Source organism: Streptomyces sp. NPDC053427 (genome assembly GCF_044544985.1).
Classification (GTDB): Bacteria; Actinomycetota; Actinomycetes; order Streptomycetales; family Streptomycetaceae; genus Streptomyces.
The window spans coordinates 350794-408464 of record NZ_JBITYA010000009.1; the positions used below are offsets into that span (position 1 = coordinate 350794).

The window sequence follows — 57671 nt, forward strand, 5'->3', positions numbered from 1 at the left end:
CCGGAAGGCCGCCTCCCGGCTGCCGCCGCCGGCCGCACAGCGCAGATTGCGCTCCGCGTCCTGCAGCTCGCCGTCCCGCAGCTGCACGATCGCGACCTGCAGCGCCGCCTCGGTGTGCCCGGCCGCCGCCGCCCGCTCGTACCAGGTGTGCGCCGTACGCTCCTCGCCGCGCCCGGCGTAGAGGATGCCGAGGTTGAACGCCGCGTCCACGCTGCCCGCCTCGGCCGCCTTGGAGAACCACGGCTCGGCGCCCGCCGCGTCGCCGCGCTGCAGCAGCAGGATCGCGAGCGCGTTGGCGGCCTCGCGGTGCCCGGCGTAGGCGGCGCGGCGGTACCACTGCTCGCCGCCCTCGGCCCGGTCCTGCCCGGCGCAGAGCAGGCCGATGTTGTAGGCGCCGTTGACGTCGCCGGCGTCCAGCGCGACGCGGTACCAGCGCTCGGCGGTCTGCAGTTCGCCGCGGTCGGCGTGCAGCGCGCCCAGCGCGTTGGCAGCGTTGCCATCGCCGTCCTGGGCGGCCCGCCGCCACCATTCGGCGGCGCTCTCCTCGTCCCCGGCGTCGCGCAGCAGGAAGCCCAGTGCGCAGGCGGCCCGCGCCTCGCCGTCCTTGGCGGCGGACAGGTACCAGCGGCCCGCCTCCTGGATGTCGCCGCGGTCCTCCAGGAGCGCACCCAGCTGGAGTGCCGCCCGGCGGTGGCCGCGGGCGGCCGCCTGGCGGTACCACTGCTCGGCCTCGGCCTGCCGGGTCAGCTCCCCGTAGGCGGGCACCGTACGGCGGTCGCCGTCGCGGCCGTCCTCGATGGTCCGGGCGAGGCGGTAGGCGGCCTCGCGGTGGCCGCGCTCGGCGGCCGCGCGGAACCAGCGCTCGGCGCCGACGTCGCCGCGGTGCTCGAGCAGGTCGGCGAGGGCGTACGCGCCCAGGCAGTGGCCGGATTCGGCGGACTGGCGCAGCCAGTACTCGGCGGCCGGCTCGTCGCCGCGCTCGCGGTAGTGCCGGCCGAGGGCGTGCGCGGCCGCGGCGGAACCCGCGACGGCGGCGATCCGCCACCATCCGGCGGCCTCGTCGGCGTAGCCCCGCTGGTGCAGCAGGACGCCGAGGTTGTTGGCGGCGGCGCGGTCGCCGGCCGCGGCGGCGGAGCGCAGATGCGGTTCGGCGCCGTCGAGGTCACCGCGGCGCAGCAGCATCGCGCCCAGGGCGCTCATCGCGGCGGTGTCACCCGCCTCGGCGGCCCGCCGATGGCCGGTCTCGGTCACCGCATCGGATGCTTCCACGGCCTCCGCGGCCTCCATTGCATCCATCGGCAGCTCGGATTCGCGCCCGTCGTCGGGCGCATGCACAAACCGGTCTGTCTCCAACAACCTTGCCTTGTCCCCCATAACAGCCATCGTCGCATCACCTGTAACCCGCGTACACCTGGTATACCGCAGCCAGTGAGGTCACTTCAGCGGTTTGTCGACTTCCCGACACGGCGACTTGCCAAACTCAAGCACACAGGTTCACCACATCGGCAGTTCGACGCGGCCTTCACCGACACCGGCCGAAATCACCCACCACCACACATGACGAAGGCCCGGATCATGAAAGATCCGGGCCTTCATCTTCAGTAGCGGGGACAGGATTTGAACCTGCGACCTCTGGGTTATGAGCCCAGCGAGCTACCGAGCTGCTCCACCCCGCGTCGTTGTGTTCTCACGCTATCACGACGCCGGGGCGCCCCCCGACCACGGTCGCCGCGCGGCCACCGGCAGGTTCACCGGCGGCCGCACGCACCGCAGTTGACGCCGGGGCGGCTCAGCCGCCCGAGGCGCCGCCGTCCTTGCCGGACGACTTCGCCTTCTCGGACGCCTTCGCCGCCCGGTCCAGCGCCGCCTTGAGCTTCTTCTTGGCCGCGTCGTACGCGCCCAAGTCCTTTCGCTCGAGGGCCTTCTCGCCCTCGTCGTAGGCCTTCTCGGCGTCGCTCAGCGCCTGCTGCACCGTCTGGTTGGGCGGTGGCTGGTTCGTATCGCCGCCGCCCGGCGGTTTGGTGCCCGTACTCGGCGCCTTCTTGCCGAAGACGACATCCAGCGCGTCCTTGAGGGAGTCCTCCAGGACCGGCTTGCTGTCGCCGTAGCTGACCAACACCTTCTTCAGCAGCGGGTAGTTGGTGCCGGCGCCGCGCAGATAGACCGGTTCGACGTACAGCAGTCCGCCGTCCAGCGGGACGGTCAGCAGATTGCCGTACTCGATCTCCGAATCGCCCTTCTTGAGGATGTTGAGCTCATTGGCGATCGTGGGATCGGAGTTGAACTTCGACTGCGCCAGCTGCGGACCGGGCACCGGAGTCTGCGCAGGCAGTTTCAGCAGTCTGATCTTGCCGTAGTCGCGGCTCGTCGCATTGGCGTCGACGGCCATGAAGGCGCCCAGGTTGTCCTTCTTGTTGGGCGTGAAGGTCGTCGTCAGCGAGAAGGCCTGGTCCTTCTGGTCCGGCATCTTCATGCTCAGGTAGTACGGCGGCACGGAGTTGCCCGACTTGGTCGTCGGGTCGCTGGGCACCTGCCAGCGCTCGGAGCCGGAGTAGAACGTCCCCGGATCCGTGACGTGGTAGGTGGTCAGCAGCTGCCGCTGCACCTTGAACAGGTCCTGCGGATACCGCAGATGCTCCATCAGCTCGGGGCTGATGTCCGCCTTCTTCTTGACCGTACCGGGGAACGACTTCATCCAGGTCTTGAGGACCGGGTCCTTCTCGTCCCACTGATAGAGCTTGACCGAACCGTCATAGGCATCGACCGTCGCCTTGACCGAATTGCGGATGTAGTTGACCTGGTTCTCCTGAGCCACCACCGTCCGCTGTCCGTCCGTGAGCGAATCGGCCGTGGTGTCGCCCAGCGTGGTGCGCGAGGCGTACGGATAGCCGTTGCTGGTGGTGTAGGCGTCGACGATCCACTGGATCCGGTGGTTGATGACCGCCGGATAGGCATCGCCGTCGATGGTCAGCCAGGGGGCGACCGCCTCGACCCGCTCCTTGGGCGTGCGGTTGTACAGGATCCGCGAGCCGTCACCGATCGCGCCGGAGTAGAGGATCTGCGGCTCCCCGAACGCCACCGCGTACGCGGCGCGGTTGATCGGGTTCGACAGATTCACCCCACTCTTGCCCTTGTAGCGATAGCTCTTCTCGCCGGTGTCGTCGGAGTAGTCCAGTTCCTGCTGCGGACCGCCGACGATCGAATACTGCGAGGTCTTCTCGCCGTAGTACACCCGCTGCTCGTGCTTGGGGAGCTGCCCCTTGGCCGGCAGATCCGACTCGGTGTACTTCGGACCGCCGCCGTCGGCCGTCTCGGTCCCCTTCGCGGCGACCGTGCCGTAGCCGTGGGTGTACTTGAAGTGGTCGTTGATCCAGTTGTGATCCGAGATCCCGGCGACGTTCAGCTCGCGCAGACCGATGACGGTGTCCTGCTCGGCGCCGTCCTTGTCCTTGTACCGGTCGACGTCAAGGGTGGAGGGGAACTGGTAGTACGCCCGCACCTGCTGCTGTTGCTGGAAGGCCGGCGAGACCACATTCGGGTCGAGCAGCCGCATGCTGGCCGTGGTGTCGGCCGCGTCCCGCAGCCGCTGCCTGTCCTCCTCGCCGTCGGGCTTGTAGTCGCCCTTGTACGGCGTGACCTCGGAGTCCTTGATGTCGTACGCGTCCCGGGTCGCCTTGATGTTGCGCTTGATGTACGGCGCTTCCTTGTTCGCCTCGTTCGGCTGAACCTGGAACTTCTGCACGATCGCCGGATACAGCCCGCCGATCAGGACCGCCGAGAGGACCATCAGCCCGAAACCGATCACCGGCAGCTGCCACGTCCGGCGCCAGAGGGTGGCGAAGAACAGCAGCGCGCAGATCGCCGCGATGAAGAACAGGATGGTCTTCGCCGGCAGATAGGCGTGCGCGTCGACATAGCGCAGCCCGTTCCAGTTCTCCGCCGACTTCAGACCGCTGGACTTCACCGCCAGGCCGTACCGGTCCAGCCAGTACGCGACGGCCTTGAGCGAGACGAAGATGCCGAGCAGCACCGACAGATGGCCGGTAGCGGCGGCCGTCGCCCGGGAGCCGGGGCTGGTCACCCGCAGCCCGCCGTACAAGTAGTGCGTCAGCGCCGCGGCCACCAGGCACAGCACCGCGCAGGCGAAGCCGAAGCTCAGCAGGAAGCGGTACCAGGGCAGATCGAAGGCATAGAACGCGACGTCCTTGCCGAACTGCGGATCCTTCTGCCCGAATTGCACGCCATTGACCCATTGCAGCCAGGTACGCCACTCGCCGGACGCGGAGGCACCCGCGATCAGTCCGACCACCGCGGTGATCGCGATCAGCGCCCACTTCTTGAACGGGGCAATGCCCATCCGGTAGCGGTCCAGGCTCTGCTGCTCCATGGACATCGCGCTCAGCGGCGGCCGCAGCCGGTGCGCCAGCCAGATGTTGAGGCCGACGGCCACCGCCATCACGGCGCCGAAGGCGAAGAACAGGCCGGTCTTGGTCCACAGGGTCGTGGTGAAGACCGAGGAGTAATTGACCGAGCGGTACCAGAGCCAGTCGGTCCAGAACCCGGAGAACATCACGAAGAGCATGGCCAGTACGGCCAGTACGCCCAACGTCATGAGCAGGGTCCTCGCCCGCCGGGACGGTCGGCCGACTCTGATCCGTGGCCCGGAGGGGCCTCCGCCGCGGTCCGGCATCTGGAAAGCCAAGGTGCGCACCTCGAAGTTCGCTGTTGTGTGGAACAGGCCCGGCGATAGTAGGACCCAGTGATGCAACTTACGAAGGCTTTACTCGGTTCCCGATTTCCGGGACGGACAAGGCACGATGTTGAGCATGAGCAACCTCCCCGTTGACGGCACCCCCCTCGCCGCCGACCCACTGACCCGCGCCGTACTCGAAATCGACGAGTACGCCGCCGGGCTCGGCTGGGACCAGCCCGCCCGACTGTTCGCCCTCGTCGACACCGCCAAGCTGCGCGATCAAGAGCCCTCGCTCGCCGCCCAGCTCGGCATCGACGACTCCACCACCGCTTCCCTGACCCCCGTCGAGCAGGACGAGATCCCGGCCGGCGCCCCGCTGGACGAGTTCCTCGCCACCATCGCCTGGCCGGACGCCGTCGCCGGCTGCGCGCTGACCGTGGAGCGGCTGATGCTGCCGCCGTCCGCCGAGGACTCCGTCCCCGAGGGCATGGACGAGGCGCAGCTCGCCAAGTGGGTCGCCGAGCACCCGGACCGCCAGGAGGTCCGTATGACCGTGGCCGTACTGCGCGACGGTGCGCGCGAATCGGCGCTGCGGCTGCGCGAGAAGGACTCCACGTCCGAGGTCCTCACCGGCTCGGCCCTGGTGCCGGGCCTGGCGGACGCGCTTGCCGCGACCTTCGAGGCGTAGCACAGGGCCAGGGCGTCCCCCCGACGCCCTCCCCTACGACCGGCCTGCCGGGCTGCAGCTCGGCAGGCCGGCGGTGTCACCCTTGCTGATCTTCTTCAGTGCCTTGACGGCGTCGCCTATGGTGGCGACCTTCACCAGGGTCAGGCCCTGCGGAGTGTCCTTGGCGGCGGCCGCGCAGTTGTCCTTCGGCGTCAGGAAGAACTGCGCGCCCTTGCTCCGCGCACCGACCGTCTTCATGGAGATGCCGCCGATCGGGCCGACGTTGCCCTTGTCGTCGATGGTGCCCGTACCGGCCACGAACTTGCCGCCGGTCATGTTCCCGGGCGTCAGCTTGTCGATGATGCCGAGCGAGAACATCAGCCCGGCGCTGGGCCCGCCCACATCGGCCAGCTTGACGTCGATGGAGAACGGGAAGATGTGGTCCGCCCCGGCCTGGATGCCCACGACGGCCCGGCCCTGTTCCGCCGCCGTGGTGATGGCGACCTGCTTCTGTCCCGTGGTGGGCTTCTTGCCCTTCTTCTCCGCCGCGGCCGCCACCTTGGCGGGGATGATCGTGAAGACGGTCTTCTCGCCCGGCTTGTGCCGGGTGACGAACTTGGCGACATCGCCGGTCGCCTTGACCTGCTTGCCGTCCACCGCCGTGATCACATCGCCCGCGTGCAGCCGCCCGTCGGCCGGCTTGTCCTTCCGGACGGAGGCGACCACCGTCTGCTCCGTCACCGGGATGTGCAGCTGCTGCAGCGCCGCGACCTTGGCGCTCTCCTGGGACTGGGTGAACTCCTCGGCGTTCTCCTGGTCGGCCTGCTCGGCCGTCTGCCCCTCGGGATAGAGCGTCTTGTGCGGCACCACGGCGCTGTCGTGGTCCAGCCAGCCGACGAGCGCGTAGAAGAGATTCATGGTGTAGTCGGGGCCGGTGACCCGGACCGTGGTCATGTTGAGATGACCGGTCGGCTGGTACGTCTTGTGCCCGGAGATCTGCAGCACCGGTGCGCCGTCATGATCGCCGAGGGTGTTCACCGTCGGGCCCGGGGACATCTCCGAGTACGGCGCGGGGATCAGCACCGCGGTGCAGAGCAGCGCGATCAGCATCAGGGTCGAGGCGAGCAGCGTCGCGGTGCGGCGTGGCATGGAACGACAGTACGGGACGGGTATGACAACCGGCCCGCGGGGCCGTCCGTACGGGGACGCAGGGAACGGCCGTTGCTCATGCGTATGCCGGGACGCCGTCAGGCGGCGTCGGAGGCGGGGTCGGAAGCGGAATGCTCCCGTTCCATCGCCTCGCGGAACCGGGCGTAGCCGGCGAGTTCCTCGCCGTCCCCGGACTTACGGCTGCGTTGGGTCCAGGTACTCCACACCGTGGCGACGAGCGCAGCCAGAACCGGAACCAGCAACCACAGGAGCGCACCCACAGCGACCTCCCAACCCCTTGCACGACCGCAATCGACGATTAGCAGATTAACCATCCGATGGGTCAACGCTTACGCCAGGGGGCGGGTTACGCAACCGGAGCAACGGTGCCCCGGGCCGCTCCTAAACCCCCACCCACTCCTCTGCCCCATCGGAGAACGTCTGGTGCTTCCAGATGGGAACCTGGTGTTTGAGGTCGTCGATCAGCATGCGACACGCCTCGAACGCCTCGCCGCGGTGCGGGCAGGAGACCGCGACGACGACCGCCAGATCGCCGATGGCCAGTTCACCCACTCGGTGCACTGCGGCCAGCGCCCGGACGGGGTACTCCGCGACCACCTTCTCGGCGATCCGGCGGATCTCCTCCTCCGCGGAGGGGTGCGCAGAGTAGCCGAGCCCCTCGACGTCCGCACCGCCGTCGTGCGAACGGACCGTGCCGACGAACAGCGCCGTACCGCCCGCCGCGGCGTCCCCGACGGCCGCGAAGACCTCGTCCACGGACAGCGCGCTGTCGCGGATCGCAATGAGCCTGATCGGATCCGCGGCGGCCTGCTCACCGGGGTGGTCGCGGCCGGGGAGTGAGGTTTCGGCTGACATGCTCCCATCGTGCCGTACCGGGGCGCGCGAAGGAATGGCCGATTCCACCGGGCGTCCGGGACACCGTATGGAGGCTCATACAGGCCGCGGCCCCGCCGCCTCAGATACGGCGGCGGGCCTTGCGGGCACGGCGGACCAGGGCGGCGGTGCCCAGGAGGGCGACGGTGGCGCCGGCGGCACCGGCGGCGGTGGCGTCCTTGCGGCCCAGGCGGCGGCCCGCGACGGTGTGCCGTCCGGCGACCTCCTCCAGCAGCTCGGCCAGCACCTCCTCGTTCGTCCACTTCGGCCGCCAGCCCGCCTCGTGCAGGCGGCTGCCGCTGACCACCCAGGGATGCATGGTGTACGCGAGGTCCCCGGCGGGCGACGGGGTCAGCCCGATGCGGTGCAGCCGGGCGGCGGCCCCCAGGGCCACCGACGACGGCAGCTCCATGCGCCGGATCCCGGACAGCTCCTCGACCTCCTCCTGTTCCAGCCAGCCGTCGCAGCCCACCGCCAGCTCGCCGTCGACCTTCTCCAGGGCCGCGTACTCCAGGGCGCTGACCAGGTCCTCGACGTGGCAGAACTGCCAGGCGGGCCGGGATCCGGCGACGACCAGGAGGCGGGGCGACTCGAAATAGCGGGTCAGGGCGGTGTCGGTGCCGCCCACCAGGACGGCGGGGCGCAGGACGGTGACGTTCAGGCCGGGGTGGGCGCGGGGTGCGCGGTGGGCCAGGTGCTCGATCTCCAGGAGGTCGCCGACACCGGTGGCGTCCGCGGTGGCCCGCAGCTCGGCGTCCTCGGCCAGCGGAACATCGTTGTCGGGCAGCGCGCCGTAGACCATTGCCGAGGTGCACAGCACCACCCGGTGCACGCCGGCCGCCGCGGCGGCGGTCAGCACGGTCTGGGTGCCGCGCACGTTGTAGGCGGTGCGGGCGGCGGCGTCGGTCTCCAGGTCGAGATCGAGCGCCAGGTGGACGACGACATCGACGCCGCGCAATTTGTCGGCAATGGCCGGATCGCGGACATCCAGGACGTGCCACCGCGCCTCGGCGACGTCGCCGCGCCGCTCGTCGATGGCCACGACCTGCTTGATCTCGTCGGACGCCACCAGGGCACGGGTGAGCAGCGCGCCGACCCCGGAGGCGGCTCCGGTGACGGCCACGACGGGCCGGCGCAGCGGCCGGTCCACGGCGCCGCCTGCGCCGTGGCCTGTCGGCTCGGCGTTGGCCGCAGCGTTTCGCGCTGCGCGAACGGTCGGATCTGGGGAACTCACCGGGCGTCTCCAGCGGTTGAATTCAGTACGCACGCGAGATGACGCGTACGTACCAGGTGCCGTCCATCCTGCCGCAGGCACCGCCCCGGCGAAGCACCGAGCCCCGAAGCGGGCGGGGTGTCTACGCTGGAGGTGATGTCGGGCAGCCGCCGTCGGCCCCTGCCGATGGCCCTACGAGCCGAGGAAACCCGTGAGTGACACCCCATTTGGATTCGGCCTTCCGCCGGAGGAGCCGGAGGACGGCGACAACGGCAAGAAGAAGGGCGGCCAGGGAGGTAGCCAGGGCCCCGCGGACCCCTTCGGGTTCGGCGGCGGAAGCGGCGGCGCGGACAATCCGTTCGCGGCGCTCTTCGGCGGCATGGGCGGCCCCGGCGGCGAAATGAACCCTGGCGACCTGGGCGCCGCCTTCCAGAAGCTCGGCCAGATGCTCTCGTACGAGGGCGGCCCGGTGAACTGGGAGATGGCCAAGGACATCGCGCGGCAGACCGTCGCGCAGGGCGCCGAGGACGGCAGCAAGGACGCGAGCCTGTCGCCGGGCGAGCGCTCCGCGGTCGAGGAGGCCGTGCGGCTGGCGGACCTGTGGCTGGACGGCGTGACGTCGCTGCCGTCGGGGTCCGGCTCGGTGGTGGCCTGGAGCCGCGCCGAGTGGGTCGAGGAGACCCTGCCGGTGTGGCAGGACCTGGTGAACCCGCTCGCCGAGCGCGTCGGGTCGGCCATGGGCGATGTGCTGCCCGGGGAGATGCAGGCCATGGCGGGCCCGCTGCTCGGGATGATGCGCTCCATGGGCGGCGCGATGTTCGGCACCCAGATCGGTCAGGCGCTGGGCGTGCTGGCCGGTGAGGTCGTCGGCTCGACGGACATCGGGCTGCCGCTGGGGCCGGCCGGCAAGGCCGCGCTGCTGCCCGGGAACATCTCCTCGTTCGGCGAGGGCCTGGGCGTGCCGGAGGAGGAGGTGCGGCTGTATCTGGCCCTGCGGGAGGCCGCCCACCAGCGGCTCTTTGCGCATGTGCCGTGGCTGCGCTCGCATCTGTTCGGTGCCGTCGAGGGCTACGCCCGGGGCATCAAGGTCGATACGAGCAAGCTGGAGGACGTGGTCGGGCAGATCGACCCCCAGCATCCCGAGGAGCTGCAGAACGCCCTCCAGCAGGGCATGTTCCAGCCCGAGGACACCCCGGAGCAGAAGGCCGCGCTGGCCCGGCTGGAGACCGCGCTGGCACTCGTCGAGGGCTGGGTGGACGCGGTGGTGCACGCCGCCGCCAAGCCGCATCTGCCGTCGGCGGACAAGCTGCGCGAGACGCTGCGGCGCCGCCGGGCCAGCGGCGGCCCCGCCGAGCAGACGTTCTCCACCCTGATCGGTCTCCAGCTGCGTCCGCGGCGGCTGCGGGACGCCTCGCGGCTGTGGGCCTCGCTCACGGACGCCCGGGGCCTGGAGGGCCGCGACGGCCTGTGGGCGCACCCGGACATGCTGCCGACGGCGGCCGACCTGGACGACCCGGACGGGTTCGTGCACCACGAGCAGCTGGACTTCTCCGAGCTCGACAAGATGCTGGGCGAGGCGGCGAGCGGCGGCAAGCCGGATCTGTCCAAGCCCGCCGGGGACGCCAAGGGCTCCGACGGCCCGGACCGGGTGTCCGACGCCGGCAAGGGTGACGAGCCCAAGGCCTCCGACGACGGCAAGGGGGACGACGGCGAGTGAGTCTGCATGAGGACGCGGCGCGGGTGCTCAAGGAGTGGCCCGCGCCGTCGGACGACCAGGAGCGGCTGCGGCTGGCGTATCTCGACCATCTCGCCGCCCACGAGGACGGCATGTGGAAGCCGTGCAAGGACGGGCACATCACGGCGAGCGCGCTGGTGGTCGACCCGGCCGGCGGCCGGGTACTGCTCACCTTGCACCGCAAGCTGAAGATGTGGCTCCAGATGGGCGGGCACTGCGAGCCGGAGGATGCGACGTTGGCGGACGCGGCGCTGCGCGAGGCCCGGGAAGAGTCCGGGATCGCCCAGGGGCTGACCCTGCTGCCCGGCGGACCGGTGCGGCTGGACCGTCATCACACGCCCTGCGCCTGGCATCTGGACGTCCAGTACGCGGCGCTGGCGCCCGCGGGCGCGGTGGCGGCGATCAGCGACGAGTCGCTGGACCTGCGGTGGTTCCCGTACGACGAGGTGGCCGCCGTCGCCGATGCGTCGGTGGTGCGCCTGGTGGAGCGCACCCGCGCGCTTCTCTAGACGGACGCAGCCGGCGCCCGTCCCCCAGGGGCGGGCGCCGGATCCGGCCGGACCGACGGTCGTACGTCAGTTGGTGAAGATGTTGCCCTGGTTGGCTCCGTGCGCGCCCTGCTGGCCCATACCGAACTGGGCGGCGACCCCGGAGCCGATCACGGCGTTCTGCGGCGGCAGCAGCTCGCTGGGCTGCACCAGCGCATAGCCCTGCCCGAGGAAGCTGAGCTCCCAGCCCTCGCCGGTGTTGCCGCGCCGACGCCACACCCCGGAGGAATGCGTCTGCGCCTGCATCTGCACCCGCAGCGACTTGGACCAGGCGACCACCGCATCGGCGTCGGCGTTGACGTACTTCTCGGGCGTGACCTGCAGCATCAGCGGCTGGCCGGAGGTCATCAGCACGACCTTGCCCTGCCCGGAGATGTTGAGCTGGTACTTGCCGGTGCCGGAGATGCCGAACTGGCTGTCGACGGAGACGACGTCCCAGTGGAGGGCGGAGTCCAGCGCCAGCACATAGCTGCTGTCGACGGTCAGCCCCTGGTGGTCGACGTCGACGACATGGATGTACTGGGCGAGGTTGGCCAGATAGACCGTGCCCTGCCCGGAGATCCGCATCAGGTCGAGGCCCTCGCCGGACATGGCGCGGGCGCGGTGCTGACCCTGCGTTTGGTAGTTGCCCTCGAACTCGAGCAGTCCCTGATAGGCGACCATCGACCCCTTACGGGCGAGGAGGTCCTCGTGGCCCTCGAGGGCGACCCGCAGCAGCTGCTCGTTCTGCAGGGCGTAGCGGTCCTGGGTCTGTGCCTCGGTGAAGGCGAAAAGCGGACTCTGCATGGCGTGTTCGGTCCTCCCCCTCAGCCCCGGGCCCGGAGCCGGTCGGTGCTGTCCTCGCTGGGCTGGACGACGACGAACCCCTGGCCGGAGAAGCCCAGCTGGTACGCCTCGCCGCTGCCGCGTCCGATCATCGAGGACGCCTTGAAGCTGCGCTTGCCCTTCATCTTCAGATTGGTGGACCAGGCGACGAGGGCGTCGGGGTCCACATAGGTCTCGTCCTCGCCCCGGCCGCAGTCGACGACTATGGGCGTGCCCCGGGAGGTCAGCGCGACCCAGCCGGTGCCGGAGATCCCGACGTTGAAGAGCCCCTGGCCGGCGAACTTCGCCATCCCCTTGACGCGCTGCACGCCCCACTGGAGGTGGGCGTCGAAGGCGAGGATGTTGGTGCCGTTGACGGAGAGCGAGTCGCCGTTGAGGTTGATGCAGACCACGTCGGCGCCGTAGTCGGCGAGGAAGAGCAGGCCGTCGCCGGAGCACTTCATCAGCGGGGCGCCCTCACCGGAGATCCACTGGGAGGCCATCTGGCGCACCGCGGGCGGGTTGGGCTCGTACTGGACGAACCCTTCGTAGGCGACCATCGAGCCGGTGCGCGCGAAGACGTCCTGGCCGCTCTGCATGGCGATCTTCACCATGGCGTTGCCGTGGTTCTCCATACGGGCGGCGGGCGGGGTCGGGACGTAGCCCGACAGCTGCTGCTGGTTCATGTTTTACGGGCTCCCTCAGACCTCGTAGGGCTGGACGACGATGAAGTTGCCGGGCGCGCCGCGGAACTGGAGGTTCACGGTCTCGCCGGAGTGTCCCGGATAGGCCTGCCGACGCACGCTCACCTGGCTGGAGATGATCACCTGGGAGGCGGCGGACCAGGCCACGATGGCGTTGGCGTCGGCGAAGGTGGTCGGGGTGACCGGCAGCACGACGGGCGTGCCCTGGGTCTTGACGACGATCGTGCCGGTCCCCTGGAACTGCATGGTGAACAGGGCGCCACCAGGGATGCCGTGGCCCTCGATCCGGCGGACCTCGTGCTGCAGCGACTCGTCGAAGGCGAGCACGGACTCGGCGGAGACGCAGATGGCGTCGCCCTGCAGCTCGATGGGGTGGACATGGGCGCTGTTCTCCGCGAAGAACACCTGGCCCTGGCCGCTGCAGCGCATCAGCTGCATCTCCTGGCCGGTGGCATTGCCGGTGATCCGGCCGCGGAAGCCGGCGCCCTTGTAGCCGAAGTCGACCTTGCCCTGGTAGAGCACCATGCTGCCCTGCTTGGCGAGCACCGGCTGGCCGTCGACACCGAGGTCGACGCGGATCAGCTTGGCGTTCTGCGGCGCCCAGCGCTGACCCGTGGGCGCTTCCTTGTACTTGTCCAGTACGACACCGAGGCCGGGGCCACCGCCCTGGGGGACGGCCGGGACCTGGCCCGGATGCGGCGCACCGGGGGGCTGCGCTCCCGGCTGGCCGTACGGCGCGGGCTGGGCGGGGAACTGGCCGGGCTGGCCGTACAGGGCCTGGCCGGGCACCGGCTGACCGGGCATCGGCTGGCCGTACGGGGGCGCCTGCGGGGCCTGCTGGCCGGGGTAGCCGCCCGGCGCGGGCTGACCATAGGGGGCGGGCTGCTGCTGTCCGGGCGGGCCGGGCACACCGGGCGGCGGCACCGGGCCCCCGGGCGGGACCAGCGGCGCGGCGATCGTCGGCGCGTTGTGCACCTGCGGGGCAACGGGCGCCTGGGGCTGCGGCTGCTGCGGGGCCGCCGGGGGCGCGCCCTGCGGCGGGCCGAAGTCGGGCGCGGGCTGCTGCGGCGCGGCGGGGGCCGCGAAGGACGGCGCGGGCGCGGGCGCCCCACCGGCCGGCGGCGCGAAACCGGGCGCCCCCTGGGCCGCGGCGGGCGGAGCCTCCGCCTCCGCCTCTTCGGCGACCTCGCCGCCGAAGTTCTTCAGCAGCGCCTCCAGGCCGCCGTCGAATCCCTGGCCGACCGCGGCGAACCGCCAGACGTCCTTGAGATAGAAGTCGCCGAGCATGACGGCACGTTCCGTGCTGAACTCGCTACCGTCGAAGGAGTAGCGGGCAACTTCCTCGCCGCCGGCCACGATCCGGATGTAGCCGGGGCCGATCTGGGAGATCTGGCCCGCGCCGTCGAGCGCCGCGCTGAAGGACAGCTTCTGGATGTGCGGCGGGATCTTGTCGAGCGTGACCCGGAAGGACTCGGCGTCGCCGGCCTGCGCGCCGAGCAGCTGGATCGACTCCTCGGGCGACTTGGGCTGGTTGAAGAAGATGAAGTACCGGTCGTCGGAGAGCCGTTCCCCGGCATCCAGACCGAAGCAGCTGATGTCGAAGGTCAGGCCCGGACCGCCGATCTGCACGCCGACGTACAGATCCGTTCCCGCCGTCAGATCACTGACCTTGGCCTTGTGGCCCCGCTGGAATTCCCTGGCCATACGTTACGACCGTCCCCCGCTCCCGCTGTGAGTTCGTCACGCGCCAGGCTAACCGCTGGCGCTGACAGCGGGCGATGCCGGGGCACCGCCAATGCCACCGGGCGCGGCCCTCATTCCCTGCGCGCCGCGGGCAAATGCGGCAACCTGTCGGCCGCGACGACGCCTTCGAGGTAGCCGCGGGCCCGCTCCGTCCGCGGATAGGACTCCAGCAGGCGCCAGAACCGCGGTCCGTGACCGGGAACGAGAAGGTGGGCGAGCTCATGCAGCAGTACGTAGTCGATGACGTACTCCGGCATGCCCTGCAGACGGTGCGAGAGACGGATGCTGCCCTCGGCCGGGGTGCACGAGCCCCAGCGGGTGTTCTGATTGGTCACCCAGCGCACGGACGCGGGCCGGGCCCGCCCCTCGAGGAACTGCCCGGACAGCCGCTCGGCCCGCTCGGCGAGGTCGCTGTCGCCCAGCATCCGCTTGCTCTCCTGGGCGGCGAGCTTGTCCAGCATGACCGTGACCCAGCGCCGCTCCTCGGCCTCGGACATACGGGCCGGAATCAGGACCACCGTACGGTCGCCCTCACGGTACGCGGAGACCGTTCTGCGCCGCCGTGAGCTGCGGCGCACCTCGACCGCACTCGTCCCCGATCCGCGGGCCTTCGGGCTCTGGGCAGCCCCGCGCGAGGTGTCTGCGGCGCGGCGCAGGGGTGTCTCTCCGGAGCCGCGTGGCGTGGGGTCGGCGGGCACGCGCCCGACGTTACCCGCTGGCCCCGGGCGAAGTCCCGCCCGGCGGACGGTTCGCCACCGAAACACTCCACGGCGCGCACCACTCGTACGACACATACCCGGCGCCGGCGGACACCGCCGCCTGTGGATAACTTCACCGACTTTTTCCTTCTGCCGCATGCTGAGGGCAGGACGACGAGGGACGGGGGCGGATCATGCATCCGATGCTCAAGCCCGCGCTGCGGCGCGGCTGGCCGGACAGGGAGACGGTGCGGTTCGGGGTGGCGCCGGCCCACGCGAAAGAGGTGCGCCCGGTCGACACCGCGACCGGCAGCTTCCTGGGAATGATCGACGGCACGCGCAGCCTGCAGCAACTGGTCACGGCGGCCGGGGCGCTGGACCTCCCGCCCGCGCACGCACGGGGCGTGGTGGAACGCCTGGGCGCCGCCGGGCTCCTGGAGGCCCCGGCGGCGGGCGGCCCGGCGGCCGATGCGGTGCGGGCGGACGGCCCGGCCCTCGACCGGCTGCGGCCGGACCTGGCCTCGCTGTCGGTACGGCACCCCGAAGCGGCGGGCGCCCTGGGGCGGATGGGGGCACGCCGCGGAGTCCGCGTACGGGTGCGCGGGACGGGACGGGTGGGAGCCGCGGTCGCGGCGCTGCTCTCCGCCTCGGGGCTCGGCCGGGTGGAGGTGCTGGACGGCGGCACCGTCGAACCGTGGGACGTCACACCGGGCGGACTGCCGGCCGAGCGGATCGGCGAGCGGCGCGACGCCTGCGCACGACGGCTGGTCCAGCAGTCCTCCCCCTGGAGCCGCACACCCCGGCCGAGGGGCCCGGTCGGCGATTCCGGCGAGCCGGGACTGTCCCTGGTGGTGCTCACCCCACGCGACGGCCTCGCCGCGTACGCCCCCGACCCCGTCCTGTCCGAACCGTTCCTCACGGCCGGCATCCCGCATCTTTACGCCGGGGTGATCGAGGGCACGGGAGTGGTGGGTCCGCTGGTCCTTCCGGGCGGTTCGGCATGCGCCCGCTGCGACGAGTTACGGCGTACGGAAACGGAGCCGGCCTGGCCTCGGCTGCTCTCGCAGTGGCGGTCGGGGCGCGCCTCGACCGCCGTACCGGCCTGTGATGCCGCACTGGCGGCGGCGGTGGCCGGGCTCGCCGCCGTACAGGCGCTGACGTTCCTCGACGGCGAACTCCCGCCGTGCACAGGGGCGCGGATGGAGCTCCCGCTGCCGTGTGCGAGCGTGCGCACGGTGAGGATCGAGCCGCATCCCGAGTGCGGCTGCGGTGCCGCCGCTCCACATAGTGGGGCGGGCGCCTCGGATTCTCGAACACGAGACGCCACAATGACGGAGTAACCCCGGTAGGGGGACAGTGTGAGTTGGAGGGGCGCATGTCTGATCTTCCCCGCAAGGCGGTCACCCGCACCGCCAAGCTGGCCGCCCTGCCGCTGGGGTTCGCCGGCCGCGCCACCTGGGGCCTGGGCAAGCGGATAGGCGGCAGATCCGCCGAGATCGTCGGCCGCGAACTCCAACAGCGCACCGCGGAACAGCTCTTCAAGGTGCTCGGCGAGCTGAAGGGCGGCGCGATGAAGTTCGGGCAGGCCCTGTCGGTCTTCGAGTCCGCGCTCCCCGAGGAGATCGCCGGGCCCTACCGCGCCGCCCTGACGAAGCTTCAGGAAGCCGCGCCGCCGATGCCGACCGGCACGGTGCACGCCGTACTGGCGGAGCGGCTCGGCGACGACTGGCGACAGCTGTTCGAGGAGTTCGAGGACAAGCCGGCGGCCGCCGCGTCCATCGGGCAGGTGCACCGCGCGGTATGGCACGACGGCCGCGAGGTGGCCGTCAAGGTGCAGTACCCGGGGGCGGGCCAGGCACTGCTGTCGGACCTCACCCAGCTGAGCCGGTTCGCGCGGCTGCTGGGACCGCTGATCCCGGGCATGGACATCAAGCCGCTGATCACCGAGCTGCGCGACCGGGTCTCGGAGGAGCTGGACTACGGCCTGGAGGCCGAGGCCCAGCAGGCGCATGCCGAGGAGTTCGCCGACGACCCGGATGTCGCCGTACCCGCCGTCGTCCACCAGAGCGACCAGGTGCTGGTGACGGAGTGGATGGACGGCGTACCGCTGTCCGAGATCATCGCGAACGGCACCGAGGAACAGCGCAACCGGGCCGGACAGCTCCTGGCCCGCTTCCTCTTCTCCGGCCCCGCCCGCACCGGCCTGCTGCACGCCGACCCGCATCCGGGCAACTTCCGGCTGCTGACCGGCGACGACCCGGACGGACCCGCCGACCGGTGGCGGCTGGGGGTGCTGGACTTCGGCACCGTCGACCGGCTGCCCGAGGGCCTGCCGCCGACCATCGGCACCTCGCTGCGGATGACGCTGGACGGCGAGGCGGACGGGGTCTACCAGCTGCTGTGCGAGGAGGGCTTCGTCAAGGAGACCATCGAGCTGGACCCGGACGCGGTGCTGGACTATCTGCTGCCGATCATCGAACCGGCGCAGGTCGAGGAGTTCACCTTCACCCGCGACTGGATGCGCCATCAGGCGACCCGGATCGGCGACCCCCGCTCACCCGCCCACCAGTTGGGCAAGCGGCTCAACCTGCCGCCCGCATACCTGCTGATCCACCGAGTGACCTTGAGCACGATCGGCGTGCTGTGCCAGCTCGGGGCGACGGTACGGCTGCGGGACGAGCTGGCGGCGTGGCTGCCCGGGTTCGTACCGCAGGAGGAGGCCGAGCCGACGGCGGACGAAGCAGACCTCACCCTGGAGATCGACGCGGACATCGACGACGGCGACGCCGGGCGGGAGAAGGAGGCCGTGCGGGAGAGCCCGGCCTGAGCGCGCCGCCCGGCCGACCGGGCGGCGGCCGCGATGACCGCGCGCCCTCACCACCAGCTGGAATCCAGGCGCCCCTCGATGGCCCGGATGTTCTCCCGCGCGCAGGCCTCACAGAAGTAACGACGCTCCCCGTTCTCGACGGAGCACGTCCAGGTCGGCGGTGCGCCCTCGGCGACCGCGCCACAGCCGGCGCACACGGTGTGGCCGCCGGTCAACTCCGCCTGTTCATGCGTCTGCTGTTCCACCATCCGACGATATCCCCGACAACCGCATCAACCCGGATACAACGCCGCAACACCACACGGGGCCCGCCCTGTCGGACGGACCCCGTGTGCGGGATGCAGACCCCCGTTACTGCATCACAGCCATGGCCAGCGCGCGGCGGGCACGCAGCGACGCACGCTCGGCGCGCCGCTGCATACGCCGCGCGGCGGCGAGCCGGTGAGCCCTGCGTTCGGACTCGGCCTCCCGGAGGCGTTCATGCATATGCGCACGCGCCAGGGCTTCTGGGATGAGTTGCATGGCGTGGTTCCTGTTCTGACGCGACTCGATCGCGTCGGCGTTCACGGGGGCGGGCGTGTCGGTGAAAGTGGGATTCATCGTGGGGTCCTGCTTCTTGGGATCCCGGGTGACGGGACGGTCGATCGTTCCTGTGCCGGTGAGGTTCATGCCGCGACCGGGTTCTTGCGCGGACGGCCACGCGGACGCTTGCGGGGCACGACGACACCCTGGACGAAGAGCTCTCCGCCCCAGACGCCCCAGGGCTCACGGCGGTCCTTGGCGCCGGCGAGGCAGGCCTCACGCACGGGACAGGTCTGACACAGCGTCTTGGCGTACTCGACGTCGGCCGGGGACTCGGCGAAGAAGACCTCGGGGTCATAGGTGCGGCACGGGACGGCAGCGCCGAGGCGGTCGATCTCGTCGTCGAGCTCGGTGAGGGGCAGCAAGGAGTTCTCCTGGGGGTCGGGCGGAGGGATCAGGTCGGTCGCTACGGACGGGGTGTGCGTCTGCAGTTGCACGGTGTGTGTTCCTCGTCTGTTTCGGCCCGGCTGGTGGCGGGCGCGTGGGGCAAACAAAAGGGCCGCGGATCCCGGTGTGGGTTCCGCGGCCCTGGAAGGTGCCGACCTAATCTGCCGATCAGGCTGGATCTCTCCAGGGTTCGAGGCCGCGGTAGGCCCACATTTCATGCTGCGTCTGGTACTGCTTCCGGGATCCGGCACCATTGGCCGCCGCTTCGAAGGCAAAGGCATTCGCCTCTGCCGCCGCTGCTGCTACCGCAGGTGCCTCGGTCGGTCGCGCGGCGCGCTCACTGAGCGTCAGCACAGTGAGGGTCTCGGGGCGCGCAACCTCGGTACCGGACAGGCGGCCGAAGCCGGACAGACCGGTGCCCAGGAGCGAGGAGCCGAGGGTGCAGGTGGCGACGACCGAGAGATCGGTCATTTTGTTGGTCTCGATAATGCTGATCACTGGGCTCGCCTCCTCTCGGCGTCTCGGTGGACCGGGAATCCCGTTCCAGGCTTGTTCAAGTACAGCACGGATCCATCGGATCTCGGAAGGTTCCGTTGTCTCCGTTGCTTGTGAAGGCTATGGGGCTGCGCTCCACACACGCAAACTATTTTTCCGACGAGTTTTTCGCGGCGCCTTCGGATGCCTCCTCCAGCACGTCCACGAGTTCCTCGCCGGCGCAGAGTGCCAGCACATCCGCCCCGTAGCGGTCCAGCTTTCGCCGTCCCACCCCTGAGATGCCCGCAAGCTCCGATTCGGTTCCCGGAACCGCCTCGGAAATCGCCATCAGCGTCTTGTCGGTGAAGACGCAGTACGCCGGCTGCCGCGTCCGGGCCGCCTGTTCGGCGCGCCAGTCCCGCAGCCGCTCGTAGAGCGCCTCGTCGATCTCCGACGGGCAGTCCTCACAGCGCATCAGCTTCATCTCGCCCGCGTCCGTCAGGGTCTTGTTGCACACCCGGCAACGCGCCGGACGGCGGTCCCTGCGCCGGCTCGCCCCCGCCGCCGCACCCCCGCGCTCGACGCCGCCGGCCACCGCACCGGCCGAACGGCGCCCGGCCATCGCCCCGGACCCGGGCCGCAGCCCGCTCAGGAACCGGCTGGCGCGGCGCGACGCACGGCCACCGGGCGAGCGCGCCAGCGACCACGACAGCCCCAGATGCATCCGGGCGCGGGTCACCCCGACATAAAGGAGCCGACGCTCCTCCTCCATCTGCTCATCGGTCTTGGCGTAGGTGATCGGCATCATGCCCTCGGTGAGACCCACCAGGAAAACGGCGTCCCACTCCAGGCCCTTCGCCGCATGCAGCGAGGCGAGCGTGACCCCCTCGACCGTCGGGGCGTGCTGGGCGTTGGCCCGCTCGTCCAGCTCGGCCACCAGGTCGGCGAGGGTCGCTTCGGGGCGGGCCTTGGCGAAGTCCTCGGCCAGCCGCACCAGCGCCGCCAGGGATTCCCAGCGGTCGCGCACCGCGCCGGATCCGGCCGGCGGCCGGCTCGTCCAGCCCATGTCGCTGAGCACCGCCCGCACCTCGGACGGCAGACCGACCGCATCGTCGAGCAGCGCGTCATTGCCCCCGAAGCGGGCGGCGCCGCGCAGCTTGACCCCGGCCTCCCGCACCTCGGGCCGCTCGAAGAACCGCTCGGCCCCGCGCAGCAGGTAGGGCACGCCGGCGTCGGCCAGCGCCTGTTCGTAGACCTCGGACTGGGCGTTGATACGGAAGAGCACGGCGATCTCGCCGGCCGGGACCCCGGAGGCGATGAGGTCGCGGATCCGCCGGGCCGTGCCCTCCGCCTCGGCAGGCTCGTCGGCGTACTCCACATACGCGGGCTCCGGACCCGCCTCGCGCTGCGAGACCAGCTCCAGCCGGTGTTCGGCGGCCCGGCCCTTGGCCTGGGTGAGCAGCCCGTTGGCGAGGTGGACGACCTGCGGGGTGGAGCGGTAGTCGCGGACGAGCTTGACGACGGTGGCGTTCGGATGGCGCGTACGGAAGTTGAGCAGATGGTCCGGAGTGGCGCCCGTGAAGCTGTAGATCGTCTGGCTGGCGTCGCCGACCACGCACAGGCTGTCGCGGTCCCCCAGCCACAGCTCCAGCAGCCGCTGCTGCAGCGGGCTGACGTCCTGGTACTCGTCCACGACGAAGTGCTGATACTGCGTCCGCACCTGCTCGGCGATGTCATGCCGGTCCTGCAGCACACCGACCGTGAGCAGCAGCACGTCCTCGAAGTCGATGGTGCCCCGGTCGCGCTTGAGCTGCTCGTACGTGCGGTAGATCTGCCCGATCTCGGCCGGGTCGCGCGGCGCCTCCCGGCCGGCCTTGACGACCGCGGCCGGATAGTCGGCGGGCACGGTCTGGGTGACCTTGGACCACTCGATCTCGGCCGTGACATCACGCAGCTCATTGCGGTCGAGCCGGATGCCGCAGCGCGCGGCGGCCTCGGCGACGACCTGGATCTTGCGCTCCAGCAGCCGCGGGACCTCCCCGCCGACCGCCTTCGGCCAGAAGAACTGCAGCTGCCGCAGGGCCGCGGAGTGGAACGTCCTGGCCTGGACGCCCCCCGCACCGAGCTGCCGCAGCCGCCCCCGCATCTCGCCCGCCGCGCGCGCGGTGAATGTGACAGCAAGCACACTGGCCGGCTGCAGGATCCCGGCCCGCACGCCGTACGCGATCCGGTGCGTGATCGCGCGGGTCTTCCCCGTCCCGGCGCCGGCCAGCACGCACACCGGACCGTGCAGAGCCGTCGCGACCTCGCGCTGCTCGGGGTCGAGCCCGTCGAGCACCGCATCGGCCGTCTCGGGGACCTGCGGGAAAAGAGTGGAGTGCGTTGCTGGTGTCACCCCGCCATGCTGCCAGGTCCGCGGAGGCACCCGGGAAAGTTGTCCACAGGCGACGTACTCCGGTCGTACCGCCTCCGCCCGCCGGGGACGGCCGACGACGCGAGGCCGGGCCGCTCTGCTGTGCTGTGCAGCGGCGGCCGAGGCAGGGGCGATCCTCCGGCCTGACCGCCGGGACTCTCACTGGTCGGCGCTGCCGGGATCCGGCGGCCGGGGCCTCGGGGCGGGAGCGGGGTTCGGGGACGCGGGACACGGGGGCATGGGGCCCGGGGGGCCGGGGCGTGGCGGGGCGGCGGGAGGTTGTCCGGGGCGGCCGGGGACGGTCGGGGGTCAGCCGGGTTGGGGGCGCGGGGGTCGGGAGGGGGGTTCGGCCGGGGCTGGGGTGGGCGCGGGGTGGGGTGGGCACGGGGTGGGGCGGGGCGGGTGGGGGCGGGGGCGGGGCTTGGAAGCAGGGTTCGGCTGGGGTGAGGGGCGGGGCGGGGCGGGGCGGGGGAGGAAAACGAAGCGGCAGCCGCAAGGCGACAAGCCTCGGAAACGCGTCGGGAATGGTCCGGCCCCCCTGTGCGTTGACGTGCTAGTCGCCGCCGCGGACACCCTGTCCGGGCGGCCTGGACACGAGACGTGAGGAGCGCGGGGCGCATGGCGGGAACCGTGACGATGTACAGCACCACCTGGTGCGGATACTGCCGTCGACTGAAGGGGCAGATGGACCGCGAGGGCATCGCGTACACCGAGATCAACATTGAGCACGACCCGGAGTCGGCGGCCTTCGTCGAGAAGGCGAACGACGGCAATCAGACGGTGCCGACGGTTCTGGTGGTTCCCCCCAGCGGCGGCGAGAACATCGTCATGACGAACCCCAGCCTCGCCCAGGTGAAGCAGGCTCTCGCCGTCTGACGCTCTCGCCGTCCGAGCTCTCGGCGTCCGAGGCTCCCCCGCGCTGCGCCCCCTCCGGTCGATGTCACCGGAGGGGGCGGCGCTCTGTGGAGGCGCGGACGCCGGCCCTCGGTCAGGCGCCGACGTAGGCCGCGAGGTGCTCGCCGGTGAGGGTGGAGCGGGCGGCGACGAGGTCGGCGGGCGTGCCCTCGAAGACGATCCTGCCGCCGTCGTGGCCGGCGCCGGGGCCGAGGTCGATGATCCAGTCGGCGTGCGCCATGACCGCCTGGTGGTGCTCGACAACGATGACCGACTTGCCGGAGTCGACGAGCCGGTCGAGCAGGCCGAGCAGCTGCTCGACGTCGGCGAGGTGCAGGCCGGTGGTCGGCTCGTCGAGGACGTAGACGCCGCCCTTGTCGGCCATGTGGGTGGCCAGCTTGAGCCGCTGGCGCTCGCCGCCGGACAGCGTGGTGAGCGGCTGGCCGATGGTGAGGTAGCCGAGCCCGACGTCGGCGAGCCGGCCGAGGATGCGGTGCGCGGCCGGTGTGTGCGCCTCGCCGGCGCCGAAGAACTCTTCCGCCTCGGCCACCGACATCGCGAGCACCTGACTGATGTCGCGGCCGCCGAGGTGGTGGTCGAGGACCGATGCCTCGAACCGCTTGCCCTCGCACTCCTCGCAGGTGCTGGTGGCACCGGCCATCATCGCCAGATCGGTGTAGAGGACGCCGATGCCGTTGCAGGTGGGGCAGGCGCCCTCGGAGTTGGCGCTGAACAGCGCCGGCTTCACGCCGTTGGCCTTGGCGAACGCCTTGCGGATCGGGTCGAGCAGTCCGGTGTACGTCGCCGGGTTGCTCCGTCGCGAGCCGCGGATGGCGGTCTGGTCGACCGAGATCACACCGGCGTCGGCGGGGATCGAGCCGTGCACGAGCGAGCTCTTTCCGGAGCCGGCGACGCCGGTGATGACGGTGAGCACCCCGAGCGGGATGTCGACATCGACGCCCCGCAGGTTGTGCGTCGTCGCGCCGCGGATCTCCAGCGCGCCGGTGGGCGTGCGCACCGTCTCCTTGACGGCGGCCCGGTCGTCGAGATGGCGGCCGGTGATGGTGCCGCCGGCCCGCAGCCCCTCGACGGTGCCCTCGAAGCAGACCGTGCCGCCCGCCGTACCGGCGCCGGGGCCGAGGTCGACCACGTGGTCGGCGATGACGATCGTCTCCGGCTTGTGTTCCACGACGAGCACCGTGTTGCCCTTGTCCCGCAGCTGCAGCAGCAGGTCGTTCATCCGCTGGATGTCATGGGGGTGCAGGCCGATGGTGGGCTCGTCGAAGACGTAGGTGACGTCGGTGAGCGAGGAGCCGAGGTGGCGGATCATCTTGACGCGCTGCGCCTCGCCGCCCGACAGCGTGCCCGCGGGCCGTTCGAGCGAGAGATAGCCGAGGCCGATCCCCACGAACGAGTCGAGGGTCCGTTGCAGCGTCGCGAGCAGCGGCGCCACCGACGGCTCGTTCAGGCCGCGGACCCATGCGGCCAGGTCGCTGATCTGCATCGCGCAGGCGTCGGCGATGTTGATTTTCTTGATCTTCGACGACCGGGCGGGCTCGCTGAGCCGGGTGCCGTCGCACTCGGGGCAGGTGGTGAAGGTCATCGCGCGTTCCACGAAGGCGCGGACGTGCGGCTGCAGCGCGTCGATGTCCTTGGACAGCATGGACTTCTGGATCTTCGGGATCAGACCCTCGTACGTCAGGTTGATGCCGTCGACCTTGATCTTGGTCGGCTCCTTGTGGAGGAGGTCGCTCAGCTCCTTCTTGGTGTACTTGCGGATCGGCTTGTCCGGGTCGAAGAAGCCGCAGCCGGTGAAGATGCGGCCGTACCAGCCGTCCATGCTGTAGCCGGGGATGGTGAGCGCGCCCTCGTTGAGCGATTTGCCTGCGTCGTAGAGCTGGGTGAGGTCGATGTCGGAGACCGTGCCCCGGCCTTCGCAGCGCGTACACATGCCGCCGGTGCGGGTGAAGCTCGCCTTCACCGTTTTCTTGGCACCGCGCTCGACGGTGATCGCGCCGCTCGCCCGGACCGACGGGACGTTGAAGGAGAACGCGTTGGGCGAGCCGATGTGCGGCTTCCCGAGCCGGCTGAAGAGGATGCGCAGCATCGCGTTGGCGTCGGTGGCGGTACCGACCGTGGAGCGGGGGTCGGCACCCATCCGCTGCTGGTCGACGATGATCGCGGTCGTCAGCCCTTCGAGTACGTCGACCTCGGGCCGCGCCTGGGTCGGCATGAAGCCCTGGACGAAGGTGCTGTAGGTCTCGTTGATCAGCCGTTGCGACTCCGCGGCGATCGTGTCGAAGACCAGGGAGCTCTTGCCCGAGCCGGAGACGCCGGTGAACACCGTCAGCCGGCGCTTCGGGATCTCGACGCTGACGTCCTTGAGGTTGTTCTCGCGCGCGCCGTGCACGCGGATCAGCTCGTGGCTGTCGGCGTCGCGCAGCGCGGACGGCTGCGTGTCGGATCTCGTGGCCATGCTCATCGTGTCTCCGTCCGTGAGTGCGGTGCGCGCGGCGAGCCGGTCATCCGCTGCGGCAGCGCGTCGATCTCGGGGCGGCACTCATGGTTCCTGAAGCAGTCCGAGGACGTTGCCATCGGGGTCGGTGACGGTGGCCACCAGGCGGCCGCCTCCGACGTCGCGCGCGGGTTCCTTCACGGTGGCGCCGGCGGCGGTCATCTCGGCCAGCTTCGCCTCGAGGTCCGGCACGTGCCAGTAGGCCACCGGTGAGGTCATGCTCTGCGGTCCGCCGCCCGGCACCAGCCCGATGTGCTGGCCGGCGGCCTCGAAGCCGACGTAGTAGGGCTCGTCGGCCATCGGCGGTACGCCGAGCAGGGCGGCGTACACCGCCTTGGCCGCCGCCAGGTCGGATACGGGATGCAGCACGGTCTTGATGCCCTGGGTGGGAGAGCCGGTCATGGTCACTCCTGACGTCGTGGGTCCGGCCGGGATCGTCCGGCCGGGCGGCGAGGGGGAGCCGGGAGATGGGCCGTCCGATCGCCCCGGACGACGATTTCGCCGTGGGCCGTCGGTCTTCGCCGGGCCCGGCCCGCAGGTGAAGGGGGTGTCCTGGGCCGCGGGAGGACCTTCGCCGCCGTCGACCGTCCCGTGTCCGGAGGGGGCGGGGCCGTCCGGTCGGCGGCCGGGCTTTCGCAGGGCCTTCCCTCTCGTCGGCCGTCTCGTCGTCCGTCTCGTCCTGCGAGAGGCTCTAGCCGGAATTTTATCGACCGTGCCGACCGTGCGCTGTGTGGACAGTGCGGCGCCGGCGGATCCGTCCCCGGGGCCGGTCGGGCGGGAGACCGGTGTGCCGGGCGGCTCGGCCGCGCCGCACACGGCCGTGGGCCGGGCCCGGTGAAGGGTCCGGCCCACGGTGCCGTGCGGTCAGGGCTTGGGGAGCGGCTTGCCGTACCAGAGCTCGATGAGGCGGGCGGCGATGGAGATGCCGTAGGGCGGGAGGACCTCGCCGGATTCGAAGGCGGCGTGCAGGTCCTCGCGGGAGAACCAGCGGGCTTCCTCGATCTCCTCGCCGTCGACCTGGATCTCGGAGGAGGTGGCGCGGGCCATGAAGCCGAGCATCAGGCTGGAGGGGAAGGGCCAGGGCTGGCTGGCCACGTATTCCACGTCGCCGACGACGACGCCGGCCTCCTCGAAGACCTCGCGGGCGACCGACTGCTCGATGGACTCGCCGGGCTCGACGAAGCCGGCGAGGGTGGAGAAGCGTCCTTCGGGCCAGTGGACCTGGCGGCCGAGGAGCGCGCGGTCCTCCTCGTCGGTGACCAGCATGATCACGGCCGGGTCGGTGCGCGGGTAGTGCTCGGCGCCGCAGGCGGGGCAGCGGCGGATGTGGCCGGCGGCGGCGATGACGGTGCGCTCGCCGCAGCGTGAGCAGAAGCGGTGCAGGCGCTGCCAGTTCTCGAGGGCGACGGCGTGGACGAGGAGCCCCGCGTCGCGGGGGGACAGCAGCAGCCCCGCCTCGCGCAGGCCGGCCGGGCGGGCGGACTGGTCCATGCGGCCGGGGAGGGCGTCCTTCTGGAGGGCGAAGTAGCTGATGCCCTCTTCGTCGGTGCCGAGGTAGTAGCGGTGGGCCTCGGTCAGCGGCGCCTCGAAGGACGGCGTCATGATCAGTTCGGTGCGGCCGTCGGGGGTGTCGTCGATGAGCGCCTGGCCGCCGGACACCACGAAGACGCGCGTCGTCGGGTGGCTCCAGGCCGCCGCGAGCCATGCCTCGTCGAGGCGGTGGTGGGCGGAGCGGTCGATCCCGCTCGGCGCGCTGAAGGTGATGGGCCGGTCGATGCTGTGCTGGTTGGTCCAGGTGGTCACTGCTGTTTCCAACTCCCCCTATGGCGTGGGTGATTGCTGCATACGGGCGCGGGGCGGGGCGGCGGACGCGCGTGGGCGGGGCGGTGCGGTCAGGACGTGCCCGGCCGGGGGCGCCAGTTCTCTGCCAGGTCGCTCCACAGGTGGGCGGCCGTTTCCACGCCCTTCATCAGCAGGTCGAGTTCGACCTTTTCGTTCGGTGCGTGCCAGCCGTCGGACGGCACGGAGATGCCGAGGAAGAGGACCGGGACGCCGAGGACGTCCTGGAGGTCGGCGGCGGGCCCGGATCCGCCCTCGCGGGTGAAGCGGATCTTCTGGCCGAAGGCGCGTCCCATGGCGCGGACGACGGACTGGAGCGCGGGGTGGTCGAGCGGGGTCAGGCAGGGGCGGGTGGCGCCCCAGAAGGTGATCTCGTGGCGGATGCCGGCCGGGAGGCGGGCGGCGACCCAGTCGCGTACGGACTGCTGGACGGCGTCCGCGTCCTGGCCGGCGACCAGCCGGAAGGAGAGCTTCAGCTGGGCGGCGGACGGCACGATGGTCTTGCCGCCGGGGCCCTGGTAACCGCCGGCGATGCCGTTGACCTCGGCGGTGGGGCGGGCCCAGATGCGTTCGAGGGTGGTGGCGCCGCTCTCGCCGAGGGCGGCGTGGGAGTGCGCGGTGCGCAGCCAGCGGTCCTCGTCGAAGGGCAGCTCGGCGAAGAGCTCGCGCTCGCGGTCGGTGAGCTCGATCACGCCGTCGTAGAAGCCGGGGACGGCGACGCGGCGGTCGTCGTCGTGCAGGGCGGCGGCGAGCCGGGCGGCCTCGGTGGCGGGGTTGGGCACGGCGCCGCCGAAGGAGCCGGAGTGGATGTCCTGGTCGGGGCCGTACAGGTCGATCTGGCAGTCCGTCAGGCCGCGCATGCCGGTGCAGACGGTGGGGGTGTCCTCGGCCCACATGCCGGTGTCGGAGACGATCACGGCGTCGCAGGCGAGGCGGTCGGCGTGCCGGGCGATCAGGGCCGGGAAGTTCGGGGAGCCGGACTCCTCCTCGCCCTCGATGAGGAGCTTGAGGTTGACGGCGGGGGCGGTGCGTCCGGTGGCCGCGAGGTGCGCGCGGACGCCCAGGGTGTGGAAGAGGACCTGGCCCTTGTCGTCGGCGGCGCCGCGGGCGTAGAGCCTGCCGTCCGCGGTGTGCGGCTCGAAGGGGTCGGAGTGCCAGCCGTCCTCCCGGGCGGCGGGCTGGACGTCGTGGTGGCCGTAGACGAGCACGGTCGGCGCGGCCGGGTCGTCGGAGGGCCACTCGGCGTAGACCGCGGGAAGGCCGTCGGTCTCCCATGTCTCGGCGGTGGGGAAGCCGGTGTCGGTGAGCTTCGCGGCGAGCCATTCGGCGCTGCGGCGCACCTCGCCGGCGCGCTCCGGGTCGGCCGAGACGGAGGGGATGCGCAGCCAGTCCGCGAGGTCGTCGAGGAAGGTCTCGCGGTGATCGGCGATGTAAGCGCGGACGGCACTGTCCGGGGTGGTGCTCATATGGCCGAGCCTATCGGCCTTGCGGGGGCCGGTGGTCGGCGGTCTCACCGAGCAGGATGCGCTCGAGTCCGGCCCGGCCGGGCAGCCGCCGGGGCCGGACGACCTCGCCGCTGCGGATGTAGACGAAGGCGGCGCCGACGGCGGAGGGCCGCAGGCCGTGGCGCTCGGCCCAGGCGAGGCGGTAGATGGCCAGCTGGAGGGGGTCGGCTCCTGGGGTGCGCCATGGGCCGCGGCCGCGGGGCTGGGCCCGGGTGGTCTTCCAGTCGATGATCTCGAAGCGGTCGCCCTGGGGGCCGCGTTCCTTGTAGACGGCGTCGATCCGGCCGCGGATGACGCGTCCGGCGAGGGTGAGCTGGAAGGGGGCCTCGACGCGGTAGGGGGTGCGGTGGGCGTAGGGGGTGCGGGCGAAGGCTTCCTTGAGGGCCTCCAGCTCGCGTTCGTCGGCGATCTCGGTGTCGTCCGGTCCGGCGCCGGGGAGGTCGTCGGGGCCGAGCAGGGGCAGCGTCAGATCCTCGAAGCGGGACTCGACCCAGGCGTGGAAGCGGGTGCCGCGGCGGGCTGCGGGCTGCGGCGGGCGTGGCATGGGGCGGGCGAGCTCACGGGCGAAGCCGTCGGGGTCGGCGGCGAGGTGGAGCAGCTGGGTGGCGCTGAGGGAGGGCGGGAGGGGGACGTCGGTGACCGTGGCGCGGGAGCGGCGCAGCTCGTCGGCGAGGGCGTCGAGGTCGCGGTCCCAGGACCCTACGGTGCGGCGTTCCTCGGGGAGGAGGGCGCGGGAGGGCGCGTCGCCGGGGTCGGCCGGTGGGGCGGAGCGCTGGGCGATGATGCGGGGGCCGGGGCCGGGGGCCGGCGGGGCCTGGAAGGGGTCCGGTTCGTCGGGGTCGTCGGGTTCGTCGCCTTCGTACGGGTCGGCGTAGGCGTCGTCGTACGGGTCGGGGTAGGCGTCGTCGTCCGGTCCGGGGCCGGGGTCGCCGTACGGCGCGTCGTACGGGCCGTCGTACGGCTCGCCCGCCGCCTCGTCCTCCGGTGGCGGCGGCCACTCCGGGTCGTCGGCGAAGAGCGGCCCGGTGGCGGGAGCGGGGGCCGGGGCCGGGATCGTGGCCTGTCCCCGCCGTGCCAGATGTGCCCGGACCGTGGCCGCGGCGGCGCGGCGCCGGGCGGTGGCGGCGGGGTCGAGGGGGAGCGGCCAGGCCTGTTCGGTGGCGGCTTCGGTGAGGGCGGGGTTCTCCGCGTCCGGCTCGGGGGCGTCGGCCCAGGCCTCGATCTCGCCGTGGCCGGCCTCGCAGTGCTCGCGGAGCGCGTCGAGGAAGGCGGAGGGGCCGCGGGGGCGCTTCTGGTTGGGGCCCCACCAGTGGCCGGAGCCGAGGAGGAGGGTGCGGGGGCGGGTGAAGGTGACGTAGCCCAGGCGGAGTTCCTCGGTCTCCTGGTGGCGCTTCATGGCTTCCTTGAAGTCCTTCACGCCGCGGGCGGCCCATTCCTCGACGTCGGGGAGCGTGGCGCCGTCGCCGCGCAGGGCGTGCGGGAGGACCTTGGGCTGGGTGATCCAGGACTCGCGGGCCTGTTCACTGGGGAATTGCTTGGCGACCAGGCCGGGGACGGCGACGACGTCCCATTCCAGGCCCTTGGATTTGTGGGCGGTGAGCACCTTGACGGTGTTGTCGCCGCCGGGGAGGGAGCTGTCGAGGCCCTTTTCGTGCTGGACGGCGGTGCGCAGGAAGCCGAGGAAGGCGAGGAGCGAGGCCTCGCCGTCGAGGGCTTCGCCGCCCTGTTTGGCGGCGAAGCCGGCCGCGATGTCGAGGAAGGCGCCGAGGGTTTCGCGGCGGCGGGCGGCGAGGGCGTGGGGCGAGGCGGAGAGTTCGACCTCCAGGCCGGTGGTGGCCAGGACCCGGTGCAGTACGTCCATGAGCGGGTCGCTCAGGCAGCGGCGCAGGTCGCGGAGTTCGGTGGCGAGGCGGGCGAAGCGGATGCGGGCCTCGGCGGAGAAGGGCAGGCCGTCCTGGGGGCCGTCGGCCTCCAGGAACGTGTCGAGGGCGTCGGCGAGGGAGATCGTCTCGGCGGGGTCGACGCCCTCGACGGCTTCGGCGAGGCGCCGTTCGGGGTCGTCGGAGGGGCCGCCGTGGTGGACGAGGGTGCGGGCGCGGCGGCCGAGGAGGGCGAGGTCGCGGGGGCCGGTGCGCCAGCGGGGGCCGATGAGGAGGCGGACCAGGGAGGCGTTGGCGGTGGGGTCCTGGAGGACCTCGCAGACGGCGACGAGGTCGGCGATCTCGGGCAGGTGGAGGAGCCCGGAGAGGCCGACGACCTCGACGGGGACGTCGCGGGCGACGAGCTCGCCCTGGATGCGGGCGAAGTCGCCCGCCGTACGGCAGAGGACGGCGATCTCGCCGGGCGGGGTGCCGGTGCGGACGAGGTGGGCGAGGGAGTCGGCGAGCCAGGTGAGTTCGTCGGCGTGGGTGGGCAGCAGGGCGCAGCGGACCGTGCCGTCGCGTTCGGCGCCGGGGGCGGGGCGCAGCGCTTCGACGCCTTCGTGCATCCGGCGCAGGGGGGCGGCGAGGCCGTTGGCGAGGTCGAGGAGGCGGCCGCCGCTGCGGCGGTTCTCGCTGAGGGCGAAGCGGCGGGCGGGGGTGCCGTCCGGGAAGGGGAAGTGGGCGGGGAAGTCGTCGAGGTTGGCGACGGAGGCGCCGCGCCAGCCGTAGATGGCCTGGCAGGGGTCGCCGACGGCGGTGACGGCATGTCCGGTGGCGGTGCCGGTGCCCGTGCCGGCGCCGAAGAGGCCGGAGAGCAGGAGGCGCTGGGCGACGGAGGTGTCCTGGTATTCGTCGAGGAGGACGACGCGGAATTCCTCGCGCAGGGCCTGGCCGACTTCGGGGCGGGTGGTGGCGAGGGTGGCGGACAGGGCGATCTGGTCGCCGAAGTCGAGGAGGTCGCGGCGGCGTTTCTCGTCGCGGTAGGCGCCGACGAGGTCGAGGAGTTCGCGGCGGGCGCGGGCGGTTTCGGGGATCTTGCGCAGGTCGGCGTTGGTGAGTTCGGTGCCGTCCAGGGTGGCGAGGAGTGCGCCGTCGTAGGTGTGGAGGCGGGCGGGGTCGACGAGGTGTTCGGCGAGCTCGCCGTCGAGGGCGAGGAGGTCCTCCACGAGGGCGGGCAGGGATTTGGTGAGGGCCGGGTAGGGGCCGGGGGCGGCGCGCAGGACGCGGGCGGCGAGCTGGAAGCGGGTGGCGTCGGCGAGGAGGCGGGCGCTGGGTTCGAGGCCGATGCGCAGGCCGTGGTCCTTGAGGAGCTGGCCGGCGAAGGCGTGGTAGGTGGAGATGCGGGGCTCTCCGGGGGGCTGGTCCGCCCCGGGGCCGTCGGTGGGGAGGGTGTCGGGATCCGTGACGCCGGCGGCGAGGAGGGCGGCCCGTACGCGTTCGGCGAGCTCGCCCGCGGCCTTGTTGGTGAAGGTCAGCCCGAGGACCTGTTCGGGGGCGACCTGGCCGGTGCCCACCAGCCACACCACGCGCGCGGCCATCACCGTCGTCTTGCCGGAGCCGGCTCCGGCCACGATGACCTGCGGAGCGGGCGGGGCGGTGATGCACTCCATCTGCTCCGGTGTGAACGGGATGCCGAGGAGCTCTTTGAGCTGCTCGGGGTCGGTGATGCGGGCTGACACATCGCAAACCGTAACGGGCGGCACCGACAATCGCGGCGGGGCGGGGCGTCCGCCCAGGTCAGGGCTCTCCCCTGGCCCGGGAGGGTCATTCCACGACGTGCTGCCCTTCCGGCTGGGCGCTGCATGCGGCGCGGAAGGCGCAGTGCGTGCAGTGCGTGCCGGTGGTGGGGGTGAAGCGTTCCTCCAGGACGCGGCCGGCGGCGGTGGCGAGCAGTTCGCCGACCCATTCGCCTTCGGGCGGCGGCTGGGCCTGGACGGCGGGCAGCGCGTCGCCGCCTTCCTTCCGGGTGGCGCCGAGGCGCAGGTGGACCAGTTCGGCGCCGCCGGGGTCGGGGGTGTGCCCGTCGAAGGCGTCGTCGACCGCGCCCTCACGCACCGCGAGCTGGTAGACGGCGAGCTGGGGGTGGCGGGCGACCTCGGGACCGGTGGGTTTGTTCTTGCCGGTCTTGAAGTCGACGACGTAGGCGCGGCCCTGGGTGTCGCGTTCGACGCGGTCCATGCTGCCGCGGATGCGGACTTCGTACGCGCCGGCCGCGAGGGTGACGTCGAAGCCGTGCTCGCTGGCGACGGCATGGCGGCCGTGGGTGTCGCGTGCCATGACGTGCCAGCGCAGGAAGCGTTCGAGGGCGGCGCGGGCGGTGTCCTTCTCCTGGCGGGACTTCCAGGGGGCGTCGAAGGCGAGGGCGTCCCAGACGGAGTCCAGGCGCGCCATGAGGACGTTCAGGTCGGCGGGGCTGCGGCCGGAGGCGACCTCGTCGGCGAGGACGTGGACGACGTTGCCGAAGCCCTGGGCGGCGGTGGCGGGTTTGTCGGCCTTGACCTCGCGGCCCAGGAACCACTGGAGGGAGCAGGTGTTGGCGAGCTGGTCGAGGGCGCTGCCGGAGAGGACGACGGGCCGGTCGCGGTCGCGCAGCGGGACGCCGGTGTGGGTGGGTTCGGCCAGGCCCCACCAGCTGTCGGGGTGGGCGGCGGGGACCAGGGGGTGGCCGTCGTCGTCGGTGAGCGCGGCGAGGGTGGCGAGGCGCTGGGCGGCGGCGTCGCGCAGCGCGTCGGTGGCGGTCGGGTCGACGGTGGTGGCGCGGAGTTCGGCGACGAGCGCGGCGACGGAGAGGGGGCGGCGGGGGCGGCCGGTGACGTCCTGGGGGGTGATGCCGAGTTCGGTGAGGAAGCGGGAGGGCTGGTCGCCGTCGTCGGCGGCGGCCTTGACGGCGGTGACGACCAGGCGTTCGCGGGCGCGGGTGGCGGCCACGTAGAACAGGCGGCGTTCCTCGGCGAGCAGGGCGCCCGGGGTGAGGGGTTCGGCCAGCCCGTCGCGGCCGATGCGGTCGGCCTCCAGGAGGGAGCCGCGGCGGCGCAGGTCGGGCCAGAGCCCCTCCTGGACGCCGGCGACGACGACGAGGTGCCATTCCAGGCCCTTGGCGCGGTGGGCGGTCATCAGGCGTACGGCGTCGGGGCGCAGCGTGCGGCGGGTGAGGGTGTCGGCGGCGATGTCCTGGGCGTCGAGCTCTTCGAGGAAGTTGAGGGCGCCGCGGCCGCCGGTGCGTTCCTCGGCGCGGGCGGCGGTCTCGAAGAGGGCGACCACGGCGTCCAGGTCCCGGTCGGCGTTGCGGGCGGCGGTGCCGCCGCGGCGGGCGGCGCGCTCCAGGCGGCCCGGCCAGGGGGTGCCGTCCCACAGTTCCCACAGGGCCGCTTCGGCGGTGCCGCCGCCGGCGAGGAGTTCGCGGGCCTTGCGCAGCAGCTGGCCGAGCCGCTGGGCGCCGCGGGCGTAGGAGGGGTCGTGGGCCACCAGGCGCTGCGGTTCGGCGAGGGCCCGGGCGATCAGCTCGTCGGAGGGCGGGGGCAGCGGGTGGCCGGCGGCCCGTTCCTCCTCGCGCAGGGCGCGGCCCAGGCGGCGCAGGTCGGTGGCGTCCATGCCGCCCAGGGGGGAGGTCAGCAGGTCCAGGGCGGTTTCGGTGTCGAGCGGCTGCGGCTGGTCGGCCGGGCCGTCCAGCGCCGCGCGGGCCGCGGCCCGCAGCGCGGTCAGGAGGGGGGCGACCGCGGGTTCGTGGCGCAGCGGGAGGTCGTCGCCGTCGATGTCGAGAGGCACTCCGGCGGAGGTGAGCGCCCGGCGTACGGCGGGGATGGAGCGGCCGCCGGCGCGTACCAGGACGGCCATGTCGCGCCAGGGCACGCCGTCCTCCAGGTGGGCGCGGCGCAGGATGTCGGCGATGTTGTCGAGTTCGGTGCCGGGGGTCGGGTAGGTGTAGGCCTCGATGCGCCCGCCGTCGCGTACGGGGGCCGGCTCGCGGTGGTCCCGTACCTTGCGGGCGGGGAGGCGGGTGAGCGGCATCCGGTGGGTGAGCAGCCTCGTTGCGGCCAGCAGGGTCGCGCCGGAGCGTCTGGCGGTGCGCAGGACCGCCACCGGGGCGGGGGTGCCGTCGGCGCGACGGAAGGTCTGGGGGAAGTCGAGGATGCCGTTCACGTCGGCGCCGCGGAAGGCGTAGATCGACTGGTCGGGGTCGCCGAAGGCGAGGAGCGTGCGGCCCGGGGAGCCCGGTGTGCCGGGCGCGCCCTGGTGGCCGGCCAGGGCGTGCAGCAGCCGTACCTGGGCGACGTCGGTGTCCTGGTACTCGTCGACGTAGACCGCGTCGTAGGCGGCCGCCAGCTTGGCGGCGATGCGGGGGTCCTCGATGAGCAGGACGGCGCGGTGCATCAGTTCGGCGTAGTCCAGCACGCCCTGGGCGTCCAGGACGTCGAGGTATTCGGCCAGGAAGGCCGCGGCGGCGCTCCAGTCGGGGCGGCCGGTGCGGCGGGCGAAGGCGCCGAGGGCGTCGGGGCCCAGGCCCAGTTCGCGGCTGCGGGCGAGCACCGCGCGGACCTCGTCGGCGAAGCCGCGGGTGGTCAGGCAGGCCCGCAGTTCGTCGGGCCAGCTCACCTGGGCGCGGCCGTCGCCGGCCAGCTGGGCCTGGCCTTCGAGGAGCTCGCGGACGACGAGGTCCTGTTCGGGGCCGGAGAGCAGCCGCAGCGGGTCGGCGAAGAGGTCGGCGTCCTGGTGGGCGCGGACCAGGGCGTAGGCGAAGGAGTGGAAGGTGGTGGCCTGGGGGCTCCGGCCGGCGCCGTTGCGGGCGGCGAGCCGGTCGCGGAGTTCGACGGCGGCCTTGCGGCTGAAGGTGAGGACGAGGATGCGCTCGGGGTCGGCGCCGTCGCGCACCCGGCGGGCCACCGACTCCACCAGCGTCGTGGTCTTGCCCGTGCCGGGCCCGGCGAGCACCAGGAGGGGCCCGTGGCGGTGGTCAACCACGGCGCGCTGGGCTGCGTCCAAGGCAGGAGGATCCACCGGCACCGGCGGGGTGCGCACCAGTCGGTACGCGCCGGGGGCATCCCGGCGCGTCGCCCGGTGCGGCGGCGCCGACGGGACGGCCGAGGAGGAGGAGCTCACGTGGATCGCCGGTCCTGGTGGGGTTGCTGATCGAGGTGTGTGGGTGAGGGGAGTGCCGGACGACGCTACGCCAGACGGGTCATGTGCCGTCCCAGCGGGCCCGTCGCATGTCCAGTCGCGGTATGTGGCCTTCGGCGGAGCGGGCGGCCTCCCGCAGGGGCGTGCCCTCGTCGCGGTAGTGCGCCAGGGCGCGCAGCTCATGGCCGGGCAGCAGTACGCCGTCCGAGCGCACCACCCGCCACCAGGGCACCGCGCCGCCGTAGAGGGCCATCACCCGCCCCACCTGCCGGGGGCCGCCCTCCCGTCGCCCGCCGCCGCCCTTCGCCGGATGCCCTTCGGGCTGCCCCTCGTCCCGGAGCCACTCCGCGACATCCCCGTACGTCATCACCCGCCCGGCCGGGATCAGCTCGGCGACGGCGAGGACCCGCTCCGCGTATTCCGGCAGCTCACCGGTCGCCGGGCCGCTCCCTGCGGCCGCCCCCGCATCTCCACTGGCACTCATTCGGTCCATCCTGCCGCACTGCACCGACAATGGGATCGGACATACGGTCCGGGACCGCCGTGGAGGAGCGCCGGCACGGTGCCGCCGATGCGGTGCGGTGGAGATCGTTCCGCTTCCCGCACCCCCGAAATGCACCCTGATGCCCCTCACCACTGGTCGGCCGTGCCACCATCTTCCGGACGGTGACTGGTGATACGAGATCAAGAAGAGACGGCCGAGCAGCAGGGTGCGGCGCCTCCACGGGAGGCGGGCGCCCCTGACGCGCTGGCCGCCGGCGCCCCCAAGCCGACGGAAAAGGCGAGCACGATCAAGAAGGCCGAACCACCCGAGGCGTCCGAGAGGCCGAGAGAGCCCGCGGACCCCGAGCCACGCGCGCGCCATGAGGAGGAGCCGCACTCCAGCGACACGGAGCGAGGGCGGACCGAGCGCAAGGACGAGCAGCCGGCCGCGGGGGCACCCCGTACGGGTTCGCATCGCGCCGATCTGAACGCCGACGAGTACGGCGAGTTCCACGTCGACCGGGTCTCCGGCGACGAGCCGCTGCTGCCCGCCCGGGTGCACCGCCCGTCCGACCTGCTGCGGCTGCTGCTGGGCATGGTCGGGATCGCGCTGGTCCTGGGGCTCGCCACCTTCGCGCACGGCACCACCCAGGGCCTGAAGAACGACATCGGCAAGGGTTTCGGGGCGGCGCCCGAGCTGCTGATCAACCTGGCGGGGCTGACATCCAGCGTCGCGGTGCTGATCGTCCCGGTGGCGTTCGCGGTGGAGCGGCTGATCAAGCGGGACGGGCTGCGGATCGCGGACGGTGTACTGGCGGCCGTACTGGCGCACGGCGTGTCGCTGGCCACGGATCTGTGGGTGGCGGAGGCGGCGCCGCCGTCCATCCGGGCGGCGCTCACCCAGCCGCTGGAGAACGGTTCGCTGTCGGCGCCGGTGCACAGCTATCTGGCGCCCGTGATCGCCTATATGACGGCGGTGGGCATGTCCCGGCGGCCGCGGTGGCGGGTCGCGATGTGGGCCGTGCTGCTGCTGGACGCGTTCGCGGTGCTGGTCGGCCGGTACACCACCCCGTTCGCGATCGTCACCACCGTGCTGATCGGCTGGACCGTCGCCTACGGCACGCTCTACGCCGTCGGCTCCCCCAATGTCCGCCCCACCGGGCAGAACCTCCTCGCGGGGCTGCGCCGGGTCGGTTTCCACCCGGTCAGCGCGATGCGCGCCGAGACGGCCGAGAACGCAGGGAACGCCGGGAACGCCGGGAACGCCGGGAACGCAGCGAACCCGGACCACCGCGAGAACGCCGACCGCGGCCGCCGCTACCTCGTCACCCTGGAGGACGGCCCGCCCATCGACGTCACCGTCGTGGACCGCGAGCAGCAGGCGCAGGGCTTCTTCTACCGGGTGTGGCGGCGGCTGTCGCTGCGCGGCATCAACCAGCGCCGCAGCCTGCAGTCGCTGCGCCAGGCCCTGGAGCAGGAGGCGCTGCTGGCGTACGCGGCGATCGCGGCCGGCGCCAACGCCCCCAAGCTGATCGCCACCTCCGAGCTCGGCCCGGACGCGGTGATGCTGGTCTACGAGCACATCGGCGGCCGCACCTTCGACGCGCTGGCCGACGAGGAGATCACCGATGCGCTGATGCACAGCGCCTGGCGGCAGGTCGAGGCGCTCCAGTCGCGGCGGATCGCGCACCGGCGGCTGGTGGGCGATGCGCTGTTGGTGGATCGTTCCGGCAACATCGTGCTGACCGAGCTGCGCGGCGGGGAGATCGCGGCCGGGGACCTCGTGCTGCGGATGGACATCGCCCAGCTGCTGGCCACCTGCGGGCTGCGGGTCGGCGCCGAGCGGGCGGTGGCGGCGGCCGTCGAGGTGCTCGGCCCGGACGCGGTCGCCGACAGCCTTCCGCTGCTCCAGCCGATCGCGCTCAGCCGCACCACCCGCGCCACGCTGCGCCAGCTGGCCCGCGAGCGCGCCAAGCGGGAGCGGGAGGCCGTGCTGGCCGCGTCCCAGGCCGCCAAGGAGGCGCGCGAGGAACGCGAGGCGGCGGGCCCCAGGGACCGCAAGACGCTGCGGGCCGAGCGGAACGCCGCGAAGAGCGCCGAGAAGCGCGCTCTGGACGAGGCGTCGGAGGAGGCCCGCGAGGAGGATCTGCTGGCCCAGATCCGCCGCCAGGTGCTGCTGATCCGCCCGACGGCGGTGATCGAGCCGGCGAAGCTGGAGCGGCTGAGCCCGCGCATCCTGATCAGCTGGATCGCGGGTGCGGTGGCGGCGTATCTGCTGCTGTCGCAGCTGACCAACTTCAACCTCGGCGATGTGATCAGCCGGGCCCAGTGGGTGTGGGTCCTGGTGGCGATGTTCTTCTCGGCGCTGACCTACCCCGCGGCGGCGATGAGCCTGCTGGGCTTCGTCACGGAGAAGGTGCCGTTCGTCAGGACGGTCCTCGCGCAGATCGCGGGCAACTTCGTGAAGCTGGTGGCGCCCGCGGCGATCGGCGGGGTGGCGCTCAACACCCGCTTCCTCCAGCGTGCCGGGGTCCGGCCGGGCCTGGCGGTGGCCAGCGTCGGCGCCTCCCAGCTGTTCGGCCTGGGCAGCCACATCCTGCTGCTGCTGGCCTTCGGCTATCTGACCGGCACCGAGCACGCGCCGCAGATCTCGCCGTCGCGTACGGTCATCGCCGGGCTGCTGACGGTGGCCGTCCTGGTCCTGGTGGTGACCGCCGTCCCGGCACTGCGCAAGTTCGTCTCCACGCGGGTGCGGTCGCTGTTCGCCGGGGTGGTCCCGCGGATGCTGGACATCCTCCAGCGGCCGCGGAAGCTGATCACGGGTATCGGCGGGATGCTGCTGCTGACGGCGGCGAACGTGATGTGCCTGGACGCCTCGATCCGGGCGTTCGGCGGCGGCGACAAGATCAGTTACGCGAGCATCGCGGTCGCCTTCCTCGCCGGCAACGCGCTGGGTTCGGCCGCCCCGACGCCGGGCGGTCTGGGTGCCGTGGAGACCGCGCTGCTCGGTGCGCTGACGGTCGCCGGGCTGGAGAGCGCCACGGCGTTCCCGGCGGTGCTGCTGTTCCGGCTGATGGTCTTCTGGCTGCCGGTGCTGCCGGGCTGGCTGGCCTTCAGCTATCTGACCCGTAAGGGCGAGATCTGAGCGGCCCCCGGGCATGCGAAAGGCGCCGGTCCGCGCAGTGCGGACCGGCGCCTTTCGCGTAGCGCACGTTGCGGAGCGGCCTAGTAGATCGGCTTCTCCGGCTCGACGGTGTTGACCCAGCCGATGACGCCGCCGCCGACGTGGACGGCGTCGGCGAAGCCCGCGGACTTCAGCACGGCCAGCACCTCGGCGGAGCGGACGCCCGTCTTGCAGTGCAGGACGATCTTCTTGTCCTGGGGGAGGTCCTGGAGGGCGGTGCCCATCAGGAACTCGCCCTTCGGGATCAGCCGGGCGCCGGGGATCGAGACGATCTCGTACTCGTTCGGCTCGCGGACGTCGATGATGTCGATCTTCTCGTCGGCGTCGATCCACTCCTTGAGCTGCTTGGGAGTGATCGTGGAGCCGGCCGCCGCCTCCTGGGCCTCCTCGGAGACGACGCCGCAGAAGGCCTCGTAGTCGATGAGCTCGGTGACGGTGGGGTTCTCACCGCAGACCGCGCAGTTCGGGTCCTTGCGGACCTTGACCTGGCGGTAGGTCATCTCCAGGGCGTCGTAGATCATCAGGCGGCCGACCAGCGGGTCACCGATGCCGGCGAGCAGCTTGATGGCCTCGTTGACCTGGATGGAGCCGATGGAGGCGCACAGCACGCCCAGGACGCCGCCCTCGGCGCAGGAGGGAACCATGCCGGGCGGCGGGGGCTCCGGGTACAGGCAGCGGTAGCAGGGGCCGTGCTCGGACCAGAACACCGACGCCTGGCCGTCGAAGCGGTAGATCGAACCCCACACGTACGGCTTGTTCAGCAGCACGCAGGCATCGTTGACCAGGTAGCGGGTGGCGAAGTTGTCCGTGCCGTCGACGATCAGGTCGTACTGGGAGAAGAGCTCCATGACGTTCGTGGAGTCGAGGCGCTCTTCGTGCAGGTTGACCGTGACGTACGGGTTGATGCCGAGCACCGTGTCCTTGGCGGACGCGGCCTTGGAGCGGCCGATGTCCGCCTGGCTGTGGATGATCTGGCGCTGCAGATTCGACTCGTCGACCTCGTCGAACTCCACGATGCCGAGGGTGCCGACGCCGGCCGCGGCGAGGTACATCAGCGCGGGCGAGCCCAGGCCGCCGGCGCCGACAGCCAGCACCTTGGCGTTCTTCAGCCGCTTCTGCCCGTCCATCCCGACATCGGGGATGATCAGGTGGCGGGAGTACCTGCGGACCTCGTCTACGGTGAGCTCGGATGCGGGCTCGACCAGGGGTGGCAGCGACACGGGGACTCCGTTGGTCGGTATGTCAGTACGGGATCGTCCCCGCCGGTGCGGGGAGCATCTCTCGTAACACTGCCACGCCCTTCTTCATTCCGAGACACGCGTTCCGATGTTCGAGACGAACGCGTCCCAGTAACCGGGCAACGACTCCCAGGCATCGCCGACGGCGCCCGTCTCCAGGGCGGCCCGGCGGTCGGTGAGGTACACCGTGCCCGCCCCCTGCCAGCGGGCGATGCGCAGCGCCTCGTCCAGATGCGTGCGGGGCACGCCGTGGACGAGGTGGCAGAACCGCTCGGGCGGGTAGTCGGCGGTCCACTCGGCCACCTGGGACCAGCGGTAGTCGGTCCAGGCGCCGGCGAAGGTCACGAGCTGGTCGGCGGACTCGGCGTAGCCGGGGAAGGGGTGGCTGCCGTGGCCGAAGACGAGGTAGGTGTCCTCGCGCAGGGTCCGCAGGCAGGTGGCGATCCGCCGGGTCCCGGGCAGCTGATTCCGGTCCGTGGGACAGCGGTCCAGCCAGAAGCCGTCGACCCGGTACCACTCCAGGAAGCGGTGCGCGTCGGAGATCAGCTCGCCGAAGGGGCGGGCGCCGCACCCCGTGTCCAGGTGGCCGAGCACGCGGACGCCGGTCTCCCTCAGGCGGGCGACCGCGGGCATGCAGTGCGGGTCGGGGCGGGCCCCGGGCCCGTTGGAGACGTTGAGCACCGCCCAGTGCAGCGGCGTGACCTGTCCGGCGCCGTCGTCCCGGGCGGCGGAGGGGACGAGCCCCCGGCCGCAGCGCAGCAGCTCGGCCCATTCGGTGGGCGCGAGCAGCGGGTGGGCGAAGCCGGGGACGCCGACGCCGAGGGGGCCGGCCCCGATGGGGGCGCGGGGAAGGCCGGTGGGGGTGGTCAGATGCGACATGCGGCCTCCATCCAGATGTCCGCGAGGGACTCCTCCAGGCCGATCCGCGGGCGCCAGCCGAGCCGGTCGCGGGCGGTGCGCACGTCCGCCTGCTGCCAGGTGCCGCAGCCGTCCGGGTACGGGTAGGTGGCGGGAGGCCGGTCCACCGGGTGGTCGGGGCCGGTCCCGGGGCCGGGGATGAGCAGCCGGGCGGGCGGCGAGTCGAGCTCGTGCAGCGCGCCGCCGAATCCGGCGACCCGGGCGAGCACGGAGGCGGCCTCGCGCAGCCGTACGGCGCGGCCGGTGCCGATGTTGACGACGCCCTGTGCGGCGGACAGGGAGGCGGCGTGCACGGCCCGCGCGACGTCCCGTACGTCGACGAAGTCCCGCTGGACGCCGAGCCCGCCGAGCTTGAGTTCGCTGTCGCCGGACTGCATGGCGCGGCGCATCGCCTCGGCGAGCCGGCCGAGCGGGGATCCGGCGGGGGTGCCGGGGCCGACCGGCGAGAAGATGCGCAGGACGACGGCGTCGAGGCCGGATCCCAGGACCAGTTCGGTGGCGGCGAGCTTGCTCACGCCGTACGGGCCGCCGGGGCGCGGCACGGCATCCTCGGCGGTGGAGGAGCCGGGCTGGGAAGGCCCGTACTCGGAGGCGCAGCCCAGCTGGACGAGGCGGGCGCCGCAGCCGCTGCGGCGCAGCGATTCGCAGATGGTGGCGACCGCGACGGTGTTGTGCCGGGTCAGGTCGCGGGCGCCGCCGCGGGTGGCGCCCGCGCAGTTGACGACGACGCCGGGGTGGACGGCGTCGAGGAAGCGGGTGAGCGCGCCGGGGCTGCCGGTGGCCAGGTCGAAGCGGACGTCGGCGTCGTCGCCCCGCCCGAGGGCGGTGAGCTGGACGGCGGGGTCGGCGAGCAGGCGGTCGGCGACATAGCGGCCGAGGTAGCCGTTGGCGCCGATGAGCAGCACCCTCATCGTGCGGCCCCCCGGTGCCCGTGGCGTGTGGTGGGTTGGACGTTCATGGTCGTGCTCCTAAGACGGTTCGGGGGAAGTGAGTCGGCTTCGGCCGCGGGGTCGGCGTCCGCCCTGGGGGCGGGGGCCACGTGGGGGGTGGGGTCCGCGGCGAAGCGGCCGGAGCGGCGGTATCGGGGTGCCGCTCCGGTGGTGCGTGGTGCGAGGGGGCGGTGGGGCGCGGTGCGGAATGCGGCCGCGCGACGGGGGTCCCCCCGGACGGGGTCCGGGGGCGTGCCGTTGAGGGGCGGTGGCGGGGCGACGGGCGGGCGGGTATCCGGAGGGTCACGGCCGGCCCGCCTCCGCCGGTACGGAGGGCGAGTGCGCCCAGGCGCCGGTCAGCGCCCGCAGGCCGTACGCCAGGAGGCCGAGTGCGGCGGCGGCGCAGGCGAGGGCGGGTACGCCGGCGGTCCCGGTGTGGCGGATCAGCTCCTCCACGGGGGCGCCGAGCGGCGTGAGGCCGGGGAGCCGGGCGGTGAGCACCAGAGCGGGGGCGAGCGCCTCCAGGGCGGCGGCCGTGGCGAGGCCCGCCGCCGCGGCCCCGGGGTAGCCGTGGACGGAAAGCAGCCGGGCGAGGAAGAGCAGCACGCCCAGGGCGGCCGCCGCGGCGAGGTCCGCGGTGCCGATGCCGCCGAGGACGGCGCGCGCGCCGGTCAGCAGCGCCGCCAGGGCGCCGAGGAAGAGGGCGGTGGCGCCGAGGAGCAGCGGGCGGATGCGGGCGGCGAGTTCGGTCAGCCGGCAGCTGGCGGCCAGGCCGCGCCGGCCGCGGCGGGCGAACCAGCGGGCGCAGCCGGCGGCGGGCGCGACGGCGCAGGCCAGCGCCACGGCGGTGGCGGCGGCGGCCCGGGGGTGCGGCGGCAGATCGGGCCCGCCGCCCTGCAGTTCGGTCAGCAGCCAGTCGCCGTAGACCGCGTAGCCCACGGTCCAGCAAATCCACAGGACCGCGGCGCCGCCGCCCGGTCGGCGCGCCCGCAGCGGTCCGGTGCGTACGGCCAGCCGGACGGCGAGGGCGACGAGGACGCCGCCCGCGGCGGTGACCGCCGGGCGGGTCAGGGGGGTCGACGGCTCGACGGCGTCGAGCGCGGCGAGGGTCGCGGCGCAGACCGCGCCGGGCAGCAGTTGCAGCGCCGCCCGCACGCCCCGGGAGCGCGGTGCTCGCTCGGCCGCGGGCGCGGCGGCCGCGGCCGGCTCGTCGGCGCGCGGCACCCTGGCGTACAGCTCCTCGGCCAGCGAGAAGACGTCCCGGTGGCGGCAGCGGGCGGCGGTGCGGTCGGTGACGCCGTGTGCTTCCAGTCCGGCGGCGATGTCCAGCGGGTCGACGGCGTGTGCGCACAGCTCCTGGTGGCGGTGCATCAGGGCCCGTACGGGGTCGGCGGGGCCCCGGCGTGCGGGGCGTGCGACGGCTTCCTTGCGGGTGGGCGCGGTCATGATCCTTCTCCTCTCCCTGCGGACGGGACGGGGGCCGCGCAGGCCGGCACGCCCGCGCCGTCCCGCCCCTCTTCCGCCGCCCAGCTGGGCGTCCGCCCGGTGGGGACGGCGGCCCACTGGCCTGGCATCGCCCAGTGGCCGGGCACATGGGACTCGGCGGGGCTGTCGAACGGGCGCGGCACGCCGACCGCGGAGGCGGCGCCGGAGGCGGCCGGGCGGCCCGGGGCGTGGGCGATCAGCTCCAGGTAGATGCCACGAAATGCCGCGATGTTCTGCTCCACGGTGAACAGTTCGAGCGCCCGCGCGCGGGCCGCCGCGCCCAGCCGGGCCCGCCGGTCGGGGTCGCCGAGCAGCGCGCGGCAGGCCTCGGCGAGGGCGTGGGGGTTGCGCGGCGGGACCACCAGGCCGGTGCCGCCGATCACTTCGGGGACCGCCCCGGCGTCGGTGGACACCGTGGCGCGGCCGCAGAACATCGCCTCGACCAGGGAGCGCGGGAATCCCTCGACGACGCTGGAGAGGACCAGCACCGCTCCGCAGGCGTAGGCGTCCTCCAGGGTGGGCACTTCGGGGCTGCCGATCTCCTCGAAGCTGACGGGGTTCTCGCCGGCGGTGCGGTCGTCGGCGGCCTCGTCGGGGAAGAGCTGGGCGGCCAGCGCCCGGCAGTGGGCGCGATAGGCGGGCGCCTGGGGGTCGCGGCCGACGCCGCCGATGATCCGCAGGGTGGCCTCCGGCTCGGTCCGGCGGATCTCGGCGAAGGCGTGCAGCAGGCCGATGATGTCCTTGGCGGGTTCGATGGCGCCCACCCAGGCCAGCGTCTTGGAGCCGTCGGCCTCGGCGTCCGCGACCGCGGCGAAGCGGCCGGCGTCCATGCCTTCGTAGACGGTGCGCAGCCGGGCGGGGTCGGCGCCGCAGCGCCGCTGCCAGCGCCGGGCGTGGGTGTTGCCGGGGGTGATCAGCGCGGCCTGGGCGTAGGTCTCGGCGGCCAGCGCCAGCTGGAAGGCGGCGAGCAGGGCGCGCACCGGCGCGGTCAGGTGGGCGGCGGCGCGCGCAAGGTAGTGCTCGCGCAGTCGTACGCCGTACTCGGTGACCAGGAGCGGGGTGCCGAAGAAGCGTTTGGCCAGCAGCCCCGGGAGGGCGGCCGCGCCGCCGGAGGTGGCGTGGCAGAGGTCCGCGCGGCCCAGGCCGTGGGTTTCCCCGTACCAGTCCAGGGAGAGGGGACGCAGGGCGCGTTCGAGCTGTTCGGTGACGGTGAGCAGGTCCCGTACGCGGGCGCCGTGGGCGGCGGGCAGGGCGCGGGGGTCGCGGCAGGCGGCTTCCAGGATGCGTACCGCAATCTCGGAGCGGAGCAGCGCGGGCAGGCCGCCGTGGGCGCGGGCGAGGTCGGCGAGCCCGTAGAGACCGGCGGCGAAACGGTCCGCCTTGTCGATCATGGGGCGGTCGGGGCCCGTCCGGCCCTCCCCGGGGGGCGTCGTGACGAAGGCCGCGGCGAGGTCGGCGAAGTGCTCGGCGAAGCGGCGGCGTTCGCGGCGTCCGACGGCGCGGCCCCGGCGCTCCTCGGCGGGCCGGCGGTGTTCGTCGGGGGCGGCGCCCCACAGCGGCGCGCTGCCCGCCGGCCGTACGTGCGGGGGCAGGGAGGGCGGCTCCCCGGCGTCCTGGCGGGGGCGGGCGGTCAGGGCGTAGACGTCGAATTCATGGCCGGTGAGCCCGCGCACGAGCCGGTCGCACCACGCGTGCGACTCACCGGTCGCGTACGGATAGCCACCCTCGGTGAGCAATGCGATGCGCATCGAGTGCACCCCCGTCCTCTCTGTCGGCGTCCCTGGCGCGACGGCCGGGCCGTCACCTGCAGGAAGAAGCTATGCAGAGGGCCCGGTGGCGCGATGGACGGTTGTCCATCGCGCCACCGGAAGGGGTGAACGGGCGTGACTTTCCACCCCTAGGGGCGTTTCGCCGCGCTATGTGACCGTCAGGCGACGGCCCGTAGCGCCCGCCTGTCTGCGGCGACCCGGGGGTCGAGCACCGGAACGGCCGCCAGGAGCCCCCGGGTGTAGGGATGTTCGGGGCCGTCGTACACGGTGTCGACCGGGCCCTCCTCCACGATCCGCCCGGCGCGCATCACCGCGACCCGGTCGCTGACCGCCCGCACGACGGCCAGATCGTGGGCGATGAAGATCATCGCCAGGCCCAGTTCGCGGCGGAGTTCGCCGAGGAGTTCCAGCACCTGCGCCTGGGTCGTGACGTCCAGCGCGGAGACCGGTTCGTCGCAGACCAGCAGCCTCGGCGCGGGGGCCAGCGCCCGCGCGATGCCGACCCGCTGGCGCTGGCCGCCGCTGAACTCGTGCGGATAGCGGTGGTACCACGCGGGATCGAGCCCGACCCGCTCCAGCAGTTCCTCGGCCCGCCGCACCACGCCCGCCTCGTCCAGCTCGCCGGCGGCGCGCAGCGGGTCGGCGACCGATTCGCCGATGCTGCGGCGCGGGTTGAGCGAGGAGACCGGGTCCTGGAAGACCATCTGCAGCTCGCCGCGCAGCGGCCGCAGCGCGCGCTCGCCCAGCGCGCCGAGGTCGCGGCCGCGGTAGCGCAGGGTGCCCGCGGTGGGGTCCAGGAGGCGGACCAGCATCCGGCCGACCGTGGTCTTGCCGCTGCCGGACTCGCCGACCAGGCCGAGCGTCTCACCGGCCCGTACGGTCAGCGAGACGTCCTCGACGGCGGTGGTCCGCGCCCCGCGCCGCCCGAACTCCCGCCGCAGCCCGACGGCTTCGAGCAGCGGCTCCTCGGGGGCCGCCGCGGGCGGCGCCGCGGGCCGCTCCCGTACGGCGTCCACCCGCGGCACCGCCGCCAGCAGCTCCTTGGTGTACGCGACCCGCGGCGCGCCCAGCACCTCTGCGACGGGCCCGCGCTCCACGGCCCGCCCCGCCCGCATCACCAGCACCTCGTCCACGCTTCCGGCGACCACGCCCAGATCATGGGTGACGAGGATCAGGCCCATGCCCGTCTCGGCCCGCAGCTCGTGCAGCAGGTCCAGGATCTGGGCCTGGACGGTGACGTCCAGCGCGGTGGTCGGCTCGTCCGCGATCACCAGCTCCGGCTCGCAGGCCAGCGCCATCGCGATCAGGGCGCGCTGGCGCATCCCGCCGCTGAACTCGTGCGGCCGGGAGCGGGACCGGCGGGCGGCGTCCGCGATGCCGACCCGCTCCAGCGCCTTCACCGCGCGGGCGCGGGCGGCGCGCCGCGAGACCTCCGGCCGGTGCGCCCGGTGGACCTCGGCGATCTGGTCGCCGACGGCGTAGTACGGATCCAGGGAGGAGAGCGGGTCCTGGAAGACCATCGCGGCCGTCCCGCCGCGCAGCCGGCGCAGCTGCGCCTCCGGGGCGGCGCGCACGTCCAGGCCGCCGACCCGGACCGTGCCCGTCACCCGGGCGCCGGTGCCCCGGTGGAGGTCGAGCAGGGCGGCGGCCACGGTGGACTTGCCGGACCCGGACTCCCCCACGATGCCCAGCGCGCGGCCGGATGCGAGGGTGAACGAGAGCCCGTCGACGGCGCGTACCGCCTCTCCTCCGCCCTCCCCCGCCGGGAAGGAGATCGCGAGGTCGTCGACCTCCACCAGCTGTCCGGTCGCGGCCGGATCTCCGGCCGCCTCCCGTTCTGCGGTCACGTCAGGGCCACCCTTCGGTCGGCGAGCGCGTACAGCACATCCGCGACGGCATTGGCGAGGACCACGGCCGCGCCGATGCAGAGCACCGTCCCGACGACCACCGGCAGGTCCACCGTCCGCACCGAGCGGACCAGCAGCTGGCCCAGGCCCGGCAGGCCGAAGAGCGTCTCGGTGAGCATCGCGCCGCCGAACATGGTGCCGAGGTCGATGGCGTTGAGCGCGATGACCGGCGGCAGCGCGCCGCGCAGCGCGTGCCGGCCGATGACGGCGCGCTCGCGCACGCCGTAGGCGCGGAAGGTGCGGATATGGTCCTCGGCCAGCGTCTCCAGCGTCGAGGAGCGGGTCAGCCGGGCGTATTTGGCGGATTCCAGCAGGGCCAGCGCCGTCCAGGGCAGCAGCAGGTTCCAGGCCCACTGCTCGGGGTCCTCGGACAGCGGCACATACGTCGGGAACGGCAGCCACTGCAGGTACGCGCAGAAGACCATCAGCAGGAGCAGCCCGGTGATGAAGACCGGGGTCGCGGTGCCGGTGAGGGTGAGCACGGTCAGCACCCGCTCGGTCGTCCCGCCGCGGCGCAGTGCGGACAGCAGCCCGGTGCCGACGCCGAGGAGCAACCACAGCACCATGGCGCCGAACGCGAGCGAGGCGGTCACCGGCAGCCGGGCCGCGAGCAGCTCGGTGACCGGCCGGTCGTTCTGGTAGGAGAGCCCGAAGCAGGGCGCGGGGCAGTGCAGTACGCCGGTGCCGGTGGAGTAGTCGTGGCCGGTGAGCAGGCCCTGGAGGAAGTGCAGATACTGCGCCAACAGCGGTTCGTCCAGGCCGAGTTGCTCTCGGACCTGGCGGAGCTGTCCGGCGTTGCAGCGGGGCCCGCAGGCCAGCTTCGCGGGGTCGCCGGGCGCGACGTAGAAGAGCAGGTAGACCAGGGCGGACAGCAGGAGGAGGACGATCAGCGCGCCGCCCAGTCTGCGCGCGGCATAGGCGGTCATACGGCGGCGCCCTTCGGCGTCTTCGGCGACTGCGGCGGCGTCGGTGGCGTTGCCGTCCGCGCGGCCGCCCGCTCGGCGCCCCGGGTGCCGACCCGCAGCCGGGACCGCTCGCGGGGATCGAGGGCGCCGCGGACCGCATCGCCCACCACGGTCAGGGCGAGCACGGTCACGAACAGGAACGCCGCGGGCAGCAGGACATAGAGGGGATCGGCGCGGAACCAGGTCGTGGCGGTGGAGAGCATCTGGCCCCAGGAAGAGGTGGGCGGTTTTACGCCGATGCCGAGGAAGGACAGCGAGGCCTCGGCCACGATGTTGGTGGGGACGCGGATCGCCGCATAGGTGATCACCGGCGCGGCGAGCGCGGGCAGCAGCTCCCGGCGGGCCACCCGCCAGGGCCCCGAGCCGCCCAGCCGGGCCGCCGCCACATGATCCAGACTCTTCAGCGTCAGCGTCTGGGCCCGGACGATCCGCGAGGTGCCGCCCCAGTCGAGCAGCCCGATGACGAGGACCAGCAGCAGCGGCCGGGGGAAGCCGGCCGGTACGACGGCGGTCAGCGCGACGGCGAAGACCAGCATCGGCAGCGCCAGCATGACGTCGGTGAAGCGGGACAGCACGGTGTCGGCGAAGCGTCTGCCGAATCCGGCCGCGAGGCCCACCAGGACGCCGATCAGAATCTGGACGACGGTCGCGCCGAGGGCGACCAGCAGCGAGACCCGGGCGCCGTACAGCAGCCGGGCGAACAGATCGCGGCCGGTGCCCGGTTCGACGCCCAGCCAGTGGTCGCCGCCGATCCCGCCGTACGGGCCGGTCGGCACCCCGCCGCGCGCCGAGTCGATCAGGCCGTCGTGGTACGTGGTGGGGTCCTGGCCCTCCAGCGCCGCCAGCAGCGGCGCGCCGAGGGCGAGCAGCGCGAGTACCGCGAGGACGGCGGCGGCCACCACGGCCGACCGGCGGGCGCGCAGCCGCCGCCATACCCCGCTTTCCTGATGGTTCGTCACTTGACGGCGACCTGCGAGATGTCGAGCACGCCGTCCCAGTCGCTGATGACGATGTTCTTGACGTCCTTGCCGTACAGCCGCTTGTAGACGGGGTGGAACAGCGGTACGGACAGCGCCCGCTCGCCGATCTTCTTGTCCAGGGCGCCCCACCGCTCGGCGGCCGCGGCCAGATCGGTCAGCTTGTTGATCTCGTCGATCTCGTGGTTGACGGCCGGGTCGTCGAGCTGCGCGTGGTTGAAGTTGGCGGCGTCCTCGACGATCTGCCGCCCGTCGAAGATCGGCGCGAGGAACGGTCCGCCGGAGGGCCAGTCGGCGCCCCAGTGGCTGATGAACAGGCCGGGCTCGTCCTTGATGCTGTGGGTCTTTTCCTTGTAGTCGTTGTCCTCCAGGCCGGACAGTTCGACGGTGATACCGGCCTTCTTCAGCGCTTCCTGGACGGCGGTGGCGACCTCCGGGCTGGTCTCGAAGTTCTTGGCGGTGGAATGGGTGAGGGTGACGGTCAGGCCCTTTCCGTAGCCCGCCTTCTTCAGCAATTCCTTTGCCTTGGCCGGATTTCCGGTCTTTCCTGCGGGGAAGGGGTCGGCAGGCGTGTAGCCGAACGACTTCTGGTCCGGCAGGAACGTCGTCGCGGGCTCGGCGAGCGAGGAGCCGCCGGCCGCATTGACCACGCTCTGCCGGTTGATGGCGTAGGAGATCGCCTGGCGCACCTTCGGATTGCCGAAGGGCTTCACCTTCGGGTTGAAGGCGAGGTAGGTGGTGTAGCCGAAGTGGCCGGTGCCGACCCGCTTCTGGAGTTCCTTGTCATTGGCTGTCTGGGCGAGTTCGGCGGGCCCGAGATTGGTGTCGGTGGTGACCGCGGCGGCGTCCGCACCCGAGCCGGTGGACAGCCGCTGATTGATGACGGCGGAGTCGAGGCCCGACGTGACGTCGATGGTGTCGGGGTAGGCGTGCCGTTCCTTGTCGGTCCTCGGCGACCAGTGCGGATTGCGGGCGAGGAGGACGTGTTCGCCGTCACCGGTGTTCTTGACGACCCGGTACGGGCCGGAGGAGACCGGGTGTTCCTCGTACTTCGTTCCGGTGTCCTTCTTCCGCGGCACCGGCGCGAACTGCGTCTGCGTGGCCAGCAGCGGGAATTCACCCTCGGGTTTGCGGAGATGGAAGACGAGGGTCTTTTCGTCGGGGGTCTCGATCGACTTCAGGCCGTCCTTGGAGGTGTCCTTGTACGGGCCCTGATATCTGTCGCCGCCGACCAGCCAGTCCCGCAGATAGGGGGCGCCGCCGGAGAGTTCCGGGGCGAAGGACCGCTCGATGCCGTATTTGATGTCGGCGCTGGTGATCGGGGAGCCGTCCTCGAACTTCAGCCCGTCCTTGAGGGTGTAGGTCCACACCGTGGCGTTCTTGCTGGGCCGCCCGGTGTCGGTGGCCAGATCCGGTACGGCCTTGGCGCCGGCCGCGCCGTTCTCCCGGTTGCGGGTGGTCAGCGTGCGGAAGACGAGGGTGGGGACCTTGCCGCCGCCGGAGGTGTAGAGCCGGGCGGGGTCGAAGTCGGTCTGCGGCTCGGAGTTCAGAACGGTCAGGGTGCCGCCCTTCTTCGGCGCGCCGCCGCCCTTGGCGCCGGCGTCCTCGGGGCCGCAGGCGACGGCGCCGCCGGCGAGGACGACGGTCACCGTGGCCGCGGCCACTCTGCGGGCGGTGCGGGAGGGAAGGCGGGAAGGGGCCGGTCCGGCCATGGCGAAGTGCCTTTCGCAGCAGGATGCACCCGCACAGGGCGGCAGGGAGGGCGCGATGCTGCGCGAGGCCGCCCCTGCGGACACGTAAGGAAGGTGGATTACGCGGATACGCGGGGGATGTGCCCCGGTCCGGGGGAAGGCCTGGGGCCGCGCCGCTACGGAACCGGGTCGGGCTCAGCGACAGTCGATGTCGGCCACGCACTGCACGGACACGCCGATCAGCGCCAGCTCGATGGCGGCGCGAACGGTGGTGTGACGGTGCGGCATGCGCAGATCATGGAACGTGGGTTCGCTTCCTGGCAAGGTGTCTCGCAATGAGAGACAGCCCGTCTCACGCTCGTCGGGCGCGTCGCGCCGCGCCGGGCTCAGCGCGGCGCGGGATACGGCCAGGAGTTGGGCCGGCAGGTCACGCCGTCCGTCGTCAGGAACTTGGTCTGCTGCATCATCACCGGGGCGAGTGCGCCCTGCTTGGTGCACACCTCGTGGTTGTGCCCGAGCCGGTGGCCGACCTCGTGGTTGATGAGCATCTGGCGGTAGGCGTGCATCTTGTCGGGGCCGTAGGACTTCGCGCCCTGCGCCCACCGGTAGGCGTTGATCATGACGCGGTTGGTCGCCGCCGAATCGCAGGAGACGTTCTCCTCGGCGGTGTCCAGCCCGGACTTGGCGCACCACGCGGCCGTCGTGCCGGGGCTGGCCAGCGTGATCACGAAGTCGGCGGGGCCGGACGCCACCCGCTGGAAGGTCTGCTTCCCGCCGTGTGCCCAGCTCCGGTCGTCGTTGAGGGTCTTGTGCACGGCCTCGGCGAAGAGCTTGCCGTCCAGCGGCAGCCCCTGCTCGATGTCGACGCGGTAGCTCCACAGCTTGCCGTGCCCCGGCGCCTTGGCGTCCCCGCCGACCGGCGTGAACCTTCCGCCGGCCGTCAGCTTGGCGTCGAGCGGGAAGACCTGCGCCATCTGCGCCTCGTACGAGGCGGGTTTGGCATCCTGGGTGGGGCGGGTCCCCGACCGGGATGCGGCGCCGTCGACGCCGTCCGGGTGGTCCGCGCCGCTCTGCGGCTGCGGCGCCTCGCCGTCCTTGTGCTGGTCGGCGACCTGGCCCGCGATGACCACGGCGAGCACCGTCGTCACCGCCGCGGCGGCCGCGCCCGTGAACGTACGGCCCTTGGTGCCCTTGCGGCCCGGCCGGCCGTCCTCCCCGGCGAGCTCCTCGGGGTCGTCCTCCTCGCCCGGCTCCGCGCCCTCGGCGCCGAGTTCGGCCTGCCGGTCCAGCTCGCGGATCTCGTCGCGGTCGAAGACCACGGACCGTCCGGTGAACCGGCCGCCGGGCGGGATCCCGTCCGCCATGGCGCCGGCCGGGGCGTCCGCGCCGGGGCCGTGCGGGCCGTCTTCCCGGGCGGTGCGTCCCGGGGCGCCGGCCCGGAAGACGTCTTCGTCGTCGAAGGCGTCCAGATAGTCGGCCCGGGGCCCGCCGGCCGGCCCGACGACCCCCTGGACCGCGCCGCCGCCCGTTGCGCCAGGCACTCCGTACCGGGGCCCGCCGCCGCCGGGCGCCTCGGCCGCGCGCGGCCGGGGAATCCTCGGCCCGCGCGGCGGGGGCGTCGTGGGGACCGCGCCCCAGCCGCCGCCGGGCTCGCGCTGTTCGGGATGGCCGCCGCGGACCTCGGTGGCCGGGTCGCCGGTGGGCGCCTGGCGCCGGCGTCGTCCCGAGCCGGGTCCCGGGGGCGGGAGCGTGCCGCCCGGCGGTCCGGGCGGCGGGGCCGACCCCGGGCTGTCACCTGCGGTCTCCGGCCGGCCTTGGCGGCTATGACGTCCCACGGGGCGTGTCAGCTCCTGCCCGCATCAGCGGTCACATCGGTCAAGTCTTCGGCATCGGGCACGGCGTTCGCCGCGAGCAGCTCGCGGACGGCCCGCGCCACCGCCTCCGGGTACTCCATCATCGCCACATGCCCCGCCTCCGGCAGCGTCAGCAGCCGCGAACCGCGGAACGCCGCGGCCGCCCGCCGCGCCATCCGGTAGGAGACCAGGCGGTCGCGCCCACCGTAGACGAGAAGCGTGGGCGCGAGCACCCGTTCTGCCTGACGCCACAAATTGTGCTGTCCGCCGAGCGTGTAGGCGTTCACCAGACCGCGTGTGGAGCGCTCCATCACCTCCCAGAAATAAGGGAGTTGGAGCCGCCGCGCGTATTCGTCGGCCGCCTCGCGGAGGCTTTCGGGGGTGATCCGCCCGGGGTCGCCGTAACACAGGGCCAGCACCTCGCGGGTGCGCCGCTCGGGCGTCCAGTCCCGGGTGGCGTTGCTGAAGAGCCGGGCCACCCCCGGGACCGCGAGCAGCGCCGTCGGCAGCGCGGTCAGCTGGGGCCGCAGTTCGGGCAGGGCCGGGGAGACCAGGGTGAGGGTGCGGACGAGATCGGGGCGTACCGCGGCCACCCGGGTCGAGACGGCGCCGCCCATGGAGTTGCCGATCAGGTGGACGGGACCGCGCCCGGCGGCGTCGAGATAGCGGATGACCGCGCGGGACTGCGCGGAGACGGAGTAGTTGCCGTCCTCCGGGGGCGGCGACTGGCCGAAGCCGGGCAGATCGAGCGCCTCGCCGTCGACCCGGCCGGCGAGCAGCGGCATCAGGGCGGACCAGTTCTGCGAGGAGCCGCCGAGGCCGTGGACACAGAGCGCGGGCTCGCGCCCGGGTGCGTCGCCGTCGGCCGGTGTCCCGGCGGGCGTCCGCACGTACAGCGTCAGACCCGGCAGGGTCACGGCGCGCACCGTCTCGCCCGCACCCGCCCGGGATCCGGGGCCGGCCGGGGGTACCTGTGGGGCCGCGGTACGGGTGTCCGGCGAGTCGGTCGAAGACATGCAGTCGATGTTACGAGACGATCACGCCCCCGATTGTGTGTTCGCGGTCACACACCGCATCGCGCCGCCGGTGCCGCTCTCCTACGCTCGTATCTAAGGGCAGCCGCCCCGGCCCCTGTCGCGAGAAAGGGAGCCATGATGCCCGCCGACCCGACCGAACCGGACACGTTTGAGGACGAGAACGACATGACGGAGTTCGACGTGGAAGCGCCCGAGCACGACGCCGCCGAGCAGCATGCCGAGCTCTCACCGCAGCACGACGACCCGCTGACCGGCGTCGACCCCGACACCGCCAACGAGGCCGATGTCGCCGAACAGGCCCGCGTGGTGGAACTCAACGAAGACGAATACCGATGACCTGGACTGTTATGTCGGCTTCGGCCGGCGGTACGGGGCAGAAATTCTCCCCTCGGACCACGCACAGCCGGGTTACCCAAAAGTACGATGGCGGGCGCGGTGCACCATCTTGTGCGTGCCGCGTACGGAACAACTTCTGGGAGGCAGCGTGAGCGCCATCGAGCAGACCGAGGCGGCGCGCCCGCGGGGCACACGTCTGCCACGCCGCGCCAGGCGCAACCAGCTTCTGGGCGCCGCCCAGGAAGTGTTCGTCGCGCAGGGCTACCACGCCGCCGCGATGGACGACATCGCCGAGCGGGCGGGCGTCAGCAAGCCGGTGCTCTACCAGCACTTCCCGGGCAAGCTGGACCTCTACCTCGCGCTGCTGGACCAGCACTGCGAGGCGCTGCTGCACTCGGTGCGTACGGCGCTGGCCTCGACGAGCGACAACAAGCAGCGGGTCGCGGCCACGATGGACGCCTACTTCGCCTACGTCGAGGACCCGGGCGGCGCCTTCCGGCTGGTCTTCGAGTCGGACCTGACCAACGAGCCGGCGGTCCGCGAGCGGGTGGACAAGGTCTCGCTGGAGTGCGCCGAGGCGATAAGCGCCGTGATCGCGGAGGACACCGGACTGGCGACCAACGAAGCGATGCTGCTGGCCGTGGCCCTGGGCGGGGTCTCGCAGGTGGTGGCCCGCTACTGGCTGTCCTCGGAGAGCACGGTTCCGCGCGACACCGCGGTGCAGCTGCTGACCTCGCTCGCCTGGAAGGGCATCGCCGGTTTCCCGCTGCACGGCGCCGACTCGCACTGACGATGTTCGCTGCGGGCGTGTTCCGCGGCGTCCTGTCCGTCCCCGCGCCGGGCTAATGTGTGCTCCGTACGGCGCGGACGACCGCGCACCCTCCCCTTGGCGGCGCCAGGGGGAACCCCGGACCGTCGGAGGGACATAAGCCGTGGAGGTCAAGATCGGCGTGCAGTACGCGCCCCGCGAGATCGTTCTCGAGAGCGGGCAGTCTGCCGACGAGGTCGAGAGTGCCGTGTCCGATGCGCTGAGCGGCAAGTCGCAGCTGCTGAGCCTGGTGGACGACCACGGTCGCAAGGTGCTGGTCCCTGCGGACCGGCTGGCCTACGTGGAGATCGGCGAGCCGACCACCCGCAAGGTCGGTTTCGGCGCGCTCTGAGCAGTAAGGCGTCGCACGCGGCGCCCGCAGACGGCGAAGGGCGGCGCCCGGAGATCTTCATTCTCCGGGCGCCGCCCTTCGGCGTTCCCTGCCGTCTGCGCGCATGGCGCACGGGAGGGTTGCCCGATGTGCCCCCTGGGTACGACGGGTACCAACGGGCTCGTTCGTCCGGATTGTTCGCCGGATCGGGCTTGTAACGTTTGCGACGCTTGACACGCGGGAGGGCACGGCATGATCTGGGAAGCGCTCGGCGCCGTCTTCATCGGGCTCGTCATCGCCCTGTCCGCGACGCGCTGGCTCCCCGACCGGTTCCCCTCGCGCAGCCTGACCCTGGCCACGGGACCGGTCGCCGCGCTGTTGGGCGCGCTGCTGACCCGCTCGATCCTCGGCCCCGGCTACCCGGTACAGGTGATGGTCGCCGCGCTGGCCATGGGCGCGGCCCTGCTCTCGCTGCTGGTGCGGCCGCCGCGCCGCCGGGTACGCCGGCCGGCCGTGCCCCTCAAGGGGCACCGGACGGCCTGACGCGGCAGCGTGACCGTCAGCCCTGGAACGACCGGGGACCGGCGCCCGGGAGGGCCGCCGGTCCCTTGCTTGCCGGTGGATGCGTTACGCCGCGAGCCCCAGCGCCGCCATCCGCTTGGTGTGTGCCTCGGTGATCCGCGAGAACATCCGGCCGACCTCGGCCAGGTCGAAGCCGTCGGCCACGCCGCCGACCAGCATCGTCGAGAGCGCATCGCGGTCCGCGACCACCCGCTGCGCCTGCGACAGCGCCTCGCCCATCAGCCGCCGCGCCCACAGCGCCAGCCGCCCGCCGACCCGCGGCTCGGCCTCGATCGCCGCCCGCACCTTCTCCACGGCGAACGTCGCATGCCCGGTGTCGTCCAGTACGGCCAGGACGAGATCCCGGGTGTCCGAGTCCAGCCGGGCCGCGACCTCGCGGTAGAAGTCACTGGCGATCGAATCGCCGACATACGCCTTGACCAGGCCCTCCAGCCAGTCCGACGGCGCGGTCTGGCGGTGGAACTCGTCCAGCGCGGCGGCGAACGGCTCCATGGCCTCGTTCGGCTCGGCCTCGATCTGCGACAGCCGCTCCCGCAGTCGTTCGAAGTGATGGAATTCGGCCGAGGCCATCTTGGCCAGTTCTGCCTTGTCGTCCATCGTCGGGGCGAGCTTGGCGTCCTCGGCCAGGCGCTCGAAGGCGGACAGCTCGCCGTATGCGAGCGCGCCGAGCAGATCGATCACGGCGGCCCGGTAGTGCGGGTCGGTGGATGCCTGGGCCCAGTTCTGGGCGGCGATCCCGGTGAGTGCTTGCGCGTCTGCGGCGGTGTCGGGCGTCTCCATGACCGGCACAATAGCCCGCCCGGCGGCCCTGGGAAGGCCCTGGTCAGCCAGTGCGTTCCCGCGCGTACGCGCGAGCCGCCGACCCCGCGCGCCCGGGGCACGCCGGGGCGTGACCTATTTCTCACTCATACAAGCCTTCGGATCTGGAGCGATATCCGGGGTAGAGTGATAAAGGACCTGCCGAGGAGTCGGTAGGTCTCTCCACGAAAGCGGATGCCCGGTCGGTGGCCCGATCGGCTCCAACCGACCGCCCGCCCCCGCGAACGCGTACGAGAGGTACGCACAGCAGGGGGCACACCGCTCGCGGCAGGAGTGCCTGAGCGTTGGCAGTGGTCCCGCGCCATCCGGCTCTCTCAGGTCGGCCCCCGTACGAACAGGTACGACGGCACGGTACGACCCCCTTCGCCGCCTCATGCCGCGTCTCACAGAAGAGGCAAGATTCTGTCTACGTTCCGAGAGCTCGGGATTTTCCCCGAGACCGCCGAGGCCCTTGAGGCCGTCGGCATCGTTTCCCCCTTTCCCATCCAGGAGATGACGCTCCCCGTCGCCCTTTCCGGCAGCGACGTCATCGGCCAGGCCAAGACCGGCACCGGCAAGACCCTGGGCTTCGGCCTGCCGCTCCTCGAGCGCGTGACGGTACCCGTCGATGTCGAGGTGGGCCGCGCCACCCCGGAGCAGCTGACCGAGGCGCCGCAGGCCCTCGTCGTCGTTCCCACCCGCGAGCTGTGCCAGCAGGTCACCAACGACCTGCTCACCGCCGGCAAGGTCCGTAACGTCCGGGTGCTGGCGATCTACGGCGGCCGCGCGTACGAGCCGCAGGTCGAGGCGCTGAAGAAGGGCGTCGACGTCGTCGTCGGCACCCCCGGCCGCCTGCTCGACCTCGCGGGCCAGAAGAAGCTCAACCTCTCGCAGGTCAAGAGCCTGGTCCTGGACGAGGCCGACGAGATGCTCGACCTGGGCTTCCTGCCCGACGTCGAGAAGATCATCCAGCTGCTGCCGGCCAAGCGCCAGACGATGCTGTTCTCCGCGACCATGCCCGGCCAGGTCATCTCCCTGGCCCGCCGCTACATGTCGCAG

General features: G+C 72.5%; 47 protein-coding genes and 1 tRNA gene (2 of these 48 only partly in view). 12 read left to right on the plus strand and 36 right to left on the minus strand.

The genetic code is table 11. The annotated features are described in order from the left end of the window. The 3 genes from ACIGWZ_RS26185 to ACIGWZ_RS26195 form a co-directional block, all read right to left on the minus strand. Window positions 1-1383, minus strand: the 5' portion of a protein-coding gene (locus ACIGWZ_RS26185) for a sel1 repeat family protein (protein ID WP_400068638.1). It extends 468 nt beyond the left edge of the window; only the first 1383 of its 1851 coding nucleotides appear in the window; it begins with the start codon at window positions 1381-1383; its stop codon lies beyond the left edge, outside the window. 219 nt (window positions 1384-1602) lie between these two features. Continuing rightward, window positions 1603-1676, minus strand: a tRNA-Met gene (locus ACIGWZ_RS26190). A gap of 113 nt (window positions 1677-1789) precedes the next feature. Beyond that, window positions 1790-4690, minus strand: a complete 2901-nt coding sequence (locus tag ACIGWZ_RS26195; RefSeq protein WP_400068770.1) for a UPF0182 family protein — start codon at window positions 4688-4690, stop codon at window positions 1790-1792. A 136-nt stretch (window positions 4691-4826) separates the two neighbouring features. Here ACIGWZ_RS26195 and ACIGWZ_RS26200 point away from each other — a divergent pair, with 136 nt between their 5' ends. Continuing rightward, window positions 4827-5381, plus strand: coding sequence for a PPA1309 family protein (locus ACIGWZ_RS26200; protein ID WP_400068640.1), 555 nt, complete (start codon window positions 4827-4829; stop codon window positions 5379-5381). A 33-nt stretch (window positions 5382-5414) separates the two neighbouring features. Here the strand turns inward: ACIGWZ_RS26200 and ACIGWZ_RS26205 are convergent, their stop codons facing one another. The 4 genes from ACIGWZ_RS26205 to ACIGWZ_RS26220 all read right to left on the minus strand — a co-directional run bounded on the left by ACIGWZ_RS26205 (window position 5415) and on the right by ACIGWZ_RS26220 (window position 8637). Then, window positions 5415-6509: a PDZ domain-containing protein gene (locus ACIGWZ_RS26205; RefSeq protein WP_400068642.1), complete on the minus strand. Its 1095-nt coding sequence runs from the start codon at window positions 6507-6509 to the stop codon at window positions 5415-5417. A 98-nt stretch (window positions 6510-6607) separates the two neighbouring features. Continuing rightward, complete coding sequence (locus tag ACIGWZ_RS26210) at window positions 6608-6790, minus strand: hypothetical protein (RefSeq protein WP_400068644.1); 183 nt, start codon at window positions 6788-6790, stop codon at window positions 6608-6610. 121 nt (window positions 6791-6911) lie between these two features. Then, window positions 6912-7385 carry a molybdenum cofactor biosynthesis protein MoaE gene (locus ACIGWZ_RS26215; RefSeq protein ID WP_400068646.1) on the minus strand — a complete coding sequence of 158 codons (474 nt, stop codon included), beginning with the start codon at window positions 7383-7385 and terminating at the stop codon, window positions 6912-6914. A 100-nt stretch (window positions 7386-7485) separates the two neighbouring features. Next, complete coding sequence (locus ACIGWZ_RS26220; protein ID WP_400068648.1) at window positions 7486-8637, minus strand: SDR family oxidoreductase; 1152 nt, start codon at window positions 8635-8637, stop codon at window positions 7486-7488. 190 nt (window positions 8638-8827) lie between these two features. Here ACIGWZ_RS26220 and ACIGWZ_RS26225 point away from each other — a divergent pair, with 190 nt between their 5' ends. Then, window positions 8828-10333 (plus strand): zinc-dependent metalloprotease, encoded by a 1506-nt coding sequence (locus ACIGWZ_RS26225; RefSeq protein WP_400068650.1) that lies wholly within the window; start codon window positions 8828-8830, stop codon window positions 10331-10333. Next, window positions 10330-10860 (plus strand): NUDIX hydrolase, encoded by a 531-nt coding sequence (locus ACIGWZ_RS26230; protein ID WP_400068652.1) that lies wholly within the window; start codon window positions 10330-10332, stop codon window positions 10858-10860. The genes ACIGWZ_RS26225 and ACIGWZ_RS26230 overlap by 4 nt, the downstream gene beginning before the upstream one ends. Before the next feature lie 66 nt (window positions 10861-10926). Here ACIGWZ_RS26230 and ACIGWZ_RS26235 read toward each other — a convergent pair whose 3' ends face one another. The 4 genes from ACIGWZ_RS26235 to ACIGWZ_RS26250 all read right to left on the minus strand — a co-directional run bounded on the left by ACIGWZ_RS26235 (window position 10927) and on the right by ACIGWZ_RS26250 (window position 14848). Next, on the minus strand, window positions 10927-11685 hold the full coding sequence (locus tag ACIGWZ_RS26235) for an AIM24 family protein (RefSeq protein ID WP_400068654.1): 759 nt from the start codon (window positions 11683-11685) through the stop codon (window positions 10927-10929). 20 nt (window positions 11686-11705) lie between these two features. Further along, a complete protein-coding gene (locus tag ACIGWZ_RS26240; RefSeq protein WP_400068656.1) occupies window positions 11706-12389 on the minus strand; it encodes an AIM24 family protein in 684 nt (227 codons plus the stop codon). Window positions 12390-12404: 15 nt separating this feature from the next. Continuing rightward, window positions 12405-14111: a TerD family protein gene (locus ACIGWZ_RS26245; RefSeq protein ID WP_400068659.1), complete on the minus strand. Its 1707-nt coding sequence runs from the start codon at window positions 14109-14111 to the stop codon at window positions 12405-12407. A gap of 110 nt (window positions 14112-14221) precedes the next feature. Beyond that, window positions 14222-14848: a M48 family metallopeptidase gene (locus tag ACIGWZ_RS26250; protein WP_400068661.1), complete on the minus strand. Its 627-nt coding sequence runs from the start codon at window positions 14846-14848 to the stop codon at window positions 14222-14224. Between the two features lie 203 nt (window positions 14849-15051). Between ACIGWZ_RS26250 and ACIGWZ_RS26255 the strand changes: the two genes are divergently transcribed. Further along, the gene (locus tag ACIGWZ_RS26255) at window positions 15052-16188 is read left to right on the plus strand and encodes a ThiF family adenylyltransferase (RefSeq protein ID WP_400068663.1); all 1137 of its coding nucleotides are present in this window, start codon (window positions 15052-15054) and stop codon (window positions 16186-16188) included. A 35-nt stretch (window positions 16189-16223) separates the two neighbouring features. Then, window positions 16224-17675 carry an ABC1 kinase family protein gene (locus tag ACIGWZ_RS26260; RefSeq protein WP_400068665.1) on the plus strand — a complete coding sequence of 484 codons (1452 nt, stop codon included), beginning with the start codon at window positions 16224-16226 and terminating at the stop codon, window positions 17673-17675. Window positions 17676-17722: 47 nt separating this feature from the next. On the opposite strand, the gene ACIGWZ_RS26265 is transcribed toward ACIGWZ_RS26260, so the two are convergent. The 5 genes from ACIGWZ_RS26265 to ACIGWZ_RS26285 form a co-directional block, all read right to left on the minus strand. Continuing rightward, a complete protein-coding gene (locus ACIGWZ_RS26265) occupies window positions 17723-17923 on the minus strand; it encodes a hypothetical protein (protein ID WP_400068668.1) in 201 nt (66 codons plus the stop codon). Window positions 17924-18026: 103 nt separating this feature from the next. Beyond that, window positions 18027-18344 (minus strand): hypothetical protein, encoded by a 318-nt coding sequence (locus ACIGWZ_RS26270; protein ID WP_400068670.1) that lies wholly within the window; start codon window positions 18342-18344, stop codon window positions 18027-18029. Next, entirely contained in the window at window positions 18341-18694 is a 354-nt protein-coding gene (locus ACIGWZ_RS26275) for a WhiB family transcriptional regulator (RefSeq protein WP_026169602.1), read from the minus strand. Before ACIGWZ_RS26275 ends, ACIGWZ_RS26270 begins: the two co-directional genes overlap by 4 nt. 118 nt (window positions 18695-18812) lie before the next feature. Continuing rightward, entirely contained in the window at window positions 18813-19142 is a 330-nt protein-coding gene (locus ACIGWZ_RS26280; RefSeq protein WP_400068672.1) for a hypothetical protein, read from the minus strand. Window positions 19143-19287: 145 nt separating this feature from the next. Further along, a complete protein-coding gene (locus ACIGWZ_RS26285) occupies window positions 19288-21513 on the minus strand; it encodes an ATP-dependent DNA helicase UvrD2 (protein WP_400068674.1) in 2226 nt (741 codons plus the stop codon). A 636-nt stretch (window positions 21514-22149) separates the two neighbouring features. On the opposite strand from ACIGWZ_RS26285, the gene ACIGWZ_RS26290 reads away from it, so the two are divergent. Then, window positions 22150-22407: a mycoredoxin gene (locus ACIGWZ_RS26290; RefSeq protein WP_400068676.1), complete on the plus strand. Its 258-nt coding sequence runs from the start codon at window positions 22150-22152 to the stop codon at window positions 22405-22407. Between the two features lie 112 nt (window positions 22408-22519). Here the strand turns inward: ACIGWZ_RS26290 and ACIGWZ_RS26295 are convergent, their stop codons facing one another. The 7 genes from ACIGWZ_RS26295 to ACIGWZ_RS26325 all read right to left on the minus strand — a co-directional run bounded on the left by ACIGWZ_RS26295 (window position 22520) and on the right by ACIGWZ_RS26325 (window position 35805). Next, complete coding sequence (locus tag ACIGWZ_RS26295) at window positions 22520-24907, minus strand: ATP-binding cassette domain-containing protein (RefSeq protein WP_400068678.1); 2388 nt, start codon at window positions 24905-24907, stop codon at window positions 22520-22522. 78 nt (window positions 24908-24985) lie between these two features. Continuing rightward, window positions 24986-25342 carry a VOC family protein gene (locus ACIGWZ_RS26300; RefSeq protein WP_400068680.1) on the minus strand — a complete coding sequence of 119 codons (357 nt, stop codon included), beginning with the start codon at window positions 25340-25342 and terminating at the stop codon, window positions 24986-24988. A 462-nt stretch (window positions 25343-25804) separates the two neighbouring features. Continuing rightward, window positions 25805-26743, minus strand: coding sequence for an NAD(+) diphosphatase (gene nudC, locus ACIGWZ_RS26305; protein WP_400068682.1), 939 nt, complete (start codon window positions 26741-26743; stop codon window positions 25805-25807). Window positions 26744-26832: 89 nt separating this feature from the next. Then, window positions 26833-28245 (minus strand): dipeptidase, encoded by a 1413-nt coding sequence (locus ACIGWZ_RS26310; RefSeq protein ID WP_400068683.1) that lies wholly within the window; start codon window positions 28243-28245, stop codon window positions 26833-26835. 10 nt (window positions 28246-28255) lie between these two features. Continuing rightward, the gene (locus ACIGWZ_RS26315) at window positions 28256-31885 is read right to left on the minus strand and encodes a UvrD-helicase domain-containing protein (RefSeq protein ID WP_400068685.1); all 3630 of its coding nucleotides are present in this window, start codon (window positions 31883-31885) and stop codon (window positions 28256-28258) included. A gap of 85 nt (window positions 31886-31970) precedes the next feature. Next, complete coding sequence (locus ACIGWZ_RS26320; protein WP_400068687.1) at window positions 31971-35303, minus strand: ATP-dependent helicase; 3333 nt, start codon at window positions 35301-35303, stop codon at window positions 31971-31973. A 79-nt stretch (window positions 35304-35382) separates the two neighbouring features. Next, a complete protein-coding gene (locus ACIGWZ_RS26325) occupies window positions 35383-35805 on the minus strand; it encodes an MGMT family protein (protein WP_400068689.1) in 423 nt (140 codons plus the stop codon). Between the two features lie 189 nt (window positions 35806-35994). Here ACIGWZ_RS26325 and ACIGWZ_RS26330 point away from each other — a divergent pair, with 189 nt between their 5' ends. Beyond that, on the plus strand, window positions 35995-38949 hold the full coding sequence (locus ACIGWZ_RS26330) for a lysylphosphatidylglycerol synthase domain-containing protein (RefSeq protein ID WP_400068691.1): 2955 nt from the start codon (window positions 35995-35997) through the stop codon (window positions 38947-38949). 80 nt (window positions 38950-39029) lie between these two features. On the opposite strand, the gene moeZ is transcribed toward ACIGWZ_RS26330, so the two are convergent. The 12 genes from moeZ to ACIGWZ_RS26390 all read right to left on the minus strand — a co-directional run bounded on the left by moeZ (window position 39030) and on the right by ACIGWZ_RS26390 (window position 53736). Then, the gene (gene moeZ / locus ACIGWZ_RS26335) at window positions 39030-40208 is read right to left on the minus strand and encodes an adenylyltransferase/sulfurtransferase MoeZ (RefSeq protein WP_400068693.1); all 1179 of its coding nucleotides are present in this window, start codon (window positions 40206-40208) and stop codon (window positions 39030-39032) included. Between the two features lie 84 nt (window positions 40209-40292). Further along, entirely contained in the window at window positions 40293-41105 is an 813-nt protein-coding gene (locus tag ACIGWZ_RS26340; RefSeq protein ID WP_400068695.1) for a spherulation-specific family 4 protein, read from the minus strand. Then, window positions 41093-42055 (minus strand): NAD-dependent epimerase/dehydratase family protein, encoded by a 963-nt coding sequence (locus tag ACIGWZ_RS26345; RefSeq protein WP_400068697.1) that lies wholly within the window; start codon window positions 42053-42055, stop codon window positions 41093-41095. Before ACIGWZ_RS26345 ends, ACIGWZ_RS26340 begins: the two co-directional genes overlap by 13 nt. A gap of 321 nt (window positions 42056-42376) precedes the next feature. Continuing rightward, the gene (locus ACIGWZ_RS26350) at window positions 42377-43519 is read right to left on the minus strand and encodes a hypothetical protein (RefSeq protein ID WP_400068699.1); all 1143 of its coding nucleotides are present in this window, start codon (window positions 43517-43519) and stop codon (window positions 42377-42379) included. After that, a complete protein-coding gene (locus tag ACIGWZ_RS26355; RefSeq protein WP_400068701.1) occupies window positions 43516-45306 on the minus strand; it encodes a DUF3492 domain-containing protein in 1791 nt (596 codons plus the stop codon). The genes ACIGWZ_RS26350 and ACIGWZ_RS26355 overlap by 4 nt, the downstream gene beginning before the upstream one ends. A 179-nt stretch (window positions 45307-45485) precedes the next feature. Beyond that, window positions 45486-47174 carry a dipeptide ABC transporter ATP-binding protein gene (locus ACIGWZ_RS26360; RefSeq protein ID WP_400068703.1) on the minus strand — a complete coding sequence of 563 codons (1689 nt, stop codon included), beginning with the start codon at window positions 47172-47174 and terminating at the stop codon, window positions 45486-45488. Beyond that, entirely contained in the window at window positions 47171-48160 is a 990-nt protein-coding gene (locus tag ACIGWZ_RS26365) for an ABC transporter permease (RefSeq protein ID WP_400068705.1), read from the minus strand. The genes ACIGWZ_RS26360 and ACIGWZ_RS26365 overlap by 4 nt, the downstream gene beginning before the upstream one ends. After that, window positions 48157-49158, minus strand: a complete 1002-nt coding sequence (locus ACIGWZ_RS26370) for an ABC transporter permease (RefSeq protein WP_400068707.1) — start codon at window positions 49156-49158, stop codon at window positions 48157-48159. The genes ACIGWZ_RS26365 and ACIGWZ_RS26370 overlap by 4 nt, the downstream gene beginning before the upstream one ends. Next, entirely contained in the window at window positions 49155-50888 is a 1734-nt protein-coding gene (locus ACIGWZ_RS26375; protein ID WP_400068709.1) for an ABC transporter substrate-binding protein, read from the minus strand. Before ACIGWZ_RS26375 ends, ACIGWZ_RS26370 begins: the two co-directional genes overlap by 4 nt. Before the next feature lie 174 nt (window positions 50889-51062). Continuing rightward, the gene (locus tag ACIGWZ_RS26380; protein ID WP_400068711.1) at window positions 51063-51155 is read right to left on the minus strand and encodes an Ms4533A family Cys-rich leader peptide; all 93 of its coding nucleotides are present in this window, start codon (window positions 51153-51155) and stop codon (window positions 51063-51065) included. Window positions 51156-51253: 98 nt separating this feature from the next. After that, window positions 51254-52702, minus strand: a complete 1449-nt coding sequence (locus ACIGWZ_RS26385) for a DUF3152 domain-containing protein (RefSeq protein ID WP_400068713.1) — start codon at window positions 52700-52702, stop codon at window positions 51254-51256. Window positions 52703-52710: 8 nt separating this feature from the next. Next, window positions 52711-53736: an alpha/beta fold hydrolase gene (locus tag ACIGWZ_RS26390; RefSeq protein WP_400068716.1), complete on the minus strand. Its 1026-nt coding sequence runs from the start codon at window positions 53734-53736 to the stop codon at window positions 52711-52713. A gap of 138 nt (window positions 53737-53874) precedes the next feature. Here ACIGWZ_RS26390 and ACIGWZ_RS26395 point away from each other — a divergent pair, with 138 nt between their 5' ends. The 4 genes from ACIGWZ_RS26395 (at window position 53875) to ACIGWZ_RS26410 (ending at window position 55775) form a co-directional block, all read left to right on the plus strand. Further along, on the plus strand, window positions 53875-54093 hold the full coding sequence (locus ACIGWZ_RS26395; protein ID WP_400068772.1) for a hypothetical protein: 219 nt from the start codon (window positions 53875-53877) through the stop codon (window positions 54091-54093). 148 nt (window positions 54094-54241) lie between these two features. Further along, on the plus strand, window positions 54242-54883 hold the full coding sequence (locus ACIGWZ_RS26400) for a TetR/AcrR family transcriptional regulator (protein ID WP_400068718.1): 642 nt from the start codon (window positions 54242-54244) through the stop codon (window positions 54881-54883). 142 nt (window positions 54884-55025) lie between these two features. Next, window positions 55026-55253, plus strand: a complete 228-nt coding sequence (locus ACIGWZ_RS26405; RefSeq protein ID WP_400068720.1) for a DUF3107 domain-containing protein — start codon at window positions 55026-55028, stop codon at window positions 55251-55253. A 231-nt stretch (window positions 55254-55484) separates the two neighbouring features. Next, on the plus strand, window positions 55485-55775 hold the full coding sequence (locus tag ACIGWZ_RS26410; RefSeq protein WP_400068722.1) for a hypothetical protein: 291 nt from the start codon (window positions 55485-55487) through the stop codon (window positions 55773-55775). Between the two features lie 84 nt (window positions 55776-55859). On the opposite strand, the gene ACIGWZ_RS26415 is transcribed toward ACIGWZ_RS26410, so the two are convergent. Beyond that, the gene (locus tag ACIGWZ_RS26415) at window positions 55860-56594 is read right to left on the minus strand and encodes a ferritin-like fold-containing protein (protein WP_400068724.1); all 735 of its coding nucleotides are present in this window, start codon (window positions 56592-56594) and stop codon (window positions 55860-55862) included. A gap of 531 nt (window positions 56595-57125) precedes the next feature. Between ACIGWZ_RS26415 and ACIGWZ_RS26420 the strand changes: the two genes are divergently transcribed. Beyond that, the coding region annotated (locus ACIGWZ_RS26420) for a DEAD/DEAH box helicase (RefSeq protein WP_400068726.1) crosses the window boundary (this coding region is incomplete at its 3' end): on the plus strand, window positions 57126-57671 show 546 of its 2028 nt. The annotated region continues 1482 nt past the right edge of the window.

Bases quoted from the DNA above. Each gene is read 5' to 3' on its own strand.
- ACIGWZ_RS26195 (WP_400068770.1), bottom strand. From the start codon at position 4,690: ATGCCGGACCGCGGCGGAGGCCCCTCCGGGCCACGGATCAGAGTCGGC.
- ACIGWZ_RS26200 (WP_400068640.1), top strand. From the start codon at position 4,827: ATGAGCAACCTCCCCGTTGACGGCACCCCCCTCGCCGCCGACCCACTG.
- ACIGWZ_RS26205 (WP_400068642.1), bottom strand. From the start codon at position 6,509: ATGCCACGCCGCACCGCGACGCTGCTCGCCTCGACCCTGATGCTGATC.
- ACIGWZ_RS26215 (WP_400068646.1), bottom strand. From the start codon at position 7,385: ATGTCAGCCGAAACCTCACTCCCCGGCCGCGACCACCCCGGTGAGCAG.
- ACIGWZ_RS26235 (WP_400068654.1), bottom strand. From the start codon at position 11,685: ATGCAGAGTCCGCTTTTCGCCTTCACCGAGGCACAGACCCAGGACCGC.
- ACIGWZ_RS26240 (WP_400068656.1), bottom strand. From the start codon at position 12,389: ATGAACCAGCAGCAGCTGTCGGGCTACGTCCCGACCCCGCCCGCCGCC.
- ACIGWZ_RS26245 (WP_400068659.1), bottom strand. From the start codon at position 14,111: ATGGCCAGGGAATTCCAGCGGGGCCACAAGGCCAAGGTCAGTGATCTG.
- ACIGWZ_RS26255 (WP_400068663.1), top strand. From the start codon at position 15,052: ATGCTCAAGCCCGCGCTGCGGCGCGGCTGGCCGGACAGGGAGACGGTG.
- ACIGWZ_RS26260 (WP_400068665.1), top strand. From the start codon at position 16,224: ATGTCTGATCTTCCCCGCAAGGCGGTCACCCGCACCGCCAAGCTGGCC.
- ACIGWZ_RS26265 (WP_400068668.1), bottom strand. From the start codon at position 17,923: ATGGTGGAACAGCAGACGCATGAACAGGCGGAGTTGACCGGCGGCCAC.
- ACIGWZ_RS26270 (WP_400068670.1), bottom strand. From the start codon at position 18,344: ATGAACCTCACCGGCACAGGAACGATCGACCGTCCCGTCACCCGGGAT.
- ACIGWZ_RS26290 (WP_400068676.1), top strand. From the start codon at position 22,150: ATGGCGGGAACCGTGACGATGTACAGCACCACCTGGTGCGGATACTGC.
- ACIGWZ_RS26295 (WP_400068678.1), bottom strand. From the start codon at position 24,907: ATGAGCATGGCCACGAGATCCGACACGCAGCCGTCCGCGCTGCGCGAC.
- ACIGWZ_RS26300 (WP_400068680.1), bottom strand. From the start codon at position 25,342: ATGACCGGCTCTCCCACCCAGGGCATCAAGACCGTGCTGCATCCCGTA.
- ACIGWZ_RS26310 (WP_400068683.1), bottom strand. From the start codon at position 28,245: ATGAGCACCACCCCGGACAGTGCCGTCCGCGCTTACATCGCCGATCAC.
- ACIGWZ_RS26325 (WP_400068689.1), bottom strand. From the start codon at position 35,805: ATGAGTGCCAGTGGAGATGCGGGGGCGGCCGCAGGGAGCGGCCCGGCG.
- ACIGWZ_RS26340 (WP_400068695.1), bottom strand. From the start codon at position 41,105: ATGTCGCATCTGACCACCCCCACCGGCCTTCCCCGCGCCCCCATCGGG.
- ACIGWZ_RS26345 (WP_400068697.1), bottom strand. From the start codon at position 42,055: ATGAGGGTGCTGCTCATCGGCGCCAACGGCTACCTCGGCCGCTATGTC.
- ACIGWZ_RS26350 (WP_400068699.1), bottom strand. From the start codon at position 43,519: ATGACCGCGCCCACCCGCAAGGAAGCCGTCGCACGCCCCGCACGCCGG.
- ACIGWZ_RS26355 (WP_400068701.1), bottom strand. From the start codon at position 45,306: ATGCGCATCGCATTGCTCACCGAGGGTGGCTATCCGTACGCGACCGGT.
- ACIGWZ_RS26365 (WP_400068705.1), bottom strand. From the start codon at position 48,160: ATGACCGCCTATGCCGCGCGCAGACTGGGCGGCGCGCTGATCGTCCTC.
- ACIGWZ_RS26375 (WP_400068709.1), bottom strand. From the start codon at position 50,888: ATGGCCGGACCGGCCCCTTCCCGCCTTCCCTCCCGCACCGCCCGCAGA.
- ACIGWZ_RS26380 (WP_400068711.1), bottom strand. From the start codon at position 51,155: ATGCCGCACCGTCACACCACCGTTCGCGCCGCCATCGAGCTGGCGCTG.
- ACIGWZ_RS26390 (WP_400068716.1), bottom strand. From the start codon at position 53,736: ATGTCTTCGACCGACTCGCCGGACACCCGTACCGCGGCCCCACAGGTA.
- ACIGWZ_RS26395 (WP_400068772.1), top strand. From the start codon at position 53,875: ATGCCCGCCGACCCGACCGAACCGGACACGTTTGAGGACGAGAACGAC.
- ACIGWZ_RS26410 (WP_400068722.1), top strand. From the start codon at position 55,485: ATGATCTGGGAAGCGCTCGGCGCCGTCTTCATCGGGCTCGTCATCGCC.
- ACIGWZ_RS26415 (WP_400068724.1), bottom strand. From the start codon at position 56,594: ATGGAGACGCCCGACACCGCCGCAGACGCGCAAGCACTCACCGGGATC.